Consider the following 56,471-nt stretch of genomic DNA (forward strand, 5'->3'; position numbering starts at 1 on the left):
TGTTTTTAATTTGCGTGAATTCAAACAATTCATCTCGAGACTCTTCACGACCTTTTCCAGAACGTTTGTAGCCCCCGAAAGGGGCACCAATAAAGTGCGAGGAGCAGTCGTTGATCCATATATACCCGGCTTGCACCCTGTCGGCCGTACTGTGCGCGGTAACCAGGTCTCGAGTCCAGATTGACGTTGTAAGACCGAAATCCACGCCATTGACGGCACATAACAACTCGTCTTCGTCACTCCATTTCAGCACTGACAGAACTGGGCCAAATACTTCTTCCTGAGCAATGCGCATGTCGGGGCGAACCTCGGTAAACACCGTAGGCTCTATGAAATAACCCTGCTTCAGGGTGGGGTCTTCGGGGTGTTTTCCACCACAAGCCAAATTAGCTCCTTCTTGGAGAGCGATTTTTATATACTCTAAACTGCGCCGGTACTGGGCTTCGCTGGCAAGTGCACCCATGGTGGTAGCCGGGTCGGTCGCAATGCCGGGGCGGTGCTCAATAGCCACGCGCGTAATCAGAGCCTGAACAAAGCGGTCGTGTATGCTTTCGTGCAAGAATAAACGGCTGGTTGACCCGCAAGACTGTCCACACCAGGTGAAGTTCATGCCGCGCACGGCACCTGCCACGGCCTTGTCGAAATCAGCGTCCGGATACACGATCATCGCATTCTTTCCCCCCAGTTCGAGCAGAGTATGCTTCATGTCATGCGCTGCCGCGGCCAATACCGCGCGCCCCGCCGGCACACTGCCGATCAGGCCGATAGCCGCGACTTTTGGGTGCGCCACCAACGCTGCGCCTGTGTCACGTCCACCCAAGACACAGTTCAGCACACCGGGCGGAAACACCTCGGCCAACAGCTCGACCAGCCGCAGCGTCGACAAAGGCGCCTGCTCGGGCGGTTTCATGACAACGGTATTACCCGCCGCCAACGGAGCGGCGATTTTACCGGCTGCAAACATAAAGGGATGATTGAACGGAAAGATACGCGCCACCACGCCCAACGGTTCGCGTTTGGTGTAGTTGAGCGAACCATTTCCAGTGGGAAGCGTCTCGCCTTTGATCTCAAGCACCAGACCAGCGAAATACTCTAACTGCGTTGCGGCAATTTCGGCATCAAACAGCATTGCCTTGACCGGGTTCCCGCAACCCGCCGCATCAATAAGCGCCAGGTCCGCAGCATGCTCGCGTATCAGCACGGCAGCCCGACGCAGCATGCTGGCGCGCTCCAGCGGCGGTGTTCGGCTCCATGCGGGGAAGGCGTCGTCAGCGGCCCGCACTGCCGCATCGACCTGTTCGGCCTGCGCCACAGGCAAACTAGCCAGGCGTTCACCCGTGCTGGGATTAATCGCCTCCAGTACTTCAGCACCGGGGGCCGGTTGCCATTGGCCGGCCCAAAAGTGAGTCAACCGAGTGGGCATAATCTGCGAGAGACGATCAACGAGATCGGGCTCGCCATTTGAGGTAAGTTTAGTATCAGACATCAGTACTCCGTGGGTTACCCAAGCGCCCGCGGCAACCATGTGGCAATGCCGGGCAGGAAGAAGACGACCACCAGCATCGCCAAGCTGATCACGACGAACGGCGTGGCGGAACGAAACACTTGGGTAATGGTGATATGAGGCGGCACAACGCCTTTCATGGTGAACAGCAGCAGGCCGAAGGGCGGCGTCATCAGTCCCAGTTGCATTGCTATCAGGAACAACACGCCGAACCAGATCTGGTCAATGCTGGCGCCGATGACCAGCGGCATGAAAAACGGCAAGGTCAGCAGCATCATGCTAATCTGGTCTACGAAACAGCCCAACACGATCAAGATCAAAACCATGGCGATCACGAGTTCGGTGGAGCTGAGACCAAGGCTGCTGATCTTGCCCAGTAGTGCGTTGGTGGCGCCCGACATCCCCAACAGCTGAGAAAATGCGGTGGCGCCAACGATGATGAACAGGATCATGCCTGAAATCTGCACTGTGCCCCGAAGCGAAGCAAGCAAGCTCTTCAGGGTAAGTGAACGGTACAGCGCGGCAAGGCACACGGTTCCAGCAACGCCCAGCGCAGCCGCTTCCGTAGGTGTCGCCAGACCGCCGGTCATCGCGCCGATCACCACGCAGAATATTGAAAGCAGCGGCAAAACGTAAATGAAGAAAGGACGGTATTTTGGCCAACCCGAATACGCGGTACCGATATCGTTCGCAGGAACCATGTGCGGACTGATCTTCGCACGCAGAATGATATACCCCACAAACACCGTCGCCAGAAACAGACCAGGCAAAATGCCGGCAAACAGCAACTTGGTAATGGAAATATTGGCCAAACTGCCCAACAAGACAATTAGTGCCGAGGGTGGTATCAACATGTCCACACCGCCGATGGCAATGATAGGGCCCATGGCGAGGCTGGGATGATACTTTTTCTCAAGCATTACCGGCGTCATCGATCTTCCCAGCATCGCGGTGGTTGCGATGGTCGAGCCCGAAACGGCCGAAAACGCCGTGCCAGCAACGATCGAAACAACCGGCAATCTAGCAGGCACGCGGTAGATCATACGATCGAAGCCTTCAATTACCTTAATGGCCAACCCTGTTTGAAACAATAGTTCGCCCATAAGCACGAACATGGGTATGGGCGTCAACGAGAAGGTAATGACTGAAGCAACAGAGTTGCGGGCGAGCTGGTCGATGCCGGCGACGCCTCCCATGAATAGGAAAGCTCCCATGATGTTGGCCGTAAGGAATGCCAGCGCCACTGGCAGACCCAGCAGCATGAACATCATCACGGCGCCTAGCAACAAGGTCAGATTTAGTATCCAGTCCATGAATTTTACCCAGGCAAGGTTTGAATGCGTTGGCGCGATAGATCAGGCGGCAGATGTGGCTTCTTGCCGTACTGCCTTTGGTCCTAGCCACAGGCGGCGCAAGCGAAACAGGAACTCGACAGCTAGAATCAGGAACAAAATCGCTGCAGGCAGCAGTACCCACCATTCTGGAATGACCAGTATCTTGATAACCAAAGACCCCTGATTCGCGCTGGCAATAACCGTGCGCAAGCAGGCCGCGGCCATGACACTGCTGATTGCCGCGCCGACAATATCCATAAGCAGCTCAATGCTCCAGGCGACTTTGTTTGGCAACGCACGCAACAGCATATCCATGCGGATATGCTGACCTTCCCGCAATAGCCACGGCGATGCCAGAAAAGTCGATAGATACAACATGTATTCAGCAACTTCCGGTGACCACGGCAAGTTGCCCCAACGCATGCCTCGCGCCGCGACATCAGCACAGACAACAACAACCATCAAGCCAGTCAGGACGCAGGCCAGTAGCGCCAACGCATTCAGCAACTTGCCGTACCAATTATCCATCCGGGCCCATAGGCCCGGACGTATAGAGATGGAGTCGTTCATTACCGTACCAGCAGCTCACGCAGCTTGGGACCGTGTTGCGGACTTAACCTGTTGATGTTGGACCATACAGATTCCTCGGCCGCCTTTAGATAGGTTTCGCGATCGGCAGCCGAAAGCTCTATCACCTCGATACCGGCCGCGGCTTGACGCTTTTTCTCTTCTTCCCACATCTGGGCGTTCTGCAAGTTCAGGTCTTCCATCCAGCGAGCAGCCTGCGTCAGAATTTCTTTTTGCTGATCGTTCAGCTTGTTCCATTTATCTTGATTGATAAGAACACCTACTTCTGTGTTGTAGAAACCGGGCTCGACGCGATACTTGGTTTGCTCTTGCAAGCTCAGGTCGAACAGACCCGAGACGGGCCAGCCATAGCCATCGACAACGCCCCGTTCAAGCGCCGTATACAACTCGCCGGGAGCGATTGTTAGCACGGTGGCCCCCAATGTCTCGAAGAAGTAGCGGTAGATGGGTATACCTCGCAAGCGCAAGTCCTTGAGGTCAGCGCCAGTAATGGGCTTCTTCAGGAAAAGGTGATAGGGCATTTGATCGATAGCGCGGCCCAGGTAGAGCGCATTGAGCCTATCACCCCAAACTTGATCGATGTATTCCCGGGCTCCGTTCTTATCCCATTCTTGAACCGGTATGGTGCTTACCGACAAGGCATCGGCCTCGGGCAGCAAGTTGGTATAGAAGTTGCCCGTGACGTTAGCCATGTCTATGACACCGGTCTTTATGGCATTGCCCACCTCGAATGGAGGCATTACCTTTGCCCCACCGCCCAGATACTGGATCTGAACCACTCCCTTGCCATCCTCGTTGACCTTCTTGATGAATTTTTCGAAATTCTGTGAAAAGAAGTTGCCTTCAGGCCAAGCGCTTACCGCACGTAGCGTGACTGTTTCAGCATTAACGGGTGCGATGGAAGTGACGGCAAAGCAAGCTGATACCAAGACAGATCGAAGCAGGGTTTTCATTGTATGTCTCCTTGTTCTACGTTCAGGCGGTCTTTGCTGACGCCAAGACCGCGCCATTGCCTATTAAGGGCCAAAGCTTGGTTGGAATCGTTGCAGCGTGAATCTAAAGAAAGGTGAGCCCACCGTCGACGATCAACGATTGACCGGTAACAAAGCCACTTGCCTCGGAGGCCAGAAAGGACACCACTCCGGTAAGGTCTTGTGGTGTGGCTTCGCGCGGCACCGAGCGCATGTCGATCTGGGCCTGTTTCTGAGCCGGTGTTACCGTTTCTCGCGAAATCTCGGTATCGATGGCGCCAGGTAGCAGGGCGTTCACGGTAATGCCGCTGACGCCGAGCTCACGAGCCATGGATCTTGTCATGCCAATGACTGCGGCTTTGGACGTTGTGTAGTGCAGATAATGGGGCCTGCCCATCGTGACGGCTGCCGAGGATACGTTGATGATGCGCCCCCACTTGCGCTGCCGCATGGATGGCAAAAGCGCCTTCACCATAAGTAGCGTTCCGGTGATATTCACATGCAGCACCTTGGTCCACTCGTCCAGGGGAATCTCTTCAAAGGGCCGCATCTTGAGCGTGGAGAAAATGGCGGCATTATTTACAAGTATGTCGGCGCTGCCAAGTTGCTCAAGCAGTTTATGGCAGGCAGAAGCCACCGAAGCCTCGTCTCCGACATCAACTTCGAACGGCAGGCAATGGCCTCCGTGCCCGGAAGCCTCGGCAGCCACCTGATTGACCGCTTTGGCGTTAATGTCGAGTGCCGCTACCCGATAACCTTGTGCACAGAATTCTTTGACATAAGCACGCCCGATACCCTGCGCGGCACCGGTTACAACAACCACACGAGAGGAATTCGGAACTTGGGAATTTGTTGACAAGGGAGGTCTCCTTGGAAGCAATTTTTAGCGGTAGAAACGGTGGACGCCGTTGTGACTTGGAAGCTAGTATATGAATCGATAAATAACGATTCAATCTCGATTCCATGATCGATCAATGTAAACCCCTAAACAGCGCAGACAGCATGCCTTCCCGTCAAAAATCAAAAGCACATGAATCGCCCCGCCCAGCCCATACCGATCTGATCAGCGCAAAAGATGCTTGTGCCATGCTGGGCATCAAGCTGGCAACGCTGTACACCTACGTAAGTCGCGGCCGCCTGCACCCCATCGCAAGGGCCGACACCCGCACCAATCTCTACCTGCGCCACGAGGTAGAAGGCTTATTAGCACGTAGTACTGGACGAATGGGCCTCCCAACCGGAGCCTCAACCGCACTGCGCAAAGGGCAGCCGGTCGTCAACAGCAGCATCACCGAAATTACCGACCAAGGCCCCAGCTACCGGGGACATCTGGCTTCCGATCTTGTGCGTCACCCGGGCAACTTTGAAGCGGTGGCAGAATTATTATGGTCAGGGGTATTGCCAGGAGCTCAACACACTTGGCCAGTAGAACCCCCGGAAGTCGACTTGAAAGTAGCGCTCGATGCCATGCATTTTGAACGCATGCCCAGCCTGCGTATGATGCGTGTGCTGTCTATTGCTGCCACGGCCATGGGCGGCGGCACCTTGGTAGAGGAACTACGCAGCGGATCGATAACCCGATACTCCAGACAAATGCTGTTTGCCTTTGCTGGATGCTTTGGTGTGTTGGGTCCGACTCACGGCTACTGCGACGTAGTGGGAGAGCGGCCCATTGCAGCACACATACTTAATTCATTGGGTATTCAACAAACTCCTCAACGGCTGAACGCGGTCAATGCGGGGCTGATCATGTGCGCCGACCATGATTTGTCATCATCTACTTTCTCGGCACGGGTGGCCGCCTCGACGGGAGCGGGTCTGCACGCCTGCATTGTCACGGCGCTGGCGACCCATGTAGGCGTAACGTTGGCAGGCGGCTGCGACCAAGCCGACCAGCTAATACGTGGATTCGCGTCAACTGCGCAAATCAAGGCGCGAGTAAGCCAAGCCGAGCGCAACCGCGAGCGCCTGCCTGGCTTTACGTTACCGCTTTATCCGCATGGCGACCCACGGGCCACGTTTCTGATCGAGATCGCACACCAACTTGGAACACCCTCGCGACAGGCGGAGATGGCATTTCGTTTTATTGAAAACGTACATAACCAGCTTGGCATGCCGCCCAATCTAGCCGCGGGGCTCATAGCCTTATGCCTTGCCTCGGGGCTACCAGAGCGCACGGCCAGCACTTTATGGGGAACAGGCCGTGCGGCTGGCTGGATTGCGCATGTGCTGGAACAACGGTTGGCAGGATTCCAGATCAGACCACGTAGCAATTACATCGCGTCAGGAAAACGTACTGAATGAGATGCTCCAAGAACAACTCTACCCTCCCGTACTTGTACGAATGGACCAAGCATGGCCTGGGCCATGGTCTCAAACCACGCCCAATCGCATCATGGTCGTAGGCAGGCCCGCCTCGATAAGGCCTGCCTTCCCGTCCATTCATCCGGAGGTCGCCATGAATCCCTTTACAGAATCCACCGTAGCCCGCCCCCTAACTGAAGCCCCGGGCAAGGCCGCCAACGACCAGCTTATCAATGGCCATCAAGCCGCCCAAAACGGCCCGGCACAGCAAAGTACAGCACCCGGCCAGATACAGCAGAGCACCACACCTGGCCAGGCGCCGCAAAGTACAGCACCCCAACATACAGCGCCCCAGCATAGAGCCCGAGAAGGCCGCATGCCGCTTCGCCATCCTCGTTCGGCCCGCCTTGCCCGGCGCCGCGCGCGGGGCAAGGAAGCGGCTAGCCAGCCGGCTGCGTCGTGGCGGGTCTATGGCGGCAAAGCGGCGGGCGCCGTTCTTGGCTTTTTGCTGGCCTTGGCTTCGCCGTCGGCGTGGGCCGTCGACGTCAACACCGCCACTGCCCAGCAGCTTGAAACCATCACCGGCATCGGGCCCAAGACCGCGCAAGTCATCGTCGACGAGCGCACGCGCGGCGGAAGCTTCGAGTCGTTCGACGACCTGGCCGAGCGTGTCAAGGGCATAGGCCCCAAGAAGTCCCATTCACTGCAGGCGGCCGGGCTGACCATGGGGCAGGCGGGGGCGGCGCTAAAAAGCGCTGCGCCCGCGGCGCGCAAACCGGGAAAATAGCTTCGGAGCCCGGCGCGCCTCGCATGGCGGGCCGGGCTAGCGGCGCACGCTTTGGCGTTCAAGGCCAACGTTCGGGGGGCAAGATAAACGGTCAGCCGTTCAAAGTAATTGTTCAACTATTCGAAGCAGATGGCCGGGCGTGCGAAGCGAGACTGGAGGTCGCGGCGAATGGGCGGCTATGCATGAAAAACGCCCGGCATGCAAGGCGAACAGGGCCGCCTGCCGGCCGGTTTTCTTTGCGGCTTGGCGGCCGTGCCCGGTGTCGGGCGTATCGTTGGGTGTATCATTTGCAGCATGAAACAATACCAGACCATCGAGCAAACCATAGGCGGCACGCCTCTGGTTCGACTGCAGCGCATTCCCGGGCAATTTGGCCAAGAACGGGGCAACGTCATTCTGGCCAAGCTTGAAGGCAACAACCCCGCGGGGTCTGTAAAAGACCGCGCCGCCAATTCCATGATCAGCCGCGCCGAGCAGCGGGGCGAGATCAAGCCCGGCGACACCCTCATCGAGGCCACCAGCGGCAACACGGGCATTGCCCTGGCCATGGTGGCCGCCGTGCGCGGCTACGAGATGATCCTGATCATGCCTGACAACCTGTCGCTCGAGCGCCGCGCGGCCATGACGGCCTATGGCGCGCAGCTTATTCTTACGCCGGCCAACCAGGGCGGCATGGAGTACGCCCGCGACCTCGCTACTTCTATGCAGGCCGAAGGCAAGGGCAAGGTGCTCGATCAATTCGCCAACCCCGACAACACCCAGGCCCATATCGATACCACAGGCCCCGAGCTTTGGCGGCAAACCGATGGCGGCATCACGCATTTTGTCAGCGCCATGGGCACCACCGGCACCATCATGGGTGTGGGCAGCTATCTGCGCAGCCAGAACCCGGCCATCCAGGTCGTTGGCGCGCAGCCGGCCGAGGGCGCTTCGATTCCCGGCATACGTAAGTGGCCCGAGGCCTATCAGCCCAAGATCTATCACCCCGAGCAGGTCGATGCCTTCGAGTACATCGGCCAGCACGAAGCCGAGGAAATGGCCCGCCGCCTTGCGGCCGAAGAAGGCATTTTTGCCGGCATCTCGTCGGCGGGGGCGCTGGTGGCGGCGCTTCGGGTGGCCTCGCGGGTTCAGAATGCCACCATCGCCTTCATCATCTGCGATCGCGGCGACCGCTATCTGTCCACCGGCGTGTTCAATTAGTCCCGTCCCAAAGGCGCGCGCCAAAGCCTGCCATGAAGCGCCGGCGCTTCATGGCGGCCGGGTCTACCGATGTCTCTATTTCTAAAACTGCAGGGTCTATAAAGAGCGCGCCAGCCGCAGTCCCGTGTACTGCCAGCGGGCATGGGCGGGAAAGAAGTTGCGGTAGGTGGCGCGGCTGTGGTCGGGCGGGGTCACGCAAGAACCGCCTCGCAGCACATATTGGTTCACCATGAACTTGCCGTTGTATTCGCCTATGGCTCCGGCGGCCGGTTTGTAGCCGGGGTAGGGCGCATAGCTGCTGCTGGTCCATTGCCAGGCAGTGTCGTACACCTGCTCGATGGGCGGCGCGTCGGCCGGTTCGCCGTCGTTGAGCCCGCGCCGGGTCGACACGACCGCGTGCTCCCATTCCGCCTCGCTTGGAAGACGGGCCTGTGCCCAGCGCGCATAGGCATCCGCTTCGTAATACGAAAGATGCAGGGCGGCATGTTCGGGTTGCAGGGGCTGCCTGCCGTGAAGCGTAAACTCGTGCCACGCGCCGCCGAGCTGCTCCCAATACAAGGGCTGGGAGATGGGCTGGGAACCCGAGCGCAGCCAGGCCCAGCCTTCGGAAAGCCACAGGGCGGGGTCATCGTAGCCGCCGGCCTGCATGAACTCCAGGTATTCGGCATTGGTGACCAGCCTGGACGCCATGGCATAGGGCTCGAGATATTGCCGGTGCCGCGGTGTCTCGTTGTCGAAGCAGAAGCCCTGGCCTTGATGGCCCAGCTCAACGATGCCGCCATCGAACGACCGCCACTGCATGGCAGAAGGCGGGCTGGCGGGCGGCATTGCCTCGGCCCAGTAGGCCGGGCGCAAAGGGTTGTGCCAGAACAGGTGCTGCAGGTCGGTCAGGATCAGTTCCTGGTGCTGTTGCTCGTGCTGCATGCCCAGCTCGATAAGGCGCTCGAGTTCCGGGGCCGCGGCGCCCATGGGGGACGCGGCGATCAAGATCAGCGATTCTATGCGGGCATCGATGTCCTGGCGGTATTCATGAACCTCGTCCATGCCCGGCCGTGTGACAAGGCCGCGCTGCGAGCGCGGGTACTGCTCTCCGATGCCGTTGTAGTACGAATTGAACAGCATCCTGAAGGCCGGATGGAAGGGCCGGAACGCGGGCTCGAAGCGTTCGAGCACAAAGGTCTCGAAGAACCACGTGGTGTGGGCCAGATGCCATTTCACGGGGCTGGCATCGGTCATTGATTGGCCGCAGCAGTCTTCGTCGCTAAGGGGTTCGGCCAGCATGGCGGTGGCGCGCCGCACGGCCTCGAATCGCGACAGCAGGGTGCCGGACAAACTCATCACGCGACATCCTTTTGCAGTGAAACAGCCGTTTGCGTCCGGGCATGGACGACTGCGAACCAGCCGGCGGGGTCCGTCCAGAAATCGGTCGGCTGCCAGCCCGCACTCTCGAGCAAAGCGGCCAGCGAGGCGCGGGTGTACTTGTAGCTGCTTTCGGTATGGATGCGCTCGCCCTCGGCGAAACGCCGGCTCGATCCGGGCCAGCGCACCAGGACGGCGCGGCGTGCCTGCAAATGCATTTCGATCCGGCTTTTCTGTTCGTTGAAGAAAGCCACGTGAGTCCAGTCGCGCACGTCGAAATCGGCCTTGAGCAAGCGGTTCAGGTTGCGCAGCAGGTTCAGGTTGAAGGCGGCCGTCAGGCCCAGTGCGTCGTCGTAGGCGGCGTTGAGTACCTCGGGCTCCTTGACGAGATCGACCCCCAGCAGCAGCGACGCCTGCCTTCCGCCCGATTGCCGCAGGCCGCTGAGGAAGCGGTGGGCGTCGTCGGGCCCGAAGTTGCCCAGCGACGAGCCCGGATAAAAGAACAGGCGATTGTCCGCGGGCACCTCTTGGGGCAGGTGCAGGCCTTGCGAGAAGTCCTGCCCCAGGGCCGTCATGCGGATGTCGGGGTGGCAGGACTGAAGCCTGTCCAATGCGTCGCGAAGAAAGTCGGCCGATATGTCCACGGCGACGTAGTGGCGCGGCGCCAGCACTCCGAACAGGCTTTCGGCCTTGGCACAGTTGCCGGCGCCCAGGTCGACCAGCACGGCGCCCGGTCCAGCGGCCCGGGCAATGTCGTGCCGATGGGCGCGGAAGATGGCGGCCTCGGTGCGCGTGGGGTAGTACTCGGGCAGCAGGCACAGGGATTCGAACAGCTTTGAGCCCAATGTGTCGTAGAGATACTTCGGGGGCATCTGGGCTGGAGAGCCCAGCAGCCCGCGGCTTATTTCGGCGCGCTCTGCGTCGCTTTGGCCGGCGGCGATGCCGCCGCCTTGATCGTTTGCGCAGTCGTCGGCACTGTGCTGCCGGACAAGAGGTGAGTGTATCGACATCGGCTTTCGCTCATGGTCTGCCCACATGGCCTCGGGCGGCCTTTTAGAGTAACACTGTCGATACGGCGCGGTAAGGCCGCCGCATGGCGGCCCCACCGTGCCCAAGGCTTCAATTGGGCGCGCCGTAGCCCATGCGCGAGGCCAGCTCCTGGGCCAGGTCGGCCACCGAAGTGGCATAGAAGTAGCTGCGGTTGTAATGGGTGATGGCGAAGAAGTTGGGCGTGCCGCAACGGTATTCGGCGGTTTTGCGCGGTTCGTCCACCAGGTCGACGATGCCCAGCTTGTGTTGCGTCCAGTCGCTGTCGAATGAACTGTCGGCGGGTGCCCGCGCCTTGCTTGCCCCCCGTGTTTTAAGTTGTTCCCAGTCGTAAACAGGTTCCAGCCCGCCGTGTACCAGGGATTTCGCATCGGCCGGAAGGGCGACCGGCGCAAACACGGGCAGGCCGGGCTGCCAGCCGTGCTGGACCAGGAAGTTGGCCACCGAGGCGATGGCGTCTTCGGGGCTGGCCGCCAGGTCGATGTGGCGGTCGCCGTTGCCATCGGCGGCATAGCGCATCAGGCTGCCGGGCATGAACTGGGGCAGCCCCATGGCGCCGGCGAAAGAGCCGGTAGCCTGGCGCGCGTCGAGAACGCCCTGGTAGTCGAGGAGGATGAGGTCGGCCAGTTGGTCCTGGAACAACTGGCTGCGCTCGGGGCGTTGCGGGTCGGGATAACGGAAGGCCAGGGTCGCGATGGCGTCCAGCACCGAGAAGCTGCCGGTGTACCTTCCATAGACGGTTTCCACCCCTATTATGGCTACGATGATGGAAGGCGGAACGCCATATTGGGCTGCCGCCCGGTCGAGCATGGCCCGGTTCTCGTTCCAGAACTCAACGCCGGCGCGTATGCGCACGGGCTCGACGAAGCGCTTGCGGTATGTAACCCAGCTGCGCCGCACGCGCGTCTTGGAAGGCGACATCAGCTCGGCCGCCTTGGCGTTGTAGCGGGCGTCTTCCAGCAAGGCTTCGACATGGGACAGCGGCAGCTTGTGCTTGGCCGCCACTTGGCGGGCATAGCTTTGGACTTCGGGCTTGAGCCTGCCCTGGGCATCGACAAAGCCGTTTGCGTCAACAGAGGCCGCGGGGGGCCTGCGGGCGTGGCTGGAAGCCGAGGCCGCTGGTGCCGCCTGGGCAGCCGGCGAATTCTGGGCGGAGGGCGGGGCGGTATGGCTGGATGCGCAGCCGCCCAGCAGTACGGCTGCCGCGACTTGCAAAATGCGGACGGGTTTGAACATAATCCTCCTTATGCAGACCCTCTATATTACCCACCCCGAATGCCGCCTGCATGAAATGGGCGAATGGCATCCTGAAAGCCCCCACCGTCTCGATGCCATCAATGATCAACTGATTTCCAGCGGTCTGCGTGGGCTGATCGACGAGCGCGAGGCCGTGCCGGCTCAAGAGGCCGATATATTGCGCGTACACACGCCATCCCTGCTGGCCCAGCTGCGCCGCCTTTCACCCGTCCGGGGCTATGCCGAGATCGATCCCGACACGCTCATGAACTCCCATACGTTGGCGGCCGCGTTTGCCGCTGCCGGGGCAGGTATTACGGCGATCGATGCCATCATGGACGGACAGGCAAGCACCGCCTTCTGTTCGGTCCGTCCGCCTGGCCACCATGCCCGGCCGGCCCAGGCCATGGGGTTCTGCTTTTTCAATAATCTGGCTGTAACTGTAGCGTATGCGCTCGAAAAGTACGGGTTTAAACGGATAGCGATCATCGATTTCGACGTGCATCATGGCAATGGAACCGAAGAAATATTTGAGGAAGACAGCCGCATACTGATGTGCAGCTTCTTCCAGCATCCGCTCTTTCCCAATGTATGCACTGAAAATCCCGGCCCGAACATGGTCAATGTGCCGGCGCCGGCCCATGCCGACGGCGCGGCCCTTCGAGAAATCGTCGAATCGCGCTGGATGCCCCGGCTCGAGGCCTTCCAGCCCGAAATCATCTTTGTCTCGGCGGGTTTCGACGGCCACCGCGACGACATGCTCGGAGAGTTCGACATGCTCGAGTCCGACTATGCCTGGATCACCGAGAAACTCGTCGATCTGGCCGACCGCAGCGCGCAGGGGCGCATCGTCAGCTTCCTCGAGGGGGGGTACGACCTGTCGGCCCTGGGCCGCAGTGTTGCAGTGCACATCAAAGCTTTGGCAAAGCTGTAGAATGCAATATTGCCCAGGTAAAGACCCAATCGGCTGCGCTTTTAGCACAAGGCGGGCGCGGCCCCAAACAGGAATTCCCATTCAATATCCCGGAGGAACTGCTCGATGAAGGTATTGGTACCCGTCAAGCGTGTGGTTGATTACAACGTCAAGGTACGCGTCAAGTCGGATCAAAGCGGCGTGGACATCGCCAACGTCAAGATGTCCATGAATCCGTTCGACGAAATCGCGGTCGAAGAAGCCACCCGACTCAAAGAAAAATCGGTCGCCACGGAAGTGGTCGCGATTTCTTGCGGCGTTGCACAATCGCAAGAAACGCTGCGCACCGCCATGGCCATCGGAGCCGACCGCGCCATCCTGGTCCAGACCGACGCCGAGCTGCAGCCCCTGGCCGTGGCCAAGCTGCTCAAGGCCGTGGTCGACAAAGAACAGCCTCAGCTGGTCATCCTGGGCAAGCAGGCCATCGACGACGACGCCAACCAGACCGGCCAGATGCTGGCTGCGCTGCTCGACTGGCCCCAGGCCACCTTCGCCAGCAAGATCGAGGTTTCCGGCGACAGCGCAACCGTCACCCGCGAAATCGACGGCGGCCTCGAAACGGTGTCGCTCAAGCTGCCGGCCATCGTCACCACCGACCTGCGCCTGAACGAGCCGCGCTACGTCACCTTGCCCAACATCATGAAGGCCAAGAAAAAGCCGCTTGACACCACCACGCCCGAAGAACTCGGCGTCGACGCCGCCCCGCGCCTGAAAACACTGAAAGTGTCCGAGCCGCCCGCGCGTTCGGCCGGCGTCATGGTGGCCGACGTGGCCGCCCTGGTCGACAAACTCAAGAACGAAGCAAAGGTGATCTAACCATGTCGATACTCGTCATTGCAGAACACGACAAGGCCCAGCTGCGGGGCGCCACACTCAATGCGGTCGCGGCCGCCCAGAAAATCGGCGGCGACGTGCACGTGCTGGTCGCCGGCCAGGGCGTGCAGGCCATTGCCGACCAGGCCGCCAAGCTGGCGGGCGTCGGCAAGGTGCTGCTGGCCGACGGCCCAGCCCTGGCCGAAGGCCTGGCCGAAAACGTGGCCGCACAGGTGCTGGCCGTGGCCCAGGGCTATGGCCACATCGTCTTCGCCGCCACGGCCGAAGGCAAGAACGTCGCTCCGCGTGTCGCGGCCAAGCTCGACGTGGCGCAGGTCTCCGACATTATCGCGGTCGATTCGCCCGATACCTTCCAGCGTCCCATCTATGCCGGCAACGCCATCGCCACCGTGCAGTCGGCCGATGCCGTCAAGGTCCTTACCGTGCGTACCACGGCATTCGATCCGGTGGCGGCCGAAGGCGGCCAGGCCTCGGTCGAAGCCGTCGACGCCGTAGCCGATTCCGGCCTGTCGTCGTTCGTGGGCCGCGAAGTGGCCAAAAGCGATCGCCCCGAACTGGCCGGCGCCACGGTCGTGGTCTCGGGCGGGCGCGGCATGGGCAGCGCCGAGAACTTCAAGCTGCTCGAGCCGCTGGCCGATAAATTGGGCGCCGCCCTGGGCGCTTCCCGCGCCGCGGTGGACGCCGGCTATGCGCCCAACGACTGGCAGGTCGGCCAAACCGGCAAGATCGTCGCGCCCCAACTTTATATCGCCATCGGCATCTCGGGCGCCATCCAGCACCTGGCGGGCATGAAAGACTCCAAGGTCATCGTGGCCATCAACAAAGACGCCGAAGCCCCCATATTCGGCGTGGCCGATTACGGCCTGGTCGGCGACCTGTTCCAGGCCGTGCCCGAACTGACCAACTCCTTGTAAGGCTCGCCGCCAGGCTTGCCGCAAGACCCCGTGCGGGCGGTTTGCCCGGCCCGCACGGCATCCACCTTCGGACGGAGGGCATCATGGGCTACGACACGCCCCTGCGGGAATACCGGTTCGTTCTTGAAGAACTGTCAGGCCTCTCTGCGCTGCTTGATTGCCCAGGGTTCCAGGATCTGTCCGTCGATCTCGTCCGGGCAGTGCTTGAAGAAAACGCCCGCTTCGTCCAGTCGGAAATTGCGCCGCTCAATGCCGCCGGCGACAGGTCGCCGGCGCGCTGGCTCGACGGAGCCGTGGAAACCCCGCCCGGCTTCCGGCAGGCATTCAGCCAATACGCCCAGGGCGGCTGGCAGGGCCTGCAGCACGAGGCCGAGCTTGGCGGGCAGGGCTTTCCCAAGCTGGTCGGCACCGCGGCGGTCGAGAACCTCAATGCCGCCAATTTGTCGTTTTCCCTGTGCCCGCTGCTTACCGACGGCGTCATCGAGGCGCTGTCCACGGTGGGCAGCGAGCAGCAGCAGGCGCTGTACATCCCGCCGCTCATCGAAGGCCGCTGGACGGGCACCATGAACCTCACCGAGCCGCAGGCGGGCTCGGATCTTTCCCTGCTCAAAACACGCGCGCAGCCCCAGCCGGACGGCAGCTACCGCCTGTTCGGGCAAAAGATCTTCATTACCTTCGGCGAGCACGACATGGCCGAGAACATCGTGCATCTGGTGCTGGCGCGGCTGCCCGACGCCCCGCCGGGCGTCAAGGGCATCTCGCTCTTCATCGTGCCCAAGTTCATCGTTTCCGCCGACGGTTCGCTGGGCGAGCGCAACGACGTATGGTGCGCCTCGCTCGAGCACAAGCTGGGCATCCATGGCAGCCCCACGGCCGTCATGCTGTACGGATCAGGCAAGGGCGAAGCCGGCGAGGGCGCCGTCGGCTACTTGGTGGGCGAGGCCAATCGCGGCCTGCAATATATGTTCGTCATGATGAACGCCGCCCGCTTCGCCGTGGGCGTTCAGGGTGTGGCCCTGGCCGAGCGGGCCACCCAGCAGGCCTGGGCCTATGCCGCCGAACGGCTGCAGGGCCAGGGCCTGGAAGGCCCTTCGAAGGGGCCGGTGCCCATCAACCGCCACCCCGACGTGCAGCGCATGCTCTGGACGATGCGGGCGCTTGCCGACGGGGGCAGGGCGCTTGCAGCCATGGCGGCGCTTGCCCGCGACCTGGCTCATCATCACGGCAACGCTGAAGAACGCGGCCGGCAGCAGGCCCTGTACGAATACCTGGTTCCCATCGTCAAGGGCTTCTGCACCGAAAACGCGGTCGAAGCGGCTTCGCTGGGCGTGCAGGTGCATGGCGGCATGGGCTATATCGAAGAAACAGGTGTTGCCCAGTACTATCGCGATGCCCGTATTCTGCCCATCTATGAAGGCACCACGGCCATACAGGCCAACGACCTGCTTGGCCGCAAGACATGGCGCGACGGCGGGGCGGTGGCGCATGGCCTGCATCGGCAAATGCTTGCCACGCTTGACGAACTCGCCACGGCCGCCGGCCGCGGCGGGACGCATCAGGCCGGCCTGAAGGTGATTGCGCGGCACATGGAGCCGGCCCTGCAGGCCTATGCGCAGGCGGTCGACTACATGCTGGACCAGTCAAGCGCGCCGGCCGCGGCCTTCCTGGGCAGCGTGCCTTATCTCATGCTGTCGGGCGTCGTCCTGGCGGGCTGGCAGATGGCGCGCGCGGCGCTCATCTGCACTGAAGCACTGGGCGACGACGGCCGGGGCCCGCAGGCGGACGACCCTTTTCATGCCCAAAAACTGGCGGCTTGCGTGATGTATGCCTCGCAGGTGTTGCCCAGGGCCCCGGCGCATCTGGCGTCCATCATCGATGGCGCCGACGTTGCAGGCTACGCCAGCCAGGCATCTGACTGATCCGCGTCAAGGCCGACGGCGGGCCGTCTGCCGTGCTTGCCGTGCCCGCAGCGCGGCAAGACCGCTTTTCATGGTTGCGCACGGCTCTTCCTTTAGCTTATAACGTTATATAAAGACGGTATTTAAATTCCGTTCTCGAAGCTGGCACAATGATTCGGTGCAGGCCGGCAAGGGCTTCCAGGCCGCGGCCTTGCTTTTTTTCATCCATCCCAAAAGAGACTCATCATGGCTACTTTGCGTCTGGGCGACACCGCCCCCGATTTTGAACAAGACTCCGACATCGGCCCCATCAAGTTCTACGACTACCTGGGCGACAGCTGGGGCGTATTGTTTTCGCACCCGGCCGACTTCACCCCCGTGTGCACGACCGAGCTCGGCTACACTGCCAAGCTGGCCGACGAGTTCGCCAAGCGCAACGTAAAGGTCATCGCCGTATCGGTTGACGATGCGCAGTCTCACAAAGACTGGATCAAGGACATCAACGATACGCAAAGCACCACGGTCAACTTCCCCATTCTGGCCGACTCCGACCGCAAGGTGTCCGACCTGTACGACATGATCCACCCCAACGCCAGCAATACGGCGACGGTGCGTTCGGTGTTCGTCATCGATCCCAAGAAGAAGGTCCGCCTGACCCTTACCTATCCCGCCAGCACGGGCCGCAACTTCAACGAAATCCTGCGCGTGATCGACTCGCTGCAGCTTACCGACAGCCACAGCGTGGCCACGCCGGTCAACTGGGAAGACGGCGACGATTGCATCATCGTGCCCTCCATCAAGGACGAAGCCGAACTCAAGGCCAAGTTCCCCAAGGGCTACACTGTTGTGCGTCCCTACCTGCGCACCACGCCCCAGCCCAATAAGTAAGCTGCGGTAATTGCGGGGCCGGTTCTCGGCCCGGCATGCATCTATCTGCTGAAACCCCTGTCCTGGCGATGGCCATGATGGGGGTTTTTGTTTTTTGCGTTCTCCCCTGTGATTTGGGCTTTCTTGGCTGTCTTGGCTTTTAGCGCTGTTTGTTTCCTGGGGTTCGGTTTTTCTTGGGGCTGTTTCGTTGGATTTTGCTTCTTGGGGTGGTGTTTCGCTGGGGGTGATTTCTTCGGGTGTGGCTTCTTTGGGTTCTTGAGCGCCGGCGAGGGCGAAGCCTATTTAGGCCGGGCGGTCGGGCGGTTTGTGGCAGCGCCCTCCAACGCCCGTCCTAAATAGGCTTCGCCCCCACCGGCTTGCGGTTGAGGCTGGCCATGGGTGCCGATATTTTCCGGTTGCTTGTGGTTGAGGCTGCTCATGGGTACCGACATTCCTCATTGGCTAACGGTTGAGCTGACTCTGAGTGCCGAACCCCATTCTGCTTTTAAAAAGAACCGGCCCGCCGGCTTGCCGGCGTGCATGGTTTGCCCCAATCTGAGCCGCTGGAGGAGGGGGTGTTTTTGCCGGGCGTTGGAGGGCGCTGCCACAAACCGTCCGACCGCCCGGCAAAAACACTCCCTCCTCCGGCGGCGCTTAAAGACCCAGAACACCGCTTCAACCACTAGCTAATGGGCGCTTAAAGACCCAGAGTACCGTTCCAACCCCTAGCCAGTAAGCCTCCCACTGAGTCGCTATCAAGCCCGGGCAAACCCAATTCATGGCGCAAGAAAAAAGTGCTTGCAAAAGTTACTGTGATTTCGTACAGTATCGAAAACAGAGTACTGTTTAGAAAAACAGTGGTTTTAAAACCAGTGGCATCCAGCCCTTGCAACTTTGTGCATACATAGCGAGACGAACCATGAATACTCCGCAAACACCCGCCAAGTGGCCCTTCCCCCCGGCACAGCAACCTCGCAAATCCCGTTCGCGCCAAAGCGCCGCTCCCTCCGGTTCCGCGGCCGGTTCCAAAAAACGCAGCCTTACCCGCGGTGCCATGCTGGCCGACGTCGTGCTCGTGGCCATCTGGGGCGCCACCATACCCGGCATGATGTGGCTGGGCGCCGCCGGCGGTTTCTAAGTCATTGAAAACGGTGTACAATAGCTGGTTTTTCAACTCATCTTCTGGCGGCCGGGGCCAAGCCCATTGCCAACACCGCAAACAACAACGCGGCCGTTTTCGATGAAATCAGGAGCCCACCGTGGACTTAATCGCAACACTTGAACAAGAAGAGATCAGCCGTCTTACCGGCGGTCAGGCCAAGCCCGAATTTGGCCCCGGCGACACCGTTGTCGTCAACGTCAACGTAGTCGAAGGCACGCGCAAGCGTGTCCAGGCCTACGAAGGCGTCGTCATCGCCAAGCGCAATCGCGGCCTTAATTCCTCGTTCATCGTACGCAAAATCTCGTCCGGCGAAGCCGTCGAGCGTACCTTCCAGCTTTACTCCCCGCAAATCGCTTCCATTGAAGTCAAGCGCCGTGGCGATGTCCGCCGTGCTAAACTTTATTACCTGCGTAGCCGTTCGGGTAAATCTGCACGCATCAAAGAAAAACTGGTTCGTCGGGCCGACAAAAAAGCAGAAGCTTAATCGCGCTGTTTCGCCCATACCACAGTTCAGCAAAGGCACCCGCGCGGTGCCTTTGTTTTTTGCCACCGGGGCGGCATACTGAAGGCGACGCACAGAATATTGCTTTTGGAGCCATGGCGCGAAACATTCCGCATTCCCGGACCGGCAAGCGTACGGTCATCGTTCCGGGATTCGATCCTCAAACCCAGCCCATTGTGCCGCTGTCCGATATCTTGTTGCCTTTGGACAGCGCGGCGATACAGCTGGATTTCATTCGCTCAGCCTTCAGCAGCCCGATCGACTGGCAGGTCGAGCCCGTGTTCACCGAAAGCTTCCAGGCCGACAGCCTCGACCTTATCGACATCGTGCAGGCGGCGGTGTTCGTGCCGCTGGTGCAGCGCCCCGAAGGCTTGCACCTGCTGTTTACCCGGCGCGCCTCTCATTTGTACGACCATGCCGGTCAAATCTGTTTTCCGGGCGGGCGCATCGAAACCACCGACCGCGACGCGGTCGACGCCGCATTGCGTGAAACCCGCGAAGAAATCGGCGTTGCGCCCGAATACATACAGCTTCTGGGCACGCAGCCGGGCTTTCTTACTTCTACCCGCTTTACCATGAAGCCGGTCATCGGCTATGTGCGGCCGGGCTTTACCATTCGGCCCGACTTGACCGAAGTGGCCGAGGTGTTCGAGGTGCCCCTGTCGTTCCTGATGGACCCTTCCCACCATTTCCTGCACCGGGCCAACTTGCCCGACGGCGGCCATCGCTTTTATTTCTCCATGCCCTGGAAGGATTATTTCATCTGGGGGGCCACTGCGGCGCTCATCCGCAACCTGTACCATTTTCTGTCCGCTGCCCAGGCGCATAAATGCGTCGTCGGCAGCCAGTAGATCAACGGGCGCCTCAGGGGTAAGCGAAGGCCTCTTTTGTTAGCGAAGGCCCGCGCGTCGTCCGTCCTCAGCCAATCTCTGCTCTTACTCCCCAATTACCGGCTTTAGCCTACGCCAGGCGGACGCACTTGTACTCGAGTGCGTAATCTCCCGCGCGCGGCGCCGGCTCGATCCGGTGTGTTGCGGCGTGGCCGGTGGGGCGATATCCGACGAAATCGGCCCCCTTATAAGTGTTTACCCTCAATTCATTGACTGATCGATCAGTCATGAATAATAATCACCAAAACCTTTATCTTGGGAAACAGTTATGACAGAGCAGAACGCACGCTCCCAAATCCTTGACGCTGCGGAAAAAGTCTTTGCACTTCAAGGCTTTGATGGAGCAAGCATGCGCGAGATCGCCAAGCAGGCTGGAGTGGCTCAGGCTCTGTTGCATTACCACTTCGATTCAAAACGAAAATTATTCGAAAGTATGTTTTCGCGTCGATCGGAAGCAATCAACCGTGAACGGCTTACCCGGTTAGACGAACTCTTCAACGACGATGAGGGAGCAGCGCCGACGCTCCCCGAATTGATCGATGCGCTTTTTCGGCCCACGGTGAGTTTTGGACATGAACAGCCAGGCGGCAATCTTTTCTCCCGAGTACTGGTTAGTACCAATAATGCGGACGATCAAGCGTCTCGTGATCTCATCAGCTCTTTTTATGACCCGACCGCTAAGCGGTTCATCAGCGCCATCCAAAGGGTCGTCCCAAGCTTGAAAGAGGAGGAAGCAGTTTGGGGCTATATGTTTGCGATTGGTGTGGGCATGACCATGATGGCCACTACGGGCAGGGCGGGAAGATTGTCCGGTGGGCAGTGCGACGACTCGGACGTTGAAGCGATGATGGCTCGTATTGTTCCTTTCATCTGCGCAGGTATTAATGCGCTGGCGCCAGCCACCGAGTCTCCATCTCGATAAGACGCGAGATTTGACTCGCATCCGAGCATTTGAAACGCCCTGATCATCGGGCCCGCTTGAGCTGACTGCCATGTTGCATACCTGTTCCCCGACCTGCCACCACGACCCAAGCGTCAGAAGAGCGCGAGGTCCAGGGCTTACCGTCGACTTTCATTGCCATTTGTTTGATTCGCAAGTAGAGGAACTCGTCGCCCCTCTTCCGCAGAAGGCGGCCGAGCTAGAAATGCTTGCCCGGACTCAAGGGGAGGCGGCGTGTCGCCATAACAATGAGGTCATGTTCCCGAGTGCGTTCAGGCGAATGGAGTCGCTTGAAGAGCGGCTCGGCGATATGGACGCAATGGGTGTTGACATACAAGTGCTCAGCCCCTCTCCGACTCAGTACTACTACTGGGCGGATGAGCGCCTGGCGGAGGAGCTGTCCGGCATTCTCAATGAGCGTATCGCTCGGGCATGCTCGCTGCATCCGCAACGCCTGAAAGGCATTGGGTCGGTTGCGTTACAGCATCCCCGGCTGGCTGTCGAGCAGTTGCATCACGCCGTTGAAAAACTGGGTCTCTGCGGCGTGGAGGTATCGAGCTTGATAGCAGGGAAAGACCTCGTGGATTCATCGCTCGAGCCTTTCTGGGCGGCGGCAGAAAAATTGGGCTGCGTGGTTTTTCTTCATCCGCTGGGAACTACGCTTGGGGAGCGTCTTGCAACGCATTACCTCTCAAATATCGTGGGCCAGCCGCTCGAGACGACTATTGCGTTGACCAAAATGATATTCGAAGGCGTTTTCGAGCGCTTCCCCCGCCTGCGTATTCTGGCAGCGCACGGGGGCGGATTCCTGGCTTCATACTCAGGCCGCGCTCTACATGGTGCGGCCGCTCGGCCAGATGTCGGAAGAGGCACCGGTAAAGCAGTGTTCGATTGCCTAAGGCGAAATGTCTGGTTCGACACCGTTGTATACGACCCAAGGATTCTACGGCACTTGATTGAAACTTTCGGCGCAAATCGTCTGGTCGTGGGTACCGACTATCCGTTTGATATGGGGAGCTACAACGTGCACGAACTGATAGACGCCATACCCAGCATTACAAAAGACGAGCGGGCCATGATATTGGGAGAAAACGCTCTGGATCTGCTCGGGATGGCTGTATCCCCGCGACACTAAGAAGCATCGACGGAGCATCGTCGATGCTGGAACTGGTTTGTTTTAGGAAGGAGACAAAATGATTGAGGCAGACTTGCTTGTTGAAACTCGGCAGGGCATTTTACGCGGGGCGATCGAGGAAGGCACACGCGTGTTTCACGGGGTTCCTTACGCGCGGCCGCCTGTGGGCGAGCTTCGCTTCCGCGCGCCACGTCCTATGCAGGCTTGGCAAGGTATACGCGATGCCACTGTTCCGGGGCCCGCCTCTTATCAAGTGAATCTCGATAACGTGCAGCGCGTGTTGCAGATCGCTGAGGAGATGGCCCCTGATTTGCCCGGCATTATGGCGTGGCCGGGATATGTCAATGAAACTTATCATCACGGCAATATCAGTGAAGATTGCCTTTATCTCGACATATGGCTCCCGGAGCATGCGGGCGATGGCCCCTTGCCCGTCTATGTTTACTATCATGGCGGTGCAAATGCGGTTAGTTCAGGGCATTTTCCGTTGGAGCGAGGCGCGAATCTGGCTCGCGAAGAGAACATTATTGTGGTGCGCCCCACATACCGAATGGGCGCGCTTGGCTGGGTTCATTTTGGCTTGATCAGCGACCAGTTGCCCGAAGCTGTGAATGTTTCGGTACAAGACCAGATAGCGGCGTTGCAGTGGGTGTACGAGAATATTTCCGCTTTTGGCGGTGACCCCCAAAACATTACGATCGGGGGGGAATCCTGCGGTGCCACGGCGGTTTCACACCTGCTTGTGAACCCGACAGCTCAGCCCTTGATAAAGCGCGCCATTGTCCATTCATTGTCTCCATTCAACCTTTGGTGCACGCAACCAAAACAAGATGCGGCGCGGGTAGCTCAAGAGTATCTGAACCTCTTGAATATCAGCGATGCAGCGGAGCTAATGACCATCAGTCCCGAAAGGCTCATTGCGGTGCACAGTGTAATGGCGCGCAGATTTGATCCTGATATCAATTTCGCTTGGAGGCCGGTCGGCGCTGTCGACGATGGCGATATCCTGCCGGGCTTGCCGGTTTCCGTGCTGGCGAACTCCAAGTACCCACGACAGGACTTCGAGCTGATGATCGGGTTCGCCAAAGACGAATGGCAGTTTTTCAGGGGGCATTCTCACACGGTCAGCGAGGGCTCCCGATCCGAGGTATTGAATGTTTTGCAGCAGGTTTTCTCGGACGATGCCCAACAGGTGCTGGATGAGTACCAAGCGCTTTATCCAGATCAGGTAAAACCCGGCCAGTTGCTCAGTGACATTATGTCGTTTGAATTTTTCAAAGGCCCGTCGCTGGAAATCGCGAGCAATTTCGCGCAGCAGGGCTTTCCTGTCTACGTCTTTCAGTTTTCATACGATCTGCCAGGATACGGAGGCTATTTGCGGGCCGTACATACTGGAGACATGCCTTTTATTTTCAGGAATCTAAGCGAGAGCGACCTGAAGATGTGGCCGGCATTCGATGGCGCCGATCGGCAGGAACTGCGTCAGGTGACGGCCGAGTTCGGCGCCTTGTATGGGCAGTTCATTCGTAATGGAAATCCAGGAAACCAGTGGCCCGCCTTTACCGAGGAAAAACAGACCGTCTTGTGGTTTGGCAAGACCATTGAGGCGAAAGAGCGCCTCTTGACCTCTGAACAGAGCATCTTCGCGGAGCATGGCTTTGGCCACGTCGATTCGCTTGAGCAGCGGTTGGCGTTGAACCTGGATGCTGCGTTTGACGCTGAACACCGTTGAGTTCGCTCATGACTTCTGGCTGTTGAGCCAGTCTTGATTTGCCATCGTGGCCTTGCGATTGGCAACCCCATTTAAATAACTAACAAACCGGAGACAAATATGATTTCTCGACGCACATTCAACACCGCGGCCTTGCTTTCATTGGCTGGTGCTGCCATGCCAGCTCTAGGACAAAAGAAGACTCCCAAGAAGCTGCGGGTGACGGTCGCTTCTGGCCACCCTCCTGTATTTCTGTGGGTAAAACTGCTAGACGACTTTTTGATCCCTGAGATTGATCGAAGGTTGGAGGCCGCAGGGGGAGATTATCAAATCGAATGGACCAAGGCCTGGGGCGGAACTCTTATCAAGCTCGGTGCGGAGTCAAAGGGAATCGCCGATGGGATTGCCGATATCGGTTATGTAAGCACGATCTTCGAAGCGCCTAATTTCCCCTTGCAGAACATTTCATACCATTTGCCATTTACAACCAGCGATATTGGCATCATCACCAATATCATGGATAAGCTTCAGGAAGATATCCCCGCCGTTGGAGACGCGTGGACGAAGAATGGATTGGTTTATTTGGGTAGCTCGGCTCTTGATTCATACCAGTTGTTCACGAATTTTTCGTTCGAGTCGGTAGACGATCTGAAGGGAAAGAAAATCGCCATACCCGGACCCACCGGGAACTGGTTCCATGGAACCGGTTCCGTAGGAGTACCGGGTACCCTCAATACGTACTACGAAGATATTAAGTCGGGTGTTTCACAGGGCGTACCGATCTTTGCCACAGGAGGATGGGGCGCCAAGGTTTTCGAAGTTGCACCTCATCTAACCTTGACGAACTTCGGCTCGCAGTATGCGGGTGGAATCGCTTTTGGAAAGCGCCGTTTCGAAAAATTGCCTCCGGAGGTGCAAGCGATATTCAAAGAGGTTGGCAGCGAGTACAGCCGTCGCTTCACAAAGGCGCAGACTGACGCCACAGCGGAAGTGATACGCAAGATGAAGGAGGCTGGAACACAAGTTAAGGAGTTGCCGGAGGCGGAGCGCGTCCGATGGGCAAACCTGTTGCCTTCTACGGGCACGAGTTGGGCTAAAGAGATGGAAGCCAAGGGGCTGCCCGGAAACAAAGTGCTGGAAGGTTTCATGGCCGAATTGAAGCGTGCTGGAGTCAACGTACCTCGGGATTGGGCTAATACATGACTAACGTTGAATATCCTAATCTCGATCTACGAAGGAGGGCGGTCGTTCCTGACGAGTCTTATGGAATGCCGCTCCCCGGCGGCCTTCACCGCGTCACCCAGGTGCTCAACGCAATAGGAACCGTCTGGATTCTTGCGATGATGTTGCTGATTAACGCGGATATTTTGGGCCGGGAACTTTTTGATTCTCCACTACGCGGTACAACCGAGTTCATTTCGATTTCCATCACCGGGATCGTATTTTTACAACTTGCGGATACCTTTGTCGCCGGCCGCATGGCTCGTGCCGACGTTTTGCTGGGGGGGCTCAAGCGCGCGGCGCCGCGTGCTGCTGCGCTCTTGAACGCCCTGTTTCATGTCACAGGCGCAGGGCTCTTGGCCATTATTTTGCACGCAAGCTGGCAGCCGCTTCTCAGATCGATACAGATCCAGGAGTACATCGGTTCACTGGGGGATTTCACCATGCCCGTTTGGCCGGTGCGCCTCACCATGCTGGTTGGCATGGTAGCCGCATTGGTCGCGTGTCTGCTTTTAGCATGGCTCGATGTGCGTCGCATGGCGCTGTTGGGAGGTAAAACCTCATGATGCCGATTGAAATTGCGGGTCTATCATTGATTTTGATGCTGGCGCTTATTTGGGCCGGCATGCATGTGGCTATTGTTTTGGGCGTGGTTTCGTTTATCGGTGTCTGGCTTATACGCGACGATGCCGGGATCGCGGCCGACATGCTGGCGCAAGCCAGCCAGGACGCGATTTCGAGCCATATTTTCGGCGTTGTGCCGCTCTTTGTGTTAACCGGATTTCTGGTGGCCAAGGCCGACATCGGCAAGGACGCCTTTGCCGTTGCCGACCAGCTATTGCGACGGTTGCGCGGGGGGCTCGGAGTGGCCACGGTCGCTGCGAACGCCGTATTCGCCGCCATTACCGGCATCTCGATTGCGTCTGCAGCTGTTTTCACCAGAATCGCCACTCCGGAAATGATCCGCTTCGGATACAACAAGCGATTTTCGGTTGGCGTCGTCGCCGGATCATCGGTGCTGGGCATGCTGTTGCCGCCTAGTCTCCTGATGATTCTTTACGGTTTCTTGGCCAACGTGTCGGTCGGCGATCTTTTTACCGCGGGGATCGTTCCAGGCTTGTTCCTGGCGTTGGTCTACTCTGTCGCAATCATTCTCATGGCGACGCTGAATCCGAAATGGGTTTATCAAACTCAAGCAGGCGGCCTCATCCGCCGCGAAGGGGAAGACCAGCCCACGATGACACTTTGGGTGATGGCGAAAAAACTTTTTCCGAGCGTGTTATTGATCGCTTCAGTGTTGGGCGGGTTGTACGCCGGTTTTTTCACGGCGACCGAAGCCGGCGCGACGGGAGCGGCCATGGCGCTGATCATAGCTATTGTCCGAAGGAGGCTCACCTTAAAAACCTTCTGGGCGGTATTGACGGAAACAGGCCATATCACCGTAGCGGTCAGCTTTCTTATCATCTGTGCCAGTATTTATACGCGGATGCTCGCCATGTCCGGTATGCCGCAATTTCTCACAGAGTGGCTTACCAGCCAGGGCATGGGCGCCACGGGATTTCTGATGGTCTACATATTGATCGCTATTGCGCTGGGCACGATCATAGATGCTTCGTCGATCATTTTGATCATGCTGCCGTTAATGCTACCGGTGGCCGAATCACTCGATATCAACTTGATCTGGCTGGGCATCCTGACCATAGTCGCGGTTGAAACCGGTGTGATCACCCCGCCCTTCGGGTTATCGGTGTATGTCATAAAAAGCTCGCTCGAAGATCAATCCATCACCCTTGGAGACATTTTCCGCGGCGCTATGCCATTCCTCCTGATGATGCTTTTCGTGCTGGTGGTATTGGTGTTTGTTCCCGAACTCAGTCTAGTGCTATTGAAGCAGCCATGAAACATGCATACGTCTCGCACTTGAAACATAAAGGAATCATGCAATGACCCGCCGCTATGTCGATATTTCCGTGCCTTTGGAAACGGATATTGCTTCAGACCCCCCAGGCCACCTTCCATACATTAAGTATTTCGACCATCACGCTACCGCCGCGGATGTGGTTTCTTTTTTTCCGGGTGCCACGGTTGGGGATCTTCCGGGCGGAGAAGGCTGGGCGATAGAACGCCTAGACGTTTCGACCCATAACGGCACTCATCTGGACGCGCCTTACCATTTTCATTCCACGATGGATGATGGGCAACGGGCGATAACCATTGACGAGGTGCCGCTCGAGTGGTGTTTCAGTCCGGGAGTGAAGCTGGATTTCCGCCATCTGCCTGACGGCCATGTGGTTACTGCCCAAGAGGTCGAAGCTGAACTCGAACGCATTGGATACGAACTTCGCCCGCTGGATATTGTTGTCGTGAACACTGCCGCGGGCGCCAGATACGGGCGTTCGGACTATGTATCGGCGGGTTGCGGAATGGGACGCGAGGCGACGTTGTACCTGACTGAGCGCGGTGTGCGGGTAACGGGCACGGACGCGTGGAGCTGGGACGCTCCCTTTAATTTTACGGCTCAACGCTTCGCCCGGGAAGGCGACGCTTCGGTAATCTGGGAGGGCCACCGTGCGGGCATGGTCCGAGCTTATTGCCACCTCGAGAAGCTGGGCAACCTTGAACAATTGCCTCCGTTTGGTTTCACCATCAGTTGTTTCCCATACAAGATTCGAGGCGCATCTGCCGGGTTTACGCGGGCCGTAGCGATATTTGAAGAGTAGTTTTCAATGTTTAAGGAGTAGTCAATGTCCGGCAAGCGGTCACCTGTCATCATTAGCTGTGCAATCACCGGAGCCATCCATACCCCCACTCTTTCTGACGCTTTGCCCTATACGCCGGACGATATTGCCGATCAGGCGATCGAGGCGGCCGAAGCGGGTGCGGCGGTATTGCATTTACACGCTCGACGTCCTCATGACGGCGGCGTCAGCATAGCCCCCGAGGATTTCGCAAAGTTTCTACCCAGAATTAAAGCTTCTACGAATGCCGTCATCAATCTGTCGACGGGGGGCAGCTTGCTGAACACGATTGAGGAGCGGATTGCCCCGGCCCTGCGGTTTTCACCCGAAATGTGTTCTATGAATATGGGATCAATGAATTTCAGCTTTCACCCGCTGGCAGGGCGTCATGAGAAATGGAAGTTCGATTGGGAGAAGGACTATATCGCGAACTCGGACGGATACATTTTTCGCAATACGTTTGCAGACATAAGCAAAGCCGCGACCCAGCTTTCTGCCCACGATACCAAGTTCGAACATGAGTGCTACGACGTGGGGCACTTGTATAACTTGCGTTTCTGTATGGACTCAGGCCTTTTCAAGGCGCCTATTTTCATCCAGTTTGTTTTCGGGATATTGGGCGGGATCGGAGCCGACGTCGATAATTTAATTTTCATGAAGCGTACGGCTGACCGGCTTTTTGGCGATAGTTATCGCTGGTCGGTCCTCGGGGCGGGCGGGGCTCAGATGCGGCTGGCCGCAACAGGCAGTCAGATGGGCGGCAATGTGCGAGTAGGGCTCGAGGATTCCTTGTATATATCGCATGGAACCCTGGCGCAATCGAACGCGCAGCAGGTGGCGAAAGTCCGGAGGATCATTGAGGAGCTGGGTTCGCGCGTTGCGTCGCCTGATGAGGCGCGCGAGATGCTGGGTTTGAAGGGGGTTTCTCGGGTAAGTTTTTGAGCGGCGCAGGTCCGGCTCGAAAACCGCGTCGTCGATTCCTGAAGCCTTCGCGGCCTCCTTAATATCTTTCTTGGGCTTCGTTTTCCGCCAGGATGCGCAGATACAGTTCGTGGCGCTCGGGCTGGATGCTGCCTTCTTGCACGGCGGCCAGCACGCCGCATCCCGGTTCGCGCCGGTGGGTGCAGTTGTAGAAGCGGCAGTGCGCCGCACGTTGCGCGAACTCGGGGAAGCCGCGCTCGATGTCGCCGGGGCTTAGATGAAACAGGCCGAAGTTCTGGAAGCCCGGGGAATCGATAAGCGTTCCGTCGCCGCCGGGCAGGTGATACAGCCGCGTGCTGGTGGTGGTGTGCCGGCCCGCGTCAAGGGCGATGGAGTGTTCCTGCGTGGCGGCTTGGGCCTGCGGCACCAGGGCGTTGAGCAGGCTGGATTTGCCCATGCCGCTTTGCCCCAGCAGCAGGCTGCATTTGCCCCGCAGATGCGGCAGCAGCGCCTGCGTGGTTGCCTGGGTGTCCAGGGCATTGGTCAGCAATACGGGAATGGGCGGCTGGTATGCCGAAGACAAGGCGTGAACCCGGCCCTGGGCCTTGTCGAGCCCATCGGCAATATCGGCTTTGTTCAGGATGATCAGCGGGGCGATGTCGGCGCTGTGCGCCGCCACCAGGGCGCGCCCGACCAGGTCGGGTGAGAAGGCGGGCTCGACGGCCACCACCAGAAGCAGCTGGTCGACGTTGGCGGCAAACTGCTTGGTGCGCATGTCGTCCGAGCGATAAAGCAGATTGCGTCGCGCCTGAATGCTTTCAATGACGCCTTCGGAGTCGCCCTGGGGCCGGATAAGCACGAGGTCGCCGACGGCGGGGCCGGATTTCTTTCCGCGTGGAAAGCACTGGCGCGTGGCGCCGCCGACCATCTCTACCGTGTAGTGGCGGCCGTGGGAGGCGATGATGCGCCCCGCAACAAGGGAAGGGTCAGGCGCCATGCCGCAGTTTCTGGATCCGCAGGGCGGCGGGCGGATGGCTGTCGTAGAAGGCCGAGTGCACCGGGTCGGGCGTCAGCGTGGCGGCGTTGTCGTCGTACAGCTTGACCAGGGCCGACACCAGGGCGTCGGCCGAGGACTGGCTGGCGGCGTAGCGGTCGGCCTGGAACTCGTCGCGGCGTGAAAACCAGCTTGCCAGCGGCGTGACCCAGAAGGTGAACACCGGCACGACCAGGAAGAACAGGATCAGGGCCAGGGCATCGTTGGGGCGGCCCAGTTGGGGAATGACGCCCAGGCCGGTGTAGAACCACACCTGTTGCGCCAGCCAGCCGAGCAGCGCGAAAAAGCCCAGGGCGGCAGCGAAGCTGACGGCCATGCGCTTGATGATGTGGCGATGCTTGAAGTGGCCCAGTTCGTGCGCCAGCACGGCTTCGATTTCCATGGGGTCGAGGCGCGCCAGCAGGGTGTCGAAGAACACGATGCGCCGGTTGCGGCCGAAACCGGTAAAGTAGGCATTGCCGTGGGCCGAGCGCCTGGAGCCGTCCATGACGAACAGGCCATTGAGCCTAAAGCCGCAGCGCTGCGCCAGGGCATTGACCCGCTCGGCCACGTCGGTATTTTGCAGCGGGGTGAACTTGTTGAACAAGGGCGCGATCACCGTGGGAAACAGCCAGATGACCAGGAAATTGAAACCCACCCACACGGCCCAGGCCCACCATATCCAATGTTGCCCGGCATTGCCCATGACCCACAGCACCAGGGCCACCAGCGGGGCGCCCAGAAGCAGGGTAAGCAGCAGGCCCTTGGCCAGGTCCGCCACGAACAGGCGGGGGGTTACGCGGTTGAAGCCGAAGCGGGCTTCCAGCCCGAACTTGCGCCAGACAGTGAAGGGCAGGCCCACCAGGCCCACGATGGCCACCACCGACCCGATCAGGGCCAGTTGGCGCCACATTTCGGAATCAATGGCCCGGCCCCACTGCAGGTCGAGCCATTGCAGGCCGCCCAGCAGAGTCAGCACCACCAGCAGCGCGGCTTCGACCAGGGTCTCGACCATGCCCAGCCTGACCTTGGCCAAGGTATAGTCGGCGGCACGCTGGTGGCTGCGCAGGCCGATGCGGTCGGCGAACTCGGCGGGCACCTGGTCGCGGTGCCGCAGCACGTGGCGCATCTGGCGCGACGCGACCCAGGCACGGGTGGCCAGATCGGCAAATAAAAAGGCAATGAACCACAAGGTAAACATAAGCGGCCGGCAGGTATGAGAAAATCGCTTTTTTAAGGAAGGATTATATGGCGGTTAATGAACAGCGTCTGGTTTGGCTCGATCTCGAGATGACGGGCCTGGACCCTGAAAAAGAACGCATCATCGAAGCGGCGGTGGTGGTGACCGAGCCCGACCTCACTTTCGTGGCCGAAGGGCCGGTGCTTGTCGTTCACCAAAGCGACGAGCTGCTGAACGCCATGGACAAATGGAACACGTCCACGCACGGCAAAAGCGGCCTCACCGACAAGGTCAAGGCCTCGACACTGACCGAAGAACAGGCCGAGGCCCAACTGCTGGCTTTTCTGTCGCAGCATGTTCCCGCGGGCAAGTCGCCGCTGTGCGGCAACACGGTGGGGCAAGACCGGCGCTTCCTGGTCAAGTACATGCCCCGGCTCGAGGCCTTCTTCCATTATCGCAATCTTGACGTCAGCACGCTCAAAGAGCTGGCCTTGCGCTGGAAGCCCGCGGTATACAGAAGCTTTGCCAAGCAAAGCCGCCACGAGGCCCTGGCCGACATCTACGAATCCATCGAAGAGCTCAAGCACTATCGCGAGCATTTCATCAAGCTATGACCTACGAAAACATATTGTTCGAGCTGCGGGACGGCATTGCGCGCCTTACGCTCAATCGTCCCGACAAGCTCAACAGCTTCACGGCCGACATGCATGCCGAGGTGGCCCAGGCGCTTGGCCGGGTCGAGCAAGAGGGCGCCCGCGTCCTGGTGCTTACCGGCAGCGGCCGGGGTTTTAGCGCCGGGCAGGATCTTTCTCAACGGGTTGTCAAAGAAGGCGCCCCCCCGGTCGATCTGGGCGCCAGCATCGAAAAATACTATGGGCCGCTGGTCAAGCGGCTGCGTGCGCTGCCCATGCCGGTGGTGGTGGGCGTGAACGGCGTGGCCGCCGGAGCGGGCGCCAACCTGGCCCTGGCCGGAGACATCGTCATCGCGCGTGCCTCGGCCAGCTTCATCCAGCCTTTCTGCCGGCTGGGCCTGCTGCCCGACACGGGCGGCACCTACGCCCTGCCGCGCCTGGTGGGGCCCGCCCGGGCCATGGGCCTGGCCATGCTGGGCGACAAGCTCAGCGCCGAGAAAGCCGCCCAGTGGGGCCTGATCTGGGAATGCGTGCCCGACGAACAGTTCGAGGCTCGGCTGCAAGAGCTGGCCGTGCATTTTTCCACCGCGCCCACCATGGGCCTGGCCGCCACCAAGCAGGCGCTCAATCAAAGCCTGAACAACACCCTGGCGCAGCAGCTCGACCTGGAACGCGACCTCATGCGCGAACTGGGCCGCAGCCAAGACTACCAAGAGGGCGTGCAGGCCTTCCTGGGTAAGCGCAGCCCGGTGTTCAAGGGCCGCTAAGCAACATGAACCTGCCTCCTTCCGTCGCCATCGCGGGCATAGGCACCGACATCGTGCGGGTCGATCGCGTGCAGGGCGTTTTCCAGCGCCAGGGGCTCAAGTTCGCCCAACGCATATTGGGCGACCAGGAATACGCGGTGTTCCAGCGCCGTCACCAGCGCGACCCCAATCGGGGCATGCGCTACCTGGCCACCCGGTTTGCGGCCAAAGAGGCGTTTTCAAAAGCCATAGGCCTGGGCATGCATGCGCCCATGTCATGGCGCCTGATGCAGGCGTTGAATGCGCCGGGGGGCAGGCCGGTCGTGCGGCTGGACGGCGCCCTGGCGCACTGGTATGCGGCGCGCTACGGCGCCGCCCACATTTCCCTCAGCGACGAAAGCGACACGGCCATGGCCTTCGTGGTGATCGAGCCGCTGCCCAATACGGATTCCACTTTTCATGACACGCAACCCTAGCCCCGACAACGCCGATTCCACCGTCCTGCCCCCGGGGCCCGTCATGGTCGACGTCGAGGGTACGGAACTGACCGAACATGAAAGGCAGCGTCTGCGCCACCCCCTGGTGGGCGGCGTCATCCTGTTCGCGCGCAACTTCAGCGGCCGCGAACAGCTTGCCGCCCTGTGCCGCGACATTCACGCGGCGCGCGACGAGCCCCTGCTCATCGCCGTCGACCACGAGGGCGGCCGGGTGCAGCGCTTTCGCAGCGACGGCTTCACGGCCTTGCCGCCCATGTCGGCCTTTGGCGAGATATGGATGGACGATTCGCTGGCCGCCATGCGCCTGGCCACTGAAACGGGCTACGTGCTGGGCGCCGAGCTGCGCGCCTGCGGCGTCGACCTTAGCTTTACGCCTGTGCTCGACCTTGATTACGGGGGCAGCCAGGTGATCGGCAACCGGGCCTTCCATCGCGAGCCCCAGGTGGTGGCCATGCTGGCCAGGGCCCTGATACAGGGCTTGATGCTGTCGGGCATGGCCGCCTGCGGCAAGCATTTTCCCGGCCATGGTTTCGTGCAGGCCGATTCGCACCACGAAATTCCCGTGGACGAGCGCAGCTTCGAGGAAATCATGCAGGAAGACGCGGCCCCCTACGGCTGGCTGGGCGACATGGTGCTGCCCTCGGTCATGCCGGCCCACGTCATCTATCCCAAGGTCGACGCAAGCCCCGCGGGCTTTTCGCGCTACTGGATACAGACCGTGCTGCGCGACAATCTGGCTTATGATGGCGTGGTGTTTTCCGACGACCTGACCATGGAAGGCGCTACCGTGGCGGGCGATATCCTGGCCCGCGCGCAGGCCGCACTGGCGGCGGGCTGCGACATGGTGCTGGTGTGCAACCGCCCCGACCTTGCCGACGAGCTGCTGGGGCGCCTGCGGCACGAGCCTTCGCCGGCCTCGCAGCAGCGCATCCGCCGCCTCATGCCGCGCCAGCCCGCACCCGACTGGCAGACACTGCAGAGCCTTGCCCGTTACCAGTATGCCCGACAGCTTCAATCTCAAATCGTTCCTGGCTGACCTGCCACCCTTGCCGGGCGTGTACCGGCACCTCGATGCCAAGGACGAGGTGCTTTACGTCGGCAAGGCCAGCAACCTCAAGAAGCGGGTCTCGTCGTACTTCCAGAAGAACCTGGCCAGCCCGCGCATCGCCCACATGGTGGCCAGGGTGGCGCGCGTCGAGGTTACGGTCACGCGCTCCGAGGCCGAGGCGCTGCTGCTTGAAAACAACCTCATCAAGCGGCTGCACCCGCGCTACAACATTCTGTTTCGCGACGACAAGTCGTACCCCTTCCTGCACATCACCGGGCACGAGGCGCCCCGCATTGCCTACTATCGGGGCAGCACCAGCGGCAAAGGCCGCTATTTCGGGCCTTATCCCAATGCCTGGGCGGTGCGCGAAACCATCCAAATACTGCAAAGGGTGTTTCGCCTGCGCACCTGCGAAGACAGCGTCTACGCCAACCGTTCGCGCCCTTGTCTACTGCACCAGATCGCGCGCTGTTCGGCGCCCTGTGTGGGGCTGATCTCGGCCGCCGACTACCAGGCCGACGTCGAGCGAGCCATCCGCTTTCTTGACGGCCACGCCAAGGAGGTGCTGGACGACATCGAGCAGCGCATGCTTCGGGCTTCCGACGAGCTCGATTTTGAACAGGCCGCCGTGCTGCGCGACCAGATGGGTGCACTGGCCCGGGTCCTGCAGCAGCAGACCATGGAGCAGGTGGGCAGCGACGATGTCGACATCATCGCCGTCGTGGCCGCGGGGGGAAGGGTGTGCGTCAACCTCGCCATGGTGCGGGGCGGCCGCCATCTGGGCGATCGGGCCTTCTTCCCCACCCATGCCGACGGCGACGAGCCGGGCGACGTGCTGGCCGCCTTCGTGGCCCAGCATTATGTGGACGGGGGCTTGCCGCCCCTGCTGGTGTGTTCGCACAAGCTGCCCGACCCGGGCCTGCTCAAGCTGCTGGCCGAGCAGACGGGCGTCAAGGCGCGCATGCTGACCCGCCCGCAGGGCGTGCGCCGCACTTGGCTCGAGCAGGCGCAGAAAAATGCCGAGATGGCCCTGGCGCGCATGCTGACCGAATCCAGCGCCCGTTCGGCGCGCACGCTGGCGCTGGCCGAGGCGCTGGACCTGGACACCGACGAGGCGGCGCTGGACGCCATGCATATCGAGTGCTTCGACATCAGCCACACGGCCGGCGAGGCCACCCAGGCCTCTTGCGTGGTCTACCGGCATCACGACATGCAGCCCTCGCTGTATCGCCGATACAACATTGCCGGCGTGACGCCGGGCGACGACTACGCCGCCATGCGGCAGGTGCTCACCCGGCGCTTCAGCCGCGTCGCCGACGGCGACGCCGAACTGCCCACCCTGGTGCTGATCGACGGCGGCAAGGGCCAGGTCGAGGTGGCGCGCCAGGTGTTTGCCGAGTTCGGGCTGGACATCCACGTCATCGTGGGCGTGGCCAAGGGGGAAGGGCGCAAGGTGGGCCTGGAAACCCTGGTCTTTGCCGACGGGCGCAGCCCGGTGGCCCTGGGCGGTGAATCGGCGGCCCTGATGCTGGTGGCGCAGATACGCGACGAGGCGCACCGCTTTGCCATCACCGGCATGCGGGCGCGGCGCGCCAAGGCGCGCAATGTGTCGCGGCTTGAGGAAATCGAGGGCGTGGGCGCCCGCCGCCGGCAGAAGCTGCTGGCCCGCTTCGGTGGCTTTTCGGGGGTGGTGGCCGCCAGCGAGGACGATCTGCGCTCGGTCGAAGGCATTTCAGACGAACTTGCCGAGCGAATCTATCAGGCGCTGCGCAGTTAGCGATGGTAGTATTATCCCTATGCCTTTGAACTTCCCAATCGTGCTCACGTGGCTGCGCATTGCCATGATCCCGCTGCTCGTGGCGCTGTTCTACGTGCCCCACGATTGGCTGCCCCCAACCTCCCGCGACACCATCGCTGCGCTGGCCTTCATCTTTGCCGCGCTGACCGACTGGTTCGACGGCTGGCTGGCGCGCCGCTGGAACCAGACCTCTTCCTTCGGCGCCTTTCTCGACCCGGTGGCCGACAAGCTCATGGTGTGCACGGCGCTGCTCATCCTGCTCGACCTGAACCGGGTCGACGCCGTCATAGCGCTGATCATCATCGGGCGCGAAATCACCATCTCGGCGCTGCGCGAATGGATGGCCAAGATCGGCGCCAGCGGCAGCGTGGCCGTGCATTGGCTGGGCAAGTTCAAGACCGGGGCGCAAATGGTGGCGATTCCGTGCCTGCTGTACTGGCAAGAGCTGTTCGGGGTGTCCAGCGTATGGGTGGGCCACGTGCTGATCGTGGTGGCGGCCATACTGACCATCTGGTCGATGTGCTATTACCTGCGCCGCGCCTGGCCCCAGATACGCGACCGTGCCGGCCGCGATGTTTAACCGCATTTAAGATTTCATCATGGTAGCAACCACTTTCGATCAATTCGCCGATACGCCGGCCATCAAGCGCCGCGACTGGAAAATCATAGGCCTTATCGGCGCAGGGCACTCTTGCTCTCACTTCTTCCAGCTGGTCTTTCCCACTCTGTTCCTGCCCCTGGCCGCCGAGTTCGGCTTCGACTTCGTGCAGCTGGGCCTGCTGGCCTCGATGTTCTTCGTCGTTTCCAGCCTGGGCCAGGCCTCGTCGGGCTTCGTTGTCGACCGCATCGGCCCCACCCCGGTATTGCGCTTCGGCCTGGCCTGCTTCGTGGTCTCGGGCGTGCTCATCGGGCTCTCGACCAACTACGCCATGCTGATGCTGGCCGCCATCATCGGCGGCGCCGGCAACTCCGTCTTCCATCCGGTTGATTTCTCCATCATCAACCACCGCGTCAGTTCGCGCCGGCTGGGGCACGCCTTCAGCACCCACGGCTTTACCGGCAACCTGGGCTGGGCCCTGACCCCGGTATTCATGACCACCCTCATCCACCTGGGCGACTGGCGCCTTGCCGCCTTCGGCGCCGCCGGCCTGGTGGCCGCCGTGCTCTTCCTTATCTGGATAGGCCGCGACCTGCTGGCCGGCCGCAACGAAGAGCGCCCCGCGGCCAAGCCCAAGGCCGGTGAAACCCCCGACCTGGCCCAGCAGTCGGTGGGGCGCACCCTGGCCACGCTGCTGGTGCAGCCCGCCCTGTGGGGCGCCTTCTTCTTCTTTGCCTGCACCTCCATCGCCCTGTCCGCCGTCCAGAACTTCACCATTCCCATGCTGGGCGACGTCTACGGCATCGACAAGGTCATGGCCGGCACCACGCTTTCCGGCTACATGTTGGCCTCGGCCCTGGGCATGATCGCCGGCGGCTTCCTCGTCAACGCCACCCCCAACACCGAGCGCACCGTCGCCCTGTCCCTCATCGCCGCCGGCGCGCTGCTGGTGCTGCTGGCCTCCGGCGTGCTCATCTCGCCCCTGGCCATGATCGTAGTCGGCCTGGCCGGCTTCTGCGCCGGCGTCTCCACCCCCTCGCGCGACATGCTCATCCGCCGGGTCACCCCCAAGGGCGCCACCGGCACCGTCTACGGCCTGGTCTATTCCGGCATGGACGTCGGCGCCTCGCTGGGCCCCGTCGGCTTCGGCCTGATGCTCGACGCCGGCCACACCCAGGGCCCCTGGATAGGCGCCGCCATCGCCTTCGTCGCCGCTTCCGGCCTGGCCATGATGGTCGCCCGCTCCGTCAACGCCCGCACCAGCCCGCAAGCCGTGGCGGGGTAGCTGCCCCGCGCTGGCGGTTCGTTCCCGAACTACCTTCATTTTGTAAAAAGCCCATCCTGAATATTCCGGATGGGCTTTTTTCAATCGATGAGTGTGCCCCGACGCTTGGCACTAAGAGGTATTGCCTGAGGAAGCACTGGGTTCGCAATGCCCTCGCGTTACTCAATTGCAAGCCGGTGGCGAGGCTAGGGTTTCCAGCGGGCGTCGGAGGGCGCCGTGTTCAGCGCGTTTGTGCGGGGGCAGTCGGCGGGGGTTTGTTCGAGTCCCGAAGCGCGTAGCGCTGAGGTCGAGTTCTCCCGCCGCCCGTGCAAACGCGCTGAACACGGGGAGTTCGGCCACGGGCCGAACCGCCCGACCGCCCGCTGGAAACCCTAGCCTCGCCGCCGGCGCTTTAGAACCCAAACGAACGCAGCTCCATGCAAGCAAGCTCAACGAATGAAAGCAAATGCCCAGAAGCGTATCGCGACGAACCAGTTCGTACATGAATCGAGGCGAGCTTTCCGTTCATCAAGATGAGAAGGGCAACTCAAATTGAACCCTGGCTGCAATGAACAGCAGCCTTGGCCTGCACTGCCTACTGACGAACAGTCCGCACCTGCGAAACCTCAACTTTCGAACTGGCCCGCCAAGGATTGATGTCCAGCCCCCCGCGCCGCGTATAGCGCGCATACACCAGCAAAGACTCGGGCCGGCAGATCCGCCAGATATCGCAGTACATCTTCTCGACGCAATGCTCATGAAATTCATCATGCCGGCGCAGCGACACAATGTACTTCAGCAGCGCCGCCCGGTCGATCTGCGGCCCCGTGTAGCGGACCTGCACACTTGCCCAGTCCGGCTGGCCCGTGACCGGGCAATTGGACTTCAATAGATCGGACACCAGCGTTTCCTCGACCACCGCCCCGCCGGGCACGCAGCGCAGCAGTTCGGGCGAAGGCGTGTATACCTCGATCTCCACATCGATATCATCGATGTTCTCGCCCTCGAGCGCCTCATATCCTTGCCCCGCCTGCCTGCCCACACGCGTGATTTCGACCTCTACCGTCGCACCGCAGGCCGCGGCCAGGTCTGCGCGCATCCGCTCGCCCACCTCTTGCTCGTTCGCGAACCGCTCGTCATTGAACGAATTCAGATAAAGCTTGAACGACTTCGACTCCACCAGCCTGGGGCTGCTGTGGGGAAAGACGAAGCGCGCCGTCGCCACAATGGGCTTGCCCCGTGGGTTGAGCCAGGAGATTTCATAGGCGTTCCAGATGTCGGCTCCGGCCCAGTCGGGCAGCGGGCCCAGGGTCTGGCGATTGGGGGCCCGGTCGATGGGGAACAGCAGCTTGGGATCGTAGGACGTGGGGTAGACCACTTCCTGCCCCAGGGGCGCATGGATGAGAGGCGTATTCATGAGACGAATTGTAGCCCGCGCAGCCGTAGCCACAGATGAATTTCACAATGTGGAAGAAAAAGACCGCCATATGAAAACCCCGTGCTGCAGGGCAGCGCAGCATCTTTCATAAAGGAGAAAATCGTTTTGCATTATGGAATGAATTTATTATTTCATTGATTTTAAAAGAAAATATTTTTAGTCTTATATAAGACATAAGTGTGTTTTGCTTTGCACAAGAGGCGTAGAATTTTTTCCATACCCGGTCTCTTTTTTCACTCATCAGGAGCAAAACCATGTCCAAACGCGAACAGGAAGTGCGTGATCTGCAAAACCAATGGGCCGAAAGCCCGCGCTGGCAGGGCGTAAAGCGCGGCTACGGCGCCGAAGAAGTCGTGCGCCTGCGCGGTTCGGTGGCCGTCGAGCACACGCTGGCGCGGCGCGGTTCCGAAAAACTGTGGTCCCTGTTGCAGAGCGAAGATTTCGTCAATTCGCTGGGTGCGCTTACCGGCAACCAGGCCATGCAGCAGGTCAAGGCCGGCCTCAAGGCCATCTACCTCTCGGGCTGGCAGGTGGCGGGCGACGCCAACCTGGCGGGTGAAATGTACCCCGACCAGTCGCTGTACCCCGCCAATTCCGTGCCCCAGGTGGTTCGCCGCATCAACAATGCCCTGGCCCGTTGCGACCAGATCCAGTGGATGGAGGGCGCCGAGCCCGGAGACCAAGGCTACATCGATTACTTCGCTCCCATCGTGGCCGACGCCGAAGCCGGTTTTGGCGGCGTGCTCAATGCCTTCGAGCTGATGAAGGCCATGATCGAGGCGGGCGCCGCCGGCGTGCACTTCGAAGACCAGCTGGCTTCGGTCAAGAAGTGCGGCCACATGGGCGGCAAGGTGCTGGTGCCCACCCGCGAAGCCGTGTCCAAGCTGACATCGGCGCGGCTGGCGGCCGACGTCATGGGCGTGCCCACGGTGCTGCTGGCCCGCACCGACGCCGACGCCGCCGATCTCATCACCAGCGATGTCGACGAGAATGATCATCCTTTCATTACGGGCGAGCGCACGGCCGAAGGCTTCTTCCGCACGCGCGCCGGTATCGACCAGGCCATTTCGCGCGGCCTGGCCTACGCGCCGTATGCCGACCTGCTGTGGTGTGAAACCTCCACGCCCGACCTGGCCTACGCGCGCCGCTTCGCCGAGGCCATCCACAAGCAGTTCCCCGGCAAGATGCTGGCCTACAACTGCTCGCCCTCGTTCAACTGGAAGAAGAACCTGGACGACGACACCGTGGCGCGCTTCCAGCGTGAGCTGGGCGCCATGGGCTACAAGTTCCAGTTCATCACGCTGGCGGGCTTCCATGCCTTGAACTACGGCATGTTCGAACTGGCCCACGGCTATGCCCGCCGCCAGATGAGCGCCTTTGTCGAGCTGCAGCAGAAAGAGTTCGCCGCCGCCGAACTGGGCTTTACCGCGGTCAAGCACCAGCGCGAAGTGGGCACGGGCTATTTCGACGCCGTGACGCAGACCATCGAGGGCGGCCAGTCGTCCACCACTGCGCTTAGCGGTTCGACCGAAGAGGCGCAGTTCGAAGGCCAGGCGGCCGGCCGCAAGGTGGCCTGATCCGGGCCTTGCCGTCCCGGCATGCGAAGAGAAGGGGGCGCGGCGTGGCCGCGCCCCTTTTTGCATCGGCGGCGGGGCTGCCGCCCGCCTGTGAAAGGTTGGGGCGGAGAAAAGACGGCAGGGCGGACAGGACGATAGCGCGTGTTCGGTACGGGAACATGCCGTGCCTTGATCTATATCAAGGCGGCACGCGCGGGGCAACGCTATAGTTCGTCACACCATGCGCGCCTTCTCGATTTTTTCCCTTCCCGATACGCTCGCGCACAGCCAGCGGCTTCAGCGGCGGCACATGCTGGCCCGGCTGGGCCTGGCGTGGCTCGCCATGATGCAGGTCATGATGTTCGCCTTTCCGGGCTACCTGCGCAACCGGCCCATGGGCGCCGAAGATCAAAGCTTCCTGGACAGCGCCATCGTGCTCATGAACTGGGTCAGCCTGGCGCTGACCCTGCCGGTCGTGCTGTATTGCGCCTGGCCCGTGTGGCAGGGGGCGTTGCGCCGTATGCGCCAGGCCAGCATCAGCATGGACGTGCCCGTGGCGCTGGGCATCGTCGCCGCCTTCATACCCAGCGCCTATGCCACGTATGCCGGGCACGGCGAAGTCTATTTCGATTCGGTCACGATGTTCGTGGCCTTTCTGCTTACGGCACGCTACCTCGAGCTCTGCGCGCGCCAGGCCGTGGGCAGCGGACGCATGCACGAGGCCATCGAGGCGCATCGCATCGTCCTGTCGTCCAGGGCCGACCGGATCGCCATCTGGTTCACCATCATCCAGCTTGCGGTGGCCTTCGCGGCCGGCGCCGTCTGGTACATGCATGCGCCCGAACGCGCGGTGGGCATCATGGTCGCCATGCTGGTCATCAGTTGCCCCTGTGCCATGGCCATGGCCGTGCCCACCTCCATCGCCGCCGCGCACGCCAGCCTCATGGCGCGGCCGTCCACTTCCGAACACGAATTGGCCGGCCTGGTCCGCGCCAGCGAGCGCATTGCGCGCCAGAGCCTGCTGGGCGCCATGCTGTGGCACGTGCTGATGATGCCCCTGGCCGCCATCGGCTGGGTGCAGCCCTGGCTGGCGGCCATTACCATGCTGCTGTCCTCGCTGGCGGTGGCGGCCAATGCCTGGCGATTGTTCCGGCGGCAAACCGCAACGTCGGCGACGGGCCTGCCCGTCGCCGGCCAGCGTCCGTTCAGCGTCGACAGGCCGTAGGCAGCCATGGAGGCGATGTTTCTGCTGATCGCAATATCGCTGGTCTTCGTGGTGGCGATCGGCGTGGCGTTCTGGTGGGCGATTTTCGCCGGACAGTTCGACGACAGTGATTCGGCCGCCAAGTCCATACTGGGCGACGAAGAAAATGAATGAATCGGCATCCAGCCGACAAGAATCTTATTTGTTTGTATTAGGGGAAATCCATGGGTACTTCGGGTACGATGGCCGGCCAGCCGGAAACCTTCAACTATGGCGTGGTCCGGCAGTTCACGATCATGACCATATTCTGGGGCATCGTCGGCATGGGCGTGGGGGTGCTGATCGCAGCCCAACTGATCTGGCCTGAGCTGAACTTCAACACGCCTTGGCTCAGCTATGGCCGCCTGCGCCCCGTGCACACCAACACGGTCATCTTCGCCTTCGGCGGCACGGCGCTGTTCGCCACCTCGTACTATGTGGTGCAGCGTACCTGTCAGGTGCGCCTGTTTTCCGACAAGCTGGCCGCCTTCACCTTCTGGGGCTGGCAGCTGGCCTTGTTCCTGGGCTTCTTTACGCTGCCCATGGGCTTCACCACCACCAAAGAGTACGCCGAGTACGAATGGCCCATCGACATCCTGATCGCCCTGGTGTGGGTCTCGTATGCCGTGGTGTTCTTCGGCACCATCGCCAAGCGGCGCGTCAAGCACATCTACGTGGCCAACTGGTTCTACGGCTCGTACATCCTTACCATCGCCGTGCTGCACATCTTCAACAACATCGAGATTCCGGTCTCGCTGTGGAAGTCCTACTCGGCCTATGCGGGCGTGCAGGACGCCATGGTGCAGTGGTGGTACGGCCATAATGCGGTGGGCTTCTTCCTGACCACCAGCTTCCTGGGCATGATGTACTACTTCGTGCCCAAGCAGGCCGACCGTCCCATCTACTCGTACCGCCTTTCCATCGTGCACTTCTGGGCCCTGGCCTTTACCTATATGTGGGCCGGCCCGCACCATCTGCACTACACCTCGCTGCCTGACTGGACCCAGGCGCTGGGCATGGTGTTCTCGCTGATTTTGCTGGCGCCTTCGTGGGGCGGCATGATCAACGGCATCATGACGGTCTCGGGCGCCTGGCACAAGCTGCGCACCGACCCCATACTCAAGTTCCTCGTCACGGCGCTGTCGTTCTACGGCATGGCCACGTTCGAGGGCTCGATGATGTCCATCCGCACCGTCAACGCCCTGTCGCACTACACCGACTGGACTGTCGGCCACGTGCACGTGGGCGCGCTGGGCTGGGTCGCCATGATCACCTTCGGCTCGTTCTACTACATGATCCCGCGCCTGTACGGCCGCACCTCCATGGCCAGCATCAAGCAGGTCGAGCTGCACTTCTGGCTGGCCACCCTGGGCGTGGTGCTGTATATCAGCTCGATGTGGGTGGCCGGCGTCATGCAGGGCCTGATGTGGCGCGCTACCGGCGCCGACGGCACGCTTACCTACAGCTTCGTCGAGGGCGTCAGCGCCACCTATCCGCTGTACGCCATCCGGCTGATCGGAGGCCTCTTTTTCCTGAGCGGCATGTTCGTCATGGCCTGGAACACCTATCGCACCGTCAAGGGCCAGCCCAAGCCCAACCCCGAGGTCTACAAGTACAACCCGGACAGCACCGACCCCACCCTGGTGGGGCCCGCATTACCCCAGACGGCGCCCGTCGCCGCCAAAGTGGTCGCTTAAAGGAAGCCTTGACATGGCAAGCAAGCAAAAAAAAGGTTTTACCCACGAGCTGCTCGAAACCAACGTCGGGCTGCTGATCTTCTTCAGCGTGCTGGTGATCTCCATCGCGGGGCTGGCGCAGATCATTCCCTTGTTCTTCCAGCACTCCACCACCAAGCCGGTGGCGGGCGTGCAGCCCTACGAGGCGCTGCAGCTCGTCGGCCGCGACGTGTACATACGCGAAGGCTGCGTGGGCTGTCATTCGCAGCAGATCCGCATGCTGCAGTCCGAAGTGCAGCGCTACGGCCCCTATTCGGTGGCGGGTGAATTCGTCTACGACCATCCCTTCCTGTGGGGCTCCAAGCGCACGGGCCCCGACCTGGCGCGCGTGGGGCAGCGCTACTCCGACGACTGGCATCGCATCCACCTGCGCAATCCGCGCGCCGTCGTGGCCGAGTCGAACATGCCGGCCTATCCCTGGCTGCAGCACAACACGGTCGAGGGCGCCAACATTCAAGAGCGCATGCGGGTGCTGCGCTACCTGGGCGTGCCCTACACCGACGAGCAGATCGAGGCGGCCCCGGAAGCCCTCCAGGGCAAGACCGAAGAAGACGCCATCGTCGCGTATCTGCAGGGGCTGGGCGTGGCGGGCCGCGAGGCGGCCGCCGACATCATGGCAGGAGAACCCTGATGTCCATGCTCAACGGAATCGCGACCCTGGTCGCATTGCTTACCTTCATCGGCATCGTCTGGTGGGCCTACTCGCGCGGCAGGTCCAAGGCCAATCGAGATGCGTCGATGCTGCCTTTCGCCCAGCCGGACGAAGCCGAGCAGGCGGCCCGCGAAGAAGCCGAAGAAAAGGCGGGCGAGGCAGAAAAAAAGAAACAAGGGGAATCACATGAGTGACTTTTTCAGCGGTTTTTGGAGTTACTACATTTCGATCATCGCGCTGGGCGGCATCGTCTTTTGCGTGTGGCTGCTTTTTTCGCAGCGCGCCTGGCTCAAGAAAGAAGTCAAGCAGGCCGAGAACACCGGCCACGTGTGGGACGGCAACCTGTCCGAGCTCAACAACCCCGTGCCTCGCTGGTGGACGGTCTTCTACCTGCTTCTGTGCATATTCGCCCTGGGCTATCTGGTGCTGTATCCGGGGCTGGGCAGGTTCCAGGGCGTGCTCGACTACTCGTCCGCCGAGGCGGTGCGCGCGGCGCAGCGGGCGCAGGCCGAGCAGATACAGCCCGTGTATGCGCGCTACGAAAGCCTGAGCATTCCGCAGATCGCGGGCGACCACGAGGCCCAGCAGATCGGCCAGCGCCTGTTCCTGAACAACTGTGCGCAATGCCACGGCTCCGACGCCCGCGGCGGCCCGAGCTTTCCCAACCTGACCGACGGCGACTGGCTGTACGGCGGTTCGCCCGAGCAGATCGAGCAGACCATCACCAAGGGCCGCCACGGCGTCATGCCGCCCTGGCGGGGCACAATCAAACCCGCCGAAGCGTCCGACATCGCGCAATATGTGCGTTCGCTTTCGGGCCTGGCGGCCGATTCGCTGCGCGTTGTGCCGGGCAAGCGCGGCTACGACACCTACTGCGTGGCCTGCCACGGCGTCGAGGGCAAGGGCAACCAGGCAGTGGGCGCGCCCAACCTTACCGACAACGTGTGGCTGCACGGAAGCTCCGAAGCCACCATCGTCGACATCATCCTCAATGGCCGTGAAAACCACATGCCGGCGCAAGAGCGCATCCTGACAGCGCAGCAGATCCGCATGCTGACCGCCTGGGTGTGGGGCCTGTCCAACGAGGGTGAAACCGCCGACTGAAGAGAACCGCCATGAACACCGACAGCAGCAAGCCTTCTTCCACGCAGGGCGCCAGTTCCCCAGGCGGCTCTCCCGCCTGGCGTCCGCAAGCCGTGGCGCGGCCGCAGAAGGGCACCTCTCCCTATGTCGAGAAGGCCCTGGCCGACGTGCGCAACAAGGTCTACCCGCGCTCGGTGTCGGGCATCTATGCGCGCTGGCGCATCATCATGGTGTTCGTCACCCAGATCATCTTCTACGGCCTGCCCTGGCTGCAGTGGCATGGCCGGCAGGCGGTGCTGTTCGATCTGGGGGCGCGCAAGTTCTACATCTTCGGCATGGTGCTGTGGCCCCAAGACGTCGTCTACCTGGCCGTGCTGCTGGTGCTTTCGGCCTTTGCGCTGTTCCTGTTCACGGCCATGGCGGGGCGGCTGTTTTGCGGCTATGCCTGTCCCCAGACGGTGTACACCGAGATCTTCATGTGGGTCGAGCGCAAGATCGAGGGCGACCGCCTGGCGCGCATACGGCTCGACGAGCAGCCCTGGAGCGCGCGCAAGCTGGGGCTCAAGGCCGCAAAGCACACCGTCTGGGTGCTGATCGCCTTCTGGACGGGCTTTACCTTCATCGGTTATTTTGCGCCCATACGCGAACTGGGCGCCGGCCTGCTGGCGTTCTCGCTGGGCCCCTGGCAGTGGTTCTGGATGCTGTTCTACGCCTTTGCCACCTGGGGAAACGCGGGCTTCATGCGCGAGGCTGTCTGCAAGTACATGTGCCCCTATGCGCGCTTCCAAAGCGTCATGGTCGACGACGACACCTTCGTCGTCACCTACGACTACAAGCGCGGCGAGCCGCGCGGGGGGCGCTCGCGCCGTGTCGATCACAAAGAAGCCGGCCTGGGCGACTGTGTCGACTGCACGCTGTGCGTGCAGGTCTGTCCCACCGGCATCGACATCCGCGACGGCCTGCAGTACATGTGCATAGGCTGCGGCGCCTGTGTCGACGCCTGCGACCAGGTCATGGACAAAATGGATTACCCCAAGGGGCTCATCCGCTATACCTCGGGAAGCGCCATCACCGAGGGCCTGACGCAAAGCCAGGTGCGGCGCAGGCTGTTCCGTCCCCGGGTCATCGCCTACACCTTGCTGCTGCTGGTCATCGGCATAGGTCTGGTCGTGTCGGTGGCCACGCGCAGCACCTTGCGGGTCGACGTCATTCGCGACCGCGGCGCGCTGGGGCGCGAAGTGGCGGGCGGCCTCGTCGAAAACGTCTATCGGCTGCAGGTCATCAACACTTCCGAAACCCCCCTTACACTCAAGCTCGATGCTTCGGGTGTGCCCGGCATCGCGATCGCGCCGGCCGACCATCCCGACCAACCCGTCGTGGTCGAAGGTTCGGCCAATCGCCTGGTGCCCGTGGTGGTGCAGGCGCCCGCGGCGGGCTCGCAGCCGGGGCTGTATGATATTCAGCTCCGGGTCACCGCAAGCTCTGACAAGGGCCGTGAAACCGTGGTCACCGAGGCGACCAGTTTCTATGTTCCGCGCTAGGGCCTGTCAACACTAAATACAGCCGCGCTGGCCGGCAAAGGCCGGGCAGCGGCAATGCAATTGAAGAACGATACGAGGCAAGAACCATGACCAAGACAGAAGGCGGCAAACCCTGGTGGCGTGAACCCTGGCCGTGGATACTGATGGCCGGTCCGGCGGCGGCGGTCGCCGGCTGCGTGGTGACCATCGCCCTGGCGGTGCAGAACTTCGCCGACCAGCCCATCACCGATGGCGGTAGCAAGCGCGGGCTGGTCATCGAGCGCGATGCGCCCGCCGCGGCGGCAGCCGGTGACCGGGCCGGAGACGCATCATGAAGTGGCGCTCTCTGATGTGGATACTGTGGCCGTCGTTTCTTATCGCCGCGGCCACCAGCGCCACCGTCTTCGCCCTGGTCGACCCGCTGGACATCGCCATTTTCGGCACCATACAGCTTAGCCGGCAGCAGATGTATGCCGGCGGCTTCTTCCTGTTCTGGCTGATGGCCGCGCTTTCAAGCGCACTGAGCCTGTTCATGGCGCCCAGCGCGCCCGAGGCCGACCCCCTGGATTCATTCTAGGCGTGTGCCCATGCGGCCAGCCGTGCCGCGTGGGCCGCGGCCCCTTGCGGGCGCGGCGGCCGGCCTGGTCAGCCGCAGTCGACGCCCGAAAGCTGCCGCAGCATGGGCAGGTCGAGCAACTGCACTTCTCGCTGGTGGATGCGGATGAGGTTCTCGCGCGCAAAGCGCGAGAACAGCCGGCTGACGGTTTCAAGCGTAAGCCCCAGGTAGTTGCCGATTTCTTCGCGGCTCATGCGCAGGACGAATTCGCTGGGTGAATAGCCCAGCGCCGCCAGCCGCTGCGACAGATTCAACAGAAAGGCCGCCAGGCGCTGCTCGGAGCGCAGCACCCCCAGGGCCACCACCAACTGTTGCGAACGCTTGATTTCCTCGCTGCTGAGGCGGCGCAACTGGTGCTGCACGGCCGGCACGTGCGCGGCCACGCGGTCCATGTCGTCGATGCGCGCCACACAGACCTCGGTGTCTTCGAGCGCAATGGCGTTGGACAGCTGGGTGGTGTTGAGAAAGCCGTCTATGCCGACGACTTCACCCGGCAGCAGGAAGCCCGTGACCTGGACCTGGCCGGTGGCGTCTTCGAGCTGGGTCTTGATGGAGCCCGAGCGAATGCCGTAGATGGCGACCGAGCGGTCGCCCTGGTGAAACAACGTTTCGCCCTTGGGAATGCGGATGCGTTCGCTGACGACTTCGTCGAACTTGGATATGTCGTTGCTGTTGATGCCCAGAGGCAGGCACAGGCTATTCAGCATGCAGGTCGAACAGCGGGTCGACTCGGGAGAGAGCGAAATTCTTTTGTGCATACGCTTCCTGGTTGCCGCCGAATGAGTCGTGTTTTTCTTGTTACGGCCCGGACCCCCATTGTACTAGGTTTGCGGGGGGCATTCGGCCCCCTAGTGGGTGGCCCAATAGGTTTCCTGGGCATAGGTCGCGCGCAGCAGATCGACCATGGCGCGCACCCTCAGGGGAAGGTGCTTGCGCTCGGGCAGCATGGCAAAAATGCCGTTGGGGGGCGCGGCGTGCTCGTCCAGCACGCTGACCAGCCGGCCGGTGGCCAGGTCTTCGCGCACCTCCCAGAGCGAACGCCAGGCCAGCCCATGGCCCTGGAGGGTCCAGTCGTGCAGCACGGAGCCGTCGCTGCAGGACATATTGCCCTTTACGCGCACGGGCTTGACCTGGCCGTCGGCATGGCGCAGCAGCCAGCCCCTGGACTGGTTGTTGCCCTGGTCGCCGAAGGCCAGGCAATTGTGGCGGGCCAGGTCGTCGGGCGTGCGTGGCGCGCCGTGCAGGGCCAGATACGAGGGGGCGGCCACCACCACCCGGCGATTGTCCGCCAGGCGAACGCCGATGATGCTGGAGTCGTCCAGGTCGCCGATGCGGATGGCGAAGTCATAGCGCTCTTCGATCAGGTTGACGAGGCGGTCGGTCAGGTCGAGGGTGACGGTGACCTTGGGATGGTTCTTCAGGAACTCGGGCAGCAGGGGCGCCACGTGGCGCCGGCCAAAGCCGGCGGGCGCACTGATGCGCAGGTGGCCGCTGGGCTGTTCGCTGCCCTGAGCCACGCGGTTTTCGGCGTCGGCCAGTTCGCGCAAAATGCGCTGGGCCTCGTTGAACAGCAGCATGCCCTCGGCCGTCAGTGAAAGCCGCCTTGTGGAGCGCACCATCAGCTTGATGCCCAGCCGGGCCTCCAGGGCATTCATCCTGCGCGCCATCATGGCCGGCGCGACGCCTTCGGCCCTGGCGGCTGCTGAAAGGCTGCCCAGGGTGGCGACGGAAACAAAGCTTTCCAACTGTCTGAATTTGCCCATTGAGAGTGCTTCGTCCTGATAAAGGTGGAAACGGAATTCTGAGTGTAAAGTATGGATGAGGCGCCGGCGGCCCTGGGGCGGGCACGTTTCATGCCGCCAACGCCGGGTCCGGGCCGGGACCGCGCCCCCCCGCGCCGGCATTTCGCATCTTGAAATTTTCGTCAAAGACCGCATCTAGTCATCATCGTGGGCCCAGGCCCAACTACTTTCTACGAGCTGAGCGATTATGCGATTCGACAAATTAACGACTAAATTCCAGCAGGCCATCGCCGATGCGCAGAGCCTGGCTGTGCGTAACGACAACCCCTACATCGAGCCGGTGCACGTACTGGCCGCTTTGCTTTCCGACAACGACAGCGGGGCGGGCAGCCTGCTGGCGCGCGCCGGGGTGGCGGTAAACCGCGTCGTTTCCGATATCAACACGGCCATCGGGGCCTTGCCGCAGGTGCAGGGCTCCGAGGGCAATATACAGGTCAGCCGCGAGCTGCAGTCGGTGCTGACGCGCACCGACAAAGAGGCCTCGAACCGGGGCGACACCTATATTGCCAGCGAATTGTTCCTGCTGGCCCTGGTCGACGACAAGGGCGAGGCCGGGCGCATCCTGCGCGACGCCGGCCTGCAGCGCAAGCCGCTCGAGGTCGCCATCGACGCCATGCGCGGGGGCGAATCGGTGTCGGACGCCGAGGGCGAGGCCAACCGCGAGGCGCTGGCCAAGTACACCACCGACCTGACCGAGCGCGCACGCCGCGGCAAGCTCGATCCCGTCATCGGCCGCGACGACGAAATCCGCCGCACCATCCAGATACTGCAGCGCCGCACGAAGAACAACCCCGTGCTCATCGGCGAGCCCGGCGTGGGCAAGACGGCGATCGTCGAAGGCCTGGCCCAGCGCATCGTCAACAACGAGGTGCCTGAAACCCTCAAGGGCAAGCGGGTGCTGTCGCTCGACCTGGCGGCCTTGCTGGCCGGCGCCAAATACCGGGGCGAGTTCGAAGAACGCCTCAAGGCCGTGCTGAAAGAGCTGGCGCAAGACGAAGGCGGCATCATCGTGTTCATCGACGAGCTGCACACCATGGTCGGTGCGGGCAAGGCCGAAGGCGCCATGGACGCCGGCAACATGCTCAAGCCGGCATTGTCGCGCGGCGAGCTGCACTGCATCGGCGCCACCACGCTCGATGAATACCGCAAGTATATCGAAAAGGACGCCGCGCTCGAGCGCCGCTTCCAGAAAGTGCTGGTCAACGAGCCCGACGTCGAGTCCACCATCGCCATCCTGCGCGGCCTGCAAGAGCGCTACGAGCTTCACCACGGCGTGGCCATCACCGACCCGGCCATCGTGGCGGCGGCCGAACTGTCCAACCGCTACATCACCGACCGCTTCCTGCCCGACAAGGCCATCGACCTGATCGACGAGGCCGGCGCCCGCATCCGCATGGAGATCGACTCCAAGCCCGAGGTCATGGACAAGCTCGACCGCCGCATCATCCAGCTCAAGATCGAGCGCGAGGCGGTCAAGAAAGACAGCGACGAAGCCTCGGTGCGCCGGCTGCAGGCCATCGACGCCGAGCTCGAGAAGCTGCAGCGCGAGTACAACGACTACGAAGAAATCTGGAAGGCCGAGAAGGCCGCGGTTCAGGGTTCGCAGTCGATCAAGGAAGAGATCGAGCGCGTGCGCGCCGAAATGGCCGAGCTGCAGCGCAAGGGCCAGTTCGACAAGCTGGCCGAGCTTCAGTATGGCAAGCTGCCCGAGCTCGAAGGGCGCCTGGCGGCCGCCGAGGCCGGCAAGGAAGAGCACAAGGCCGACGAGCCGCGCCTGCTGCGCACCGAAGTCGGCGCCGAAGAAATCGCCGAGGTCGTGTCGCGCGCCACCGGCATTCCGGTGTCCAAGATGATGCAGGGCGAACGCGAGAAACTGCTGGGCATGGAAGAGTTCCTGCACAAGCGGGTCGTGGGCCAGGACGAAGCGGTTACGCTGGTGTCCGACGCCATTCGGCGCTCGCGCGCGGGCCTGTCCGATCCTTCGCGTCCCTATGGCTCCTTCCTGTTCCTGGGGCCCACCGGCGTGGGCAAGACCGAGCTTACCAAGGCCCTGGCCAACTTCCTGTTCGATTCCGACGACCACATGATACGCATCGACATGAGCGAGTTCATGGAAAAGCATTCGGTCGCCCGTCTCATCGGCGCGCCTCCGGGCTATGTGGGCTACGAAGAGGGCGGCTACCTGACCGAAGCCGTGCGGCGCAATCCGTACAGCGTCATCTTGCTTGACGAGGTCGAGAAGGCCCACCCCGACGTGTTCAACGTATTGCTGCAGGTGCTGGACGACGGCCGCCTTACCGACGGCCAGGGCCGCACCGTGGATTTCCGCAACACTGTCATCGTCATGACATCCAACCTGGGCTCGCAGCATATCCAGAGCATGGCCGGCCAGCCTTACGAGGTGGTGAAGGAAGTGATCTGGGACGAGCTTAAAACGGCCTTCCGGCCCGAGTTCCTGAACCGCATCGACGAGGTCGTGGTGTTCCATGGTCTGGAGTCCAGGCACATCGAGTCCATCGCCCGCATCCAGATCCAGCGTCTGGCCGAGCGCCTGGCCCAGCAGGACATGCGCCTGGAAGTTTCCGACGCGGCGCTGGCCCAGTTGGCCCGCGCGGGCTTCGATCCGGTGTTTGGCGCGCGTCCGCTCAAGCGGGCCATACAGCAGCATATCGAGAACCCGGTGGCCAGGCTTCTGCTCGAGGGCAAGTTCGGGCCCAAGGATGTCGTGCCGGTCGACTGGCGCGACGACAAGTTCGTGTTCGAGCGTACGTTGCAGTAATTGCCGCTGCCAGCTATGGCGAAGGCCGGCCTCTTTTTGTGGAGGCCGGCTTTTTTTGTTGTCTTCCTTTACAAAGTTCACCCGCTGGAAAAAACCAGGTTCCGCTTCGATTCAAAATTACGATAAGCTGGCTTTTGCGCCGGTAGACCCGCCCCGCGGTTCCGCACCCGGTTCGGCACGCGCGCTCTGATCAACCCTCCTTGCGCCTGGAATACCGATCATGAAGAAGCCTCTTGTTCTCGTTGTCGTTGCTCTGGCCGTGATGCTTGCGGCATGGGCCTGGTGGCATTCGAACCAGCACGAGGACGAGGGCGCATTGGTGCTGTACGGCAATGTGGACATCAGGCAGATATCTCTGGCTTTCGACGGTAATGGCCGCGTGACCGAAGTACGTGCGGAAGAGGGCGACGCCGTCCGGGCCGGCAGCGTGCTGGCGGTGCTGGACACCCGCACGCTGGCATTGCAGGCCGAGCAGGCGCAGGCCCAGCTCGAGGCCACAGAGCAAGCGTTGCTGAGCCTGCGCAACGGCGCGCGGCCGCAAGAGCTCGCGCAGGCCCGCAGCCGGCTGGCCGCGACGCAGGCCGAAGCCTTGCAGGCCGAACAGGATCTCAAGCGCTTGCAAGGCATCTCGGCCCAGACGCAGGGCCGCGGCGTCAGCGCGCAAGACCTCGACCGGGCCCGGAGCGCCTTGCGCGTGGCCCAGGCGCGAGTGGCCGAGCAAGGCGAAGCCCTGCATCTCATGGAGCTGGGACCGCGTGCCGAAGAGGTGGCGGGCGCCCAGGCCCAGGCGGAAGCAGCACGGGCCCAGCTGGCGTTGTTGCGGCATCAGATTGCGCAAGGCGAACTGAAGGCGCCGGCCGACGCGGTGGTGCGCTCGCGCCTGCTCGAGCCGGGCGACATGGCCACGCCGCAACGTCCCGTCTTTGCCCTGGCCCTCATTCAGCCCAAATGGATACGCGTGTATGTCGCCGAACCGGACCTTGGCCGGATACGGCCGGGCATGGAGGCACGCGTCTTTACCGATGGGCGCCCTAGCGAGGCGATCGCGGGCAGGGTGGGCTATATCTCGTCGGTGGCGGAGTTCACGCCCAAGACGGTCCAGACGGAACAGCAGCGCACCAGCCTGGTCTACGAGGCACGGGTGGTGGTCGAGGATGCGGACAATGTGCTGCGGCTGGGACAGCCGGCCACGGTCCACCTGATAGCCGGCGAGGCGCAATGAACGCCGACGGGGCCACGGTCGTCGCCGAGGGCCTGCGCAAGACCTTCGGCGCGCCGGGGGGCGGCGTGCTGGACGCCGTGAACGACGTGTCATTGACAGCGCGTGCGGGCGAACTCACGGCGCTGGTGGGCCCGGACGGCGCGGGCAAGACGACGCTGCTGCGCATGATGGCCGGTCTGCTCGAACCCGATGCCGGAAGCTTACGCGTATTGGGCATCGACGTGGGCCGCGATCCCCAGGCCGTGCAGGATCGCATCAGCTACATGCCGCAGCGTTTCGGTCTTTACGAAGACCTGAGCGTGCAAGAGAACCTGGATCTTTACGCCGACCTGCACGGCGTCCCGCTCGACCAGCGCCGCCAGCGGTTCAAGCGCATGCTCGAGATGACGGACCTGGCGCGGTTCACCGCGAGGCCGGCCGGCAAGCTCTCGGGCGGCATGAAGCAGAAGCTGGGCCTGGCCTGCACGCTGGTGCGTTCGCCCGATCTTCTCCTGCTCGATGAACCCAGCGTGGGCGTCGATCCGCTGTCGCGGCGCGATCTCTGGAAGATCGTGCGCCAGTTGGTGGACGACGAGAACCTCAGTGTCATCGTCAGCACGGCCTACATGGACGAGGCCGCGCAGTGCGCCCAGGTGTTCGTGTTGCACGAAGGCCGGGTGCTGGACCAGGGCGATCCGGGAACACTGCGTGAACGTGCCCGAGGCCTGACTTTTGCGGCGACGCCTCCCCCGGGCACGCCGGCGCGCGACCTGCAGGCCCGCCTGCTGGATGCCGGGGCGCAGGTCGTCGATGCCGTGCCCAAGGGCGGCGCGGTATGGTTCATTCGCCAACCGCGGGCAGAGCCCGAGGCACTGCGGCGCCTGCTCGGCGGAGTCCACCATGAGCCGCGGCCCGAGGAGCTGGAGGACGCCTTCATGATGCTGCTGCGTCAGCAGCAAGCCCAGGAGGACGCGCCGCCGCCCGCCCCCGGGCCCTCTGTGGCGGCCAATGCGCCGGAGCGGGCGGAGCAGCTGGCCATCGTGGTGCGGGACCTGGTGCGCAAGTTCGGCGACTTCACCGCGGTGGCTAGTACCTCGTTCGAGGTGGCGCGAGGAGAGATCTTCGGCCTGCTGGGGCCCAACGGAGCGGGCAAGACGACGACCTTCCGCATGCTGTGCGGGCTGCTTCCGGCCACCAGCGGCCATCTCGAGGTGGCGGGCCTGAACCTGCGGACGGCGCGCGCCCGGGCGCGCGGCCGCATCGGCTATGTCTCGCAGAAGTTCGCGCTGTACGGCGAGCTGACGGTGCGCGAGAACCTGGAATTCTTCGGCGGCGCCTACGGGCTGCGCCGCCATGCGCTTCGCCGGCGTGTGGACGCGATGATCGAACAGTTCCAGCTGGACCCCGCCGCCGCCAGCGGATTGCTGCCCGGCGGCTACAAGCAGCGCCTGGCGATGGCCGCCGGCCTGCTGCACGAGCCGGAGATCCTGTTCCTGGACGAGCCCACCAGCGGCATCGACCCCCTGGCCCGCCGCGCTTTCTGGCGCACCATCACCGCGCTGGCGCAAACCGGCGTCACCATCATCATCACGACCCACTTCATGGAAGAGGCGGAATACTGCGACCGTATCGCCATCCAGGATGCCGGGCGCGTGCTGGCGCTGGGCACGCCGCGCGAGGTGCGCGAGCTGGCGGGCGATAGCGGCATCGACATGGACAGCGCCTTCATCGCCATCGTCGAGCAGGGGCGGGCCCGCACCCGGCCGGCGCCGGCGGAGGCGGGCGCATGACGGCATCCGGGTTCGCGCGCCGGTTCACCGCCTTGCTGCGCAAGGAAGTGCGGCAGCTGCTGCGCGACAAAAGCAATCTGGCCGTGGGCCTGCTCCTGCCCGTCGCCTTGATCCTTCTGTTCGGCTACGGCCTGTCTTTCGACGTCGACGACGCGCCCATCGCGGTGGTTCTGGAAGACAGCTCACCCAGCGCGCGGGAAGTCGTCCGCGGCCTACAGGGCTCGCCCTATATTTCACCCGTGTGGACGGCCAGCATGGCCGAGGCGGAGGAGCGCATGCGCGCGGGGGAAGTGGACGGAATCGTGCGCCTGCCCCCGGATTTCTCGCGGCAGCTGGCCTCGGGCCAGGCGCGCATCCAGCTGGTGCTCAATGGCATCAACTCCACGACCGCGTCGATCGTGGAGGGCTATGTGCGAGGCGCCATCGGCCTGTGGGCGCAGCGGCACAATGAAAGAGAGGGCGGCAAGGCGCCTTCCGGCGCCGGCATCGATGTGCTTGAGCGCACCTGGTTCAACGAAGCGGGCGACAGCACCTGGTATCTGGTGCCGGGGCTGATCGTGCTTGTGCTGACGCTGATCGGGGCTTTCCTGACCTCGCTGCTGATCGCCCGCGAGTGGGAGCGCGGCACCCTCGAGGCGCTTTTCGTCACGCCGCTGAGGCCCATGGAGCTGGTGCTTTCCAAGGTGGCGCCGTATCTCGTCATCGGAGCGATCGACCTGGCAATGTGCCTGCTGGCCGCCCGCTTCCTGTTTGACGTGCCGATGCGCGGCTCGCTGCTGATCATCTTCCTGGTCTCGATGCTGTACCTCACCGTTTCGCTGCTGCTGGGCCTGTTCGTTTCAGGCACGATGCGCAGCCAGTTCCAGGCCAGCCAGGTGGCGCTGCTGGTCAGCTTCATGCCGGCCATGATGCTCTCGGGCTTTGTGTTCGACCTGCGCAACGTGCCCTGGGTGATACAGGCTATCGGCCAGTTGCTGCCGGCAACGCATTTCATGAACCTGATCAAGACGCTGCTGCTGGCGGGCGATTATTGGCCCGACATCCTGCGTGGCACGGCGATTCTGGCGGCCTATGCGCTGGTGCTGGCCTGGGCTACGCGGCGCACGCTGCGCAAGAAACTTCCTTCTTAGTGTTGACGGACCCGAAGCCGATGGACGCCTTGCTTGCACCGCTTGCACAGATAGCCTCCCTGATCCGCAAGGAGCTGCTTGCCTTGATCAAGG

At 61.8% G+C, this 56,471-nt stretch carries 54 protein-coding genes and 1 pseudogene (2 of these 55 only partly in view); 42 read left to right on the plus strand and 13 right to left on the minus strand.

What is annotated here, in order from left to right:
• From C7440_RS06805 to C7440_RS06825, 5 genes are all read right to left on the minus strand, one after another.
• Nucleotides 1-1,486: the 5' portion of an aldehyde dehydrogenase family protein gene (locus C7440_RS06805; RefSeq protein WP_116517884.1), read on the minus strand. 23 nt of this gene lie to the left of the window's left edge; 1,486 of the gene's 1,509 nt are visible here — the first part of the coding sequence; its start codon is at nt 1,484-1,486; its stop codon lies beyond the left edge, outside the window.
• 14 nt (nt 1,487-1,500) lie between these two features.
• On the minus strand, nt 1,501-2,817 hold the full coding sequence (locus C7440_RS06810; protein ID WP_165832462.1) for a TRAP transporter large permease: 1,317 nt from the start codon (nt 2,815-2,817) through the stop codon (nt 1,501-1,503).
• A gap of 42 nt (nt 2,818-2,859) precedes the next feature.
• On the minus strand, nt 2,860-3,408 hold the full coding sequence (locus C7440_RS06815; protein ID WP_017523195.1) for a TRAP transporter small permease: 549 nt from the start codon (nt 3,406-3,408) through the stop codon (nt 2,860-2,862).
• A complete protein-coding gene (dctP, locus tag C7440_RS06820; RefSeq protein WP_116517886.1) occupies nt 3,408-4,379 on the minus strand; it encodes a TRAP transporter substrate-binding protein DctP in 972 nt (323 codons plus the stop codon). Before dctP ends, C7440_RS06815 begins: the two co-directional genes overlap by 1 nt.
• A 103-nt stretch (nt 4,380-4,482) precedes the next feature.
• The gene (locus tag C7440_RS06825) at nt 4,483-5,256 is read right to left on the minus strand and encodes an SDR family NAD(P)-dependent oxidoreductase (RefSeq protein ID WP_165832463.1); all 774 of its coding nucleotides are present in this window, start codon (nt 5,254-5,256) and stop codon (nt 4,483-4,485) included.
• A gap of 143 nt (nt 5,257-5,399) precedes the next feature.
• On the opposite strand from C7440_RS06825, the gene C7440_RS06830 reads away from it, so the two are divergent.
• The 3 genes from C7440_RS06830 (at nt 5,400) to cysM (ending at nt 8,688) form a co-directional block, all read left to right on the plus strand.
• Nucleotides 5,400-6,701, plus strand: coding sequence for a citrate synthase (locus tag C7440_RS06830; protein WP_165832464.1), 1,302 nt, complete (start codon nt 5,400-5,402; stop codon nt 6,699-6,701).
• A gap of 376 nt (nt 6,702-7,077) precedes the next feature.
• The gene (locus C7440_RS06835) at nt 7,078-7,488 is read left to right on the plus strand and encodes a ComEA family DNA-binding protein (protein WP_116517992.1); all 411 of its coding nucleotides are present in this window, start codon (nt 7,078-7,080) and stop codon (nt 7,486-7,488) included.
• Nucleotides 7,489-7,782: 294 nt separating this feature from the next.
• Nucleotides 7,783-8,688 carry a cysteine synthase CysM gene (gene cysM / locus C7440_RS06840; RefSeq protein ID WP_116517993.1) on the plus strand — a complete coding sequence of 302 codons (906 nt, stop codon included), beginning with the start codon at nt 7,783-7,785 and terminating at the stop codon, nt 8,686-8,688.
• Nucleotides 8,689-8,784: 96 nt separating this feature from the next.
• Here cysM and egtB read toward each other — a convergent pair whose 3' ends face one another.
• From egtB to mltB, 3 genes are all read right to left on the minus strand, one after another.
• Complete coding sequence (gene egtB / locus C7440_RS06845) at nt 8,785-10,026, minus strand: ergothioneine biosynthesis protein EgtB (protein WP_116517889.1); 1,242 nt, start codon at nt 10,024-10,026, stop codon at nt 8,785-8,787.
• Entirely contained in the window at nt 10,026-11,057 is a 1,032-nt protein-coding gene (gene egtD / locus C7440_RS06850; protein WP_116517890.1) for an L-histidine N(alpha)-methyltransferase, read from the minus strand. The genes egtB and egtD overlap by 1 nt, the downstream gene beginning before the upstream one ends.
• Nucleotides 11,058-11,166: 109 nt before the next feature.
• Nucleotides 11,167-12,330 (minus strand): lytic murein transglycosylase B, encoded by a 1,164-nt coding sequence (mltB, locus tag C7440_RS06855; protein ID WP_116517891.1) that lies wholly within the window; start codon nt 12,328-12,330, stop codon nt 11,167-11,169.
• Nucleotides 12,331-12,340: 10 nt separating this feature from the next.
• Between mltB and C7440_RS06860 the strand changes: the two genes are divergently transcribed.
• The 16 genes from C7440_RS06860 (at nt 12,341) to kce (ending at nt 29,057) form a co-directional block, all read left to right on the plus strand.
• A complete protein-coding gene (locus C7440_RS06860; RefSeq protein WP_116517892.1) occupies nt 12,341-13,264 on the plus strand; it encodes a histone deacetylase family protein in 924 nt (307 codons plus the stop codon).
• A 105-nt stretch (nt 13,265-13,369) separates the two neighbouring features.
• Nucleotides 13,370-14,119 carry an electron transfer flavoprotein subunit beta/FixA family protein gene (locus C7440_RS06865; protein WP_116517893.1) on the plus strand — a complete coding sequence of 250 codons (750 nt, stop codon included), beginning with the start codon at nt 13,370-13,372 and terminating at the stop codon, nt 14,117-14,119.
• A gap of 2 nt (nt 14,120-14,121) precedes the next feature.
• Nucleotides 14,122-15,051, plus strand: a complete 930-nt coding sequence (locus C7440_RS06870; protein WP_116517894.1) for an electron transfer flavoprotein subunit alpha/FixB family protein — start codon at nt 14,122-14,124, stop codon at nt 15,049-15,051.
• 83 nt (nt 15,052-15,134) lie between these two features.
• A complete protein-coding gene (locus C7440_RS06875; protein ID WP_116517895.1) occupies nt 15,135-16,970 on the plus strand; it encodes an acyl-CoA dehydrogenase in 1,836 nt (611 codons plus the stop codon).
• Nucleotides 16,971-17,195: 225 nt separating this feature from the next.
• Complete coding sequence (locus tag C7440_RS06880) at nt 17,196-17,837, plus strand: peroxiredoxin (protein ID WP_116517896.1); 642 nt, start codon at nt 17,196-17,198, stop codon at nt 17,835-17,837.
• An 898-nt stretch (nt 17,838-18,735) separates the two neighbouring features.
• Nucleotides 18,736-18,954, plus strand: coding sequence for a hypothetical protein (locus tag C7440_RS06885; protein WP_017523209.1), 219 nt, complete (start codon nt 18,736-18,738; stop codon nt 18,952-18,954).
• Between the two features lie 121 nt (nt 18,955-19,075).
• Entirely contained in the window at nt 19,076-19,462 is a 387-nt protein-coding gene (gene rplS, locus C7440_RS06890) for a 50S ribosomal protein L19 (RefSeq protein WP_017523210.1), read from the plus strand.
• Nucleotides 19,463-19,575: 113 nt separating this feature from the next.
• Nucleotides 19,576-20,331 carry a CoA pyrophosphatase gene (locus C7440_RS06895; protein ID WP_116517897.1) on the plus strand — a complete coding sequence of 252 codons (756 nt, stop codon included), beginning with the start codon at nt 19,576-19,578 and terminating at the stop codon, nt 20,329-20,331.
• A 307-nt stretch (nt 20,332-20,638) separates the two neighbouring features.
• On the plus strand, nt 20,639-21,292 hold the full coding sequence (locus tag C7440_RS06900; RefSeq protein ID WP_116517898.1) for a TetR/AcrR family transcriptional regulator: 654 nt from the start codon (nt 20,639-20,641) through the stop codon (nt 21,290-21,292).
• Nucleotides 21,293-21,362: 70 nt separating this feature from the next.
• The gene (locus tag C7440_RS06905; protein WP_116517899.1) at nt 21,363-22,445 is read left to right on the plus strand and encodes an amidohydrolase family protein; all 1,083 of its coding nucleotides are present in this window, start codon (nt 21,363-21,365) and stop codon (nt 22,443-22,445) included.
• A gap of 58 nt (nt 22,446-22,503) precedes the next feature.
• Nucleotides 22,504-24,177 carry a carboxylesterase/lipase family protein gene (locus C7440_RS06910; protein ID WP_116517900.1) on the plus strand — a complete coding sequence of 558 codons (1,674 nt, stop codon included), beginning with the start codon at nt 22,504-22,506 and terminating at the stop codon, nt 24,175-24,177.
• Nucleotides 24,178-24,276: 99 nt separating this feature from the next.
• Nucleotides 24,277-25,359, plus strand: coding sequence for a C4-dicarboxylate TRAP transporter substrate-binding protein (locus C7440_RS06915; protein WP_116517901.1), 1,083 nt, complete (start codon nt 24,277-24,279; stop codon nt 25,357-25,359).
• Nucleotides 25,356-25,943 (plus strand): TRAP transporter small permease subunit, encoded by a 588-nt coding sequence (locus C7440_RS06920; RefSeq protein WP_116517902.1) that lies wholly within the window; start codon nt 25,356-25,358, stop codon nt 25,941-25,943. Before C7440_RS06915 ends, C7440_RS06920 begins: the two co-directional genes overlap by 4 nt.
• On the plus strand, nt 25,940-27,277 hold the full coding sequence (locus tag C7440_RS06925) for a TRAP transporter large permease (protein WP_116517903.1): 1,338 nt from the start codon (nt 25,940-25,942) through the stop codon (nt 27,275-27,277). Before C7440_RS06920 ends, C7440_RS06925 begins: the two co-directional genes overlap by 4 nt.
• 43 nt (nt 27,278-27,320) lie before the next feature.
• A complete protein-coding gene (locus tag C7440_RS06930) occupies nt 27,321-28,097 on the plus strand; it encodes a cyclase family protein (RefSeq protein ID WP_116517904.1) in 777 nt (258 codons plus the stop codon).
• Nucleotides 28,098-28,121: 24 nt separating this feature from the next.
• A complete protein-coding gene (gene kce / locus C7440_RS06935) occupies nt 28,122-29,057 on the plus strand; it encodes a 3,5-dioxohexanoate:acetyl-CoA acetone transferase (RefSeq protein ID WP_116517905.1) in 936 nt (311 codons plus the stop codon).
• A 58-nt stretch (nt 29,058-29,115) separates the two neighbouring features.
• Here the strand turns inward: kce and rsgA are convergent, their stop codons facing one another.
• Entirely contained in the window at nt 29,116-30,033 is a 918-nt protein-coding gene (gene rsgA, locus C7440_RS06940) for a ribosome small subunit-dependent GTPase A (protein ID WP_116517906.1), read from the minus strand.
• A complete protein-coding gene (locus C7440_RS06945; protein WP_116517907.1) occupies nt 30,023-31,270 on the minus strand; it encodes a M48 family metallopeptidase in 1,248 nt (415 codons plus the stop codon). Before C7440_RS06945 ends, rsgA begins: the two co-directional genes overlap by 11 nt.
• Nucleotides 31,271-31,317: 47 nt before the next feature.
• On the opposite strand from C7440_RS06945, the gene orn reads away from it, so the two are divergent.
• Genes orn through C7440_RS06980 form a run of 7 tightly spaced genes read left to right on the plus strand, consistent with a single transcriptional unit; the run spans nt 31,318 to nt 37,853 of the window.
• Nucleotides 31,318-31,863, plus strand: a complete 546-nt coding sequence (gene orn, locus C7440_RS06950) for an oligoribonuclease (RefSeq protein ID WP_116517908.1) — start codon at nt 31,318-31,320, stop codon at nt 31,861-31,863.
• The gene (gene paaG, locus C7440_RS06955; protein WP_116517909.1) at nt 31,860-32,648 is read left to right on the plus strand and encodes a 2-(1,2-epoxy-1,2-dihydrophenyl)acetyl-CoA isomerase PaaG; all 789 of its coding nucleotides are present in this window, start codon (nt 31,860-31,862) and stop codon (nt 32,646-32,648) included. Before orn ends, paaG begins: the two co-directional genes overlap by 4 nt.
• A 5-nt stretch (nt 32,649-32,653) precedes the next feature.
• The gene (gene acpS / locus C7440_RS06960; RefSeq protein WP_116517910.1) at nt 32,654-33,103 is read left to right on the plus strand and encodes a holo-ACP synthase; all 450 of its coding nucleotides are present in this window, start codon (nt 32,654-32,656) and stop codon (nt 33,101-33,103) included.
• Nucleotides 33,087-34,160, plus strand: a complete 1,074-nt coding sequence (nagZ, locus tag C7440_RS06965; RefSeq protein ID WP_116517911.1) for a beta-N-acetylhexosaminidase — start codon at nt 33,087-33,089, stop codon at nt 34,158-34,160. Before acpS ends, nagZ begins: the two co-directional genes overlap by 17 nt.
• Complete coding sequence (gene uvrC, locus C7440_RS06970; RefSeq protein WP_116517912.1) at nt 34,123-35,949, plus strand: excinuclease ABC subunit UvrC; 1,827 nt, start codon at nt 34,123-34,125, stop codon at nt 35,947-35,949. The genes nagZ and uvrC overlap by 38 nt, the downstream gene beginning before the upstream one ends.
• A gap of 19 nt (nt 35,950-35,968) precedes the next feature.
• Nucleotides 35,969-36,550, plus strand: coding sequence for a CDP-diacylglycerol--glycerol-3-phosphate 3-phosphatidyltransferase (pgsA, locus tag C7440_RS06975; protein WP_116517913.1), 582 nt, complete (start codon nt 35,969-35,971; stop codon nt 36,548-36,550).
• A 19-nt stretch (nt 36,551-36,569) separates the two neighbouring features.
• Nucleotides 36,570-37,853, plus strand: a complete 1,284-nt coding sequence (locus C7440_RS06980) for an MFS transporter (RefSeq protein ID WP_116517914.1) — start codon at nt 36,570-36,572, stop codon at nt 37,851-37,853.
• Between the two features lie 574 nt (nt 37,854-38,427).
• Here the strand turns inward: C7440_RS06980 and queF are convergent.
• Nucleotides 38,428-39,249: an NADPH-dependent 7-cyano-7-deazaguanine reductase QueF gene (gene queF / locus C7440_RS06985; protein ID WP_116517915.1), complete on the minus strand. Its 822-nt coding sequence runs from the start codon at nt 39,247-39,249 to the stop codon at nt 38,428-38,430.
• A 275-nt stretch (nt 39,250-39,524) separates the two neighbouring features.
• Between queF and aceA the strand changes: the two genes are divergently transcribed.
• The 10 genes from aceA (at nt 39,525) to C7440_RS07035 (ending at nt 47,637) form a co-directional block, all read left to right on the plus strand.
• Nucleotides 39,525-40,847, plus strand: coding sequence for an isocitrate lyase (aceA, locus tag C7440_RS06990; protein WP_017523222.1), 1,323 nt, complete (start codon nt 39,525-39,527; stop codon nt 40,845-40,847).
• A gap of 220 nt (nt 40,848-41,067) precedes the next feature.
• Complete coding sequence (locus C7440_RS06995) at nt 41,068-42,051, plus strand: P-type ATPase actuator domain-containing protein (protein ID WP_116517916.1); 984 nt, start codon at nt 41,068-41,070, stop codon at nt 42,049-42,051.
• Between the two features lie 6 nt (nt 42,052-42,057).
• Complete coding sequence (gene ccoS, locus C7440_RS07000; protein ID WP_164544783.1) at nt 42,058-42,204, plus strand: cbb3-type cytochrome oxidase assembly protein CcoS; 147 nt, start codon at nt 42,058-42,060, stop codon at nt 42,202-42,204.
• Nucleotides 42,205-42,254: 50 nt separating this feature from the next.
• The gene (gene ccoN, locus C7440_RS07005) at nt 42,255-43,766 is read left to right on the plus strand and encodes a cytochrome-c oxidase, cbb3-type subunit I (RefSeq protein WP_017525340.1); all 1,512 of its coding nucleotides are present in this window, start codon (nt 42,255-42,257) and stop codon (nt 43,764-43,766) included.
• A gap of 13 nt (nt 43,767-43,779) precedes the next feature.
• Complete coding sequence (gene ccoO / locus C7440_RS07010; protein ID WP_116517918.1) at nt 43,780-44,436, plus strand: cytochrome-c oxidase, cbb3-type subunit II; 657 nt, start codon at nt 43,780-43,782, stop codon at nt 44,434-44,436.
• Complete coding sequence (locus tag C7440_RS20225) at nt 44,436-44,651, plus strand: cbb3-type cytochrome oxidase subunit 3 (RefSeq protein WP_017525338.1); 216 nt, start codon at nt 44,436-44,438, stop codon at nt 44,649-44,651. The genes ccoO and C7440_RS20225 overlap by 1 nt, the downstream gene beginning before the upstream one ends.
• Nucleotides 44,644-45,561, plus strand: a complete 918-nt coding sequence (gene ccoP / locus C7440_RS07020; protein WP_116517919.1) for a cytochrome-c oxidase, cbb3-type subunit III — start codon at nt 44,644-44,646, stop codon at nt 45,559-45,561. The genes C7440_RS20225 and ccoP overlap by 8 nt, the downstream gene beginning before the upstream one ends.
• A gap of 11 nt (nt 45,562-45,572) precedes the next feature.
• The gene (gene ccoG, locus C7440_RS07025) at nt 45,573-47,081 is read left to right on the plus strand and encodes a cytochrome c oxidase accessory protein CcoG (protein ID WP_116517920.1); all 1,509 of its coding nucleotides are present in this window, start codon (nt 45,573-45,575) and stop codon (nt 47,079-47,081) included.
• A gap of 86 nt (nt 47,082-47,167) precedes the next feature.
• Nucleotides 47,168-47,395: a FixH family protein gene (locus tag C7440_RS07030; protein WP_017525335.1), complete on the plus strand. Its 228-nt coding sequence runs from the start codon at nt 47,168-47,170 to the stop codon at nt 47,393-47,395.
• On the plus strand, nt 47,392-47,637 hold the full coding sequence (locus C7440_RS07035) for a hypothetical protein (protein ID WP_017525334.1): 246 nt from the start codon (nt 47,392-47,394) through the stop codon (nt 47,635-47,637). The genes C7440_RS07030 and C7440_RS07035 overlap by 4 nt, the downstream gene beginning before the upstream one ends.
• Before the next feature lie 68 nt (nt 47,638-47,705).
• Here C7440_RS07035 and C7440_RS07040 read toward each other — a convergent pair whose 3' ends face one another.
• On the minus strand, nt 47,706-48,434 hold the full coding sequence (locus C7440_RS07040; protein ID WP_017525333.1) for a helix-turn-helix domain-containing protein: 729 nt from the start codon (nt 48,432-48,434) through the stop codon (nt 47,706-47,708).
• A 90-nt stretch (nt 48,435-48,524) separates the two neighbouring features.
• Complete coding sequence (locus tag C7440_RS07045) at nt 48,525-49,439, minus strand: LysR family transcriptional regulator (RefSeq protein ID WP_116517921.1); 915 nt, start codon at nt 49,437-49,439, stop codon at nt 48,525-48,527.
• Between the two features lie 226 nt (nt 49,440-49,665).
• On the opposite strand from C7440_RS07045, the gene clpB reads away from it, so the two are divergent.
• From clpB to C7440_RS07070, 6 genes and pseudogenes are all read left to right on the plus strand, one after another.
• Nucleotides 49,666-52,257: an ATP-dependent chaperone ClpB gene (clpB, locus tag C7440_RS07050; protein ID WP_116517922.1), complete on the plus strand. Its 2,592-nt coding sequence runs from the start codon at nt 49,666-49,668 to the stop codon at nt 52,255-52,257.
• 220 nt (nt 52,258-52,477) lie between these two features.
• Nucleotides 52,478-53,479 (plus strand): HlyD family secretion protein, encoded by a 1,002-nt coding sequence (locus C7440_RS07055; protein WP_116517923.1) that lies wholly within the window; start codon nt 52,478-52,480, stop codon nt 53,477-53,479.
• Between the two features lie 89 nt (nt 53,480-53,568).
• Nucleotides 53,569-53,976: pseudogene (locus C7440_RS20290) on the plus strand (ABC transporter ATP-binding protein); the annotation flags it as partial.
• Nucleotides 53,977-54,396: 420 nt separating this feature from the next.
• Nucleotides 54,397-55,248 (plus strand): ABC transporter ATP-binding protein, encoded by an 852-nt coding sequence (locus tag C7440_RS20295; RefSeq protein WP_423814295.1) that lies wholly within the window; start codon nt 54,397-54,399, stop codon nt 55,246-55,248.
• The gene (locus C7440_RS07065) at nt 55,245-56,378 is read left to right on the plus strand and encodes an ABC transporter permease (protein WP_116517925.1); all 1,134 of its coding nucleotides are present in this window, start codon (nt 55,245-55,247) and stop codon (nt 56,376-56,378) included. The genes C7440_RS20295 and C7440_RS07065 overlap by 4 nt, the downstream gene beginning before the upstream one ends.
• A gap of 20 nt (nt 56,379-56,398) precedes the next feature.
• Nucleotides 56,399-56,471: the beginning of an ABC transporter permease gene (locus C7440_RS07070; RefSeq protein WP_116517926.1), read on the plus strand. Its footprint extends 1,043 nt past the window's final position; only the first 73 of its 1,116 coding nucleotides appear in the window; the start codon lies at nt 56,399-56,401; the stop codon falls past the right edge of the window.

The organism is Pusillimonas noertemannii (genome assembly GCF_003096595.1).
In the GTDB taxonomy this organism is placed as follows: Bacteria; Pseudomonadota; Gammaproteobacteria; order Burkholderiales; family Burkholderiaceae_B; genus Pusillimonas; species Pusillimonas noertemannii.

Excerpts from the sequence above, each read along its gene's own strand:
- C7440_RS06810 (WP_165832462.1), bottom strand. The coding sequence starts at position 2,817 with ATGGACTGGATACTAAATCTGACCTTGTTGCTAGGCGCCGTGATGATG.
- C7440_RS06815 (WP_017523195.1), bottom strand. The coding sequence starts at position 3,408 with ATGAACGACTCCATCTCTATACGTCCGGGCCTATGGGCCCGGATGGAT.
- dctP (WP_116517886.1), bottom strand. The coding sequence starts at position 4,379 with ATGAAAACCCTGCTTCGATCTGTCTTGGTATCAGCTTGCTTTGCCGTC.
- C7440_RS06830 (WP_165832464.1), top strand. The coding sequence starts at position 5,400 with ATGCCTTCCCGTCAAAAATCAAAAGCACATGAATCGCCCCGCCCAGCC.
- C7440_RS06835 (WP_116517992.1), top strand. The coding sequence starts at position 7,078 with ATGCCGCTTCGCCATCCTCGTTCGGCCCGCCTTGCCCGGCGCCGCGCG.
- cysM (WP_116517993.1), top strand. The coding sequence starts at position 7,783 with ATGAAACAATACCAGACCATCGAGCAAACCATAGGCGGCACGCCTCTG.
- egtB (WP_116517889.1), bottom strand. The coding sequence starts at position 10,026 with ATGAGTTTGTCCGGCACCCTGCTGTCGCGATTCGAGGCCGTGCGGCGC.
- egtD (WP_116517890.1), bottom strand. The coding sequence starts at position 11,057 with ATGTCGATACACTCACCTCTTGTCCGGCAGCACAGTGCCGACGACTGC.
- mltB (WP_116517891.1), bottom strand. The coding sequence starts at position 12,330 with ATGTTCAAACCCGTCCGCATTTTGCAAGTCGCGGCAGCCGTACTGCTG.
- C7440_RS06860 (WP_116517892.1), top strand. The coding sequence starts at position 12,341 with ATGCAGACCCTCTATATTACCCACCCCGAATGCCGCCTGCATGAAATG.
- C7440_RS06865 (WP_116517893.1), top strand. The coding sequence starts at position 13,370 with ATGAAGGTATTGGTACCCGTCAAGCGTGTGGTTGATTACAACGTCAAG.
- C7440_RS06870 (WP_116517894.1), top strand. The coding sequence starts at position 14,122 with ATGTCGATACTCGTCATTGCAGAACACGACAAGGCCCAGCTGCGGGGC.
- C7440_RS06875 (WP_116517895.1), top strand. The coding sequence starts at position 15,135 with ATGGGCTACGACACGCCCCTGCGGGAATACCGGTTCGTTCTTGAAGAA.
- C7440_RS06880 (WP_116517896.1), top strand. The coding sequence starts at position 17,196 with ATGGCTACTTTGCGTCTGGGCGACACCGCCCCCGATTTTGAACAAGAC.
- C7440_RS06885 (WP_017523209.1), top strand. The coding sequence starts at position 18,736 with ATGAATACTCCGCAAACACCCGCCAAGTGGCCCTTCCCCCCGGCACAG.
- C7440_RS06895 (WP_116517897.1), top strand. The coding sequence starts at position 19,576 with ATGGCGCGAAACATTCCGCATTCCCGGACCGGCAAGCGTACGGTCATC.
- C7440_RS06900 (WP_116517898.1), top strand. The coding sequence starts at position 20,639 with ATGACAGAGCAGAACGCACGCTCCCAAATCCTTGACGCTGCGGAAAAA.
- C7440_RS06905 (WP_116517899.1), top strand. The coding sequence starts at position 21,363 with ATGTTGCATACCTGTTCCCCGACCTGCCACCACGACCCAAGCGTCAGA.
- C7440_RS06910 (WP_116517900.1), top strand. The coding sequence starts at position 22,504 with ATGATTGAGGCAGACTTGCTTGTTGAAACTCGGCAGGGCATTTTACGC.
- C7440_RS06915 (WP_116517901.1), top strand. The coding sequence starts at position 24,277 with ATGATTTCTCGACGCACATTCAACACCGCGGCCTTGCTTTCATTGGCT.
- C7440_RS06920 (WP_116517902.1), top strand. The coding sequence starts at position 25,356 with ATGACTAACGTTGAATATCCTAATCTCGATCTACGAAGGAGGGCGGTC.
- C7440_RS06925 (WP_116517903.1), top strand. The coding sequence starts at position 25,940 with ATGATGCCGATTGAAATTGCGGGTCTATCATTGATTTTGATGCTGGCG.
- C7440_RS06930 (WP_116517904.1), top strand. The coding sequence starts at position 27,321 with ATGACCCGCCGCTATGTCGATATTTCCGTGCCTTTGGAAACGGATATT.
- kce (WP_116517905.1), top strand. The coding sequence starts at position 28,122 with ATGTCCGGCAAGCGGTCACCTGTCATCATTAGCTGTGCAATCACCGGA.
- rsgA (WP_116517906.1), bottom strand. The coding sequence starts at position 30,033 with ATGGCGCCTGACCCTTCCCTTGTTGCGGGGCGCATCATCGCCTCCCAC.
- C7440_RS06945 (WP_116517907.1), bottom strand. The coding sequence starts at position 31,270 with ATGTTTACCTTGTGGTTCATTGCCTTTTTATTTGCCGATCTGGCCACC.
- orn (WP_116517908.1), top strand. The coding sequence starts at position 31,318 with ATGGCGGTTAATGAACAGCGTCTGGTTTGGCTCGATCTCGAGATGACG.
- paaG (WP_116517909.1), top strand. The coding sequence starts at position 31,860 with ATGACCTACGAAAACATATTGTTCGAGCTGCGGGACGGCATTGCGCGC.
- acpS (WP_116517910.1), top strand. The coding sequence starts at position 32,654 with ATGAACCTGCCTCCTTCCGTCGCCATCGCGGGCATAGGCACCGACATC.
- nagZ (WP_116517911.1), top strand. The coding sequence starts at position 33,087 with ATGACACGCAACCCTAGCCCCGACAACGCCGATTCCACCGTCCTGCCC.
- uvrC (WP_116517912.1), top strand. The coding sequence starts at position 34,123 with ATGCCCGACAGCTTCAATCTCAAATCGTTCCTGGCTGACCTGCCACCC.
- pgsA (WP_116517913.1), top strand. The coding sequence starts at position 35,969 with ATGCCTTTGAACTTCCCAATCGTGCTCACGTGGCTGCGCATTGCCATG.
- C7440_RS06980 (WP_116517914.1), top strand. The coding sequence starts at position 36,570 with ATGGTAGCAACCACTTTCGATCAATTCGCCGATACGCCGGCCATCAAG.
- queF (WP_116517915.1), bottom strand. The coding sequence starts at position 39,249 with ATGAATACGCCTCTCATCCATGCGCCCCTGGGGCAGGAAGTGGTCTAC.
- aceA (WP_017523222.1), top strand. The coding sequence starts at position 39,525 with ATGTCCAAACGCGAACAGGAAGTGCGTGATCTGCAAAACCAATGGGCC.
- C7440_RS06995 (WP_116517916.1), top strand. The coding sequence starts at position 41,068 with ATGCGCGCCTTCTCGATTTTTTCCCTTCCCGATACGCTCGCGCACAGC.
- ccoS (WP_164544783.1), top strand. The coding sequence starts at position 42,058 with ATGGAGGCGATGTTTCTGCTGATCGCAATATCGCTGGTCTTCGTGGTG.
- ccoN (WP_017525340.1), top strand. The coding sequence starts at position 42,255 with ATGGGTACTTCGGGTACGATGGCCGGCCAGCCGGAAACCTTCAACTAT.
- ccoO (WP_116517918.1), top strand. The coding sequence starts at position 43,780 with ATGGCAAGCAAGCAAAAAAAAGGTTTTACCCACGAGCTGCTCGAAACC.
- C7440_RS20225 (WP_017525338.1), top strand. The coding sequence starts at position 44,436 with ATGTCCATGCTCAACGGAATCGCGACCCTGGTCGCATTGCTTACCTTC.
- ccoP (WP_116517919.1), top strand. The coding sequence starts at position 44,644 with ATGAGTGACTTTTTCAGCGGTTTTTGGAGTTACTACATTTCGATCATC.
- ccoG (WP_116517920.1), top strand. The coding sequence starts at position 45,573 with ATGAACACCGACAGCAGCAAGCCTTCTTCCACGCAGGGCGCCAGTTCC.
- C7440_RS07030 (WP_017525335.1), top strand. The coding sequence starts at position 47,168 with ATGACCAAGACAGAAGGCGGCAAACCCTGGTGGCGTGAACCCTGGCCG.
- C7440_RS07035 (WP_017525334.1), top strand. The coding sequence starts at position 47,392 with ATGAAGTGGCGCTCTCTGATGTGGATACTGTGGCCGTCGTTTCTTATC.
- C7440_RS07040 (WP_017525333.1), bottom strand. The coding sequence starts at position 48,434 with ATGCACAAAAGAATTTCGCTCTCTCCCGAGTCGACCCGCTGTTCGACC.
- C7440_RS07045 (WP_116517921.1), bottom strand. The coding sequence starts at position 49,439 with ATGGGCAAATTCAGACAGTTGGAAAGCTTTGTTTCCGTCGCCACCCTG.
- clpB (WP_116517922.1), top strand. The coding sequence starts at position 49,666 with ATGCGATTCGACAAATTAACGACTAAATTCCAGCAGGCCATCGCCGAT.
- C7440_RS07055 (WP_116517923.1), top strand. The coding sequence starts at position 52,478 with ATGAAGAAGCCTCTTGTTCTCGTTGTCGTTGCTCTGGCCGTGATGCTT.
- C7440_RS20295 (WP_423814295.1), top strand. The coding sequence starts at position 54,397 with ATGCTGCTGCGTCAGCAGCAAGCCCAGGAGGACGCGCCGCCGCCCGCC.
- C7440_RS07065 (WP_116517925.1), top strand. The coding sequence starts at position 55,245 with ATGACGGCATCCGGGTTCGCGCGCCGGTTCACCGCCTTGCTGCGCAAG.